The following is a 57,671-nucleotide window of genomic DNA, read 5'->3' on the forward strand; positions in this document are numbered from 1 at the left end:
GATTGTCCTGCAAGAGGATGCGGGCGAGCGCAATTCGTTGCCGTTGTCCGCCAGAGAATCTGATTCCGTTTTCCTTGACGTTCGTTTCATAGCCGTCTGGTAGTGATTCAATGTAATCAGACAATCCTACGGCCTTGATGGCCCTTTTGACGTCTTCGTCAGTAGCGGTTTCGTTTCCGATTCGGACGTTGTTTAAGACCGACGTGTCAAATAGAAACGGACTCTGATCCAGCACACTGAACCACTTATAGCTGTCAGACTCAAACTTGTAGGCATCGATGTTGTTGATTAAGACGTGTCCAGTCGTTGGCGTAAGTGCTCCGGTTAAAAGCTGCAAGAGGGTCGTCTTTCCAACTCCGCTGGGTCCGATGATTGCTAACTTGTGGTGTTTATCAATCTTAAACGAGACGTCTTTGATGATGTCACTTGGATCATCTTGGTAGTGAAAAGTCACGTGATCGAGTTTAATGGAATTAAAGTCAGATGGGGCGGGCAGCTTTTCGTCTGAGACGTACGGTTTCCTCTCTTCGTCTGAAAGTTGATTCAAGTGGACCACCGAATCACTGTACATTGGCCACTCTTCTAAGGCTTGAGAGACCGGGACGAAGGCGTCCATCAACGGAAAGATTCCCATGACGAAGGCGGCCGCGTAGTTAACGAGTTCCTGTGACCCCTTGAAGTACAGGTTAGACCAAAGCAGGGTCCCGATGATGACGATTGCGAAGACCACTTTAATGAGAAATTCACGATTCCACTCAAATAAGTGGGTCTGATCGTTAGACTTGGCAATCTTCGGGTCGTTTTTTCTGACATGATTAAGAAAGCCCTTTTCTCGTCCAGAAATCATCCAGTCCGCGATTCCAAGGGTTGAATCCGTCAGATTTTCATAAGACTGGTGGAGAAGCGACTTCTGGTATTCCTTAGAAGCCCCCCGCATGGCCTCAGAGGCAAGTGGAGCAAAGAACAAGCTAATGGTAAACGCAACGAACATGAAGATGGCGTAAGGCCAACTAATGATGCCTAAGGCCACAATGATAATGATACCCGTGATGTAGGCCACAAGGGTTGGAAATATGGTTCTTAGGTACAGGTTTTCAAGGTGGTCAATGTCGTCAGCCAGGACGCCCAGTAAATCACCGGTCTGAAATTTCTCACTCAAAAAAAGGGCGGATGATTCCAGGGTAGTGTAGAGCCGTTTTCGAAGGGCAGACGTTACCTTTAAGACCCAGTTATGACTGTTTAGTCGCTCTAAGTACTTAAAGACCGGTCGGCCAATTCCGAAGGCCCGCGTTAAGATGACCGGGACGTAAACGATCAGGATGTTGTAGGGATGAGTGGCCGAACGACTAATTAAGTAGCCGGCAACGAACATCAATCCAATCCCACACCCAAAGGTCAAGACGCCGAGAAAGAAGACCCAGAATAACAGGACCTTGTACTTGGTCAGGTATGGTTTAATCCACGTATCGTTTTTAAGTAGTTTACGCATTGTTTCCACCTCGAATCTCACTAATCAATTGCTTGTAGGCTCCGTTTTGGTTGGATAATTCAGTTTGAGTTCCTTGTTCAACGATTTTGCCATCTTCCATGACTAGAATGTAGTCCATTTCGTTCATCCAATGAAGTCTGTGGGTCGCAAAGATGACGAGGTGGTCTTTGAAGATCGGAACCATGGTTTGTTTCAGTTGATATTCTGTTTCAATGTCCAGATGGGCGGTTGGTTCATCTAACAGGAGAATGGTTCGATCGGTATCAAGCAAGGTTCGGGCCAGGGCAATCCGTTGGGCTTGACCGCCACTAATGCCTCTGCCACCTTCGCCAATCTTGGTATTCGCCTTATCTGGGAGACTGGCGACAAACTTAGACAGCCCCGCTTTTTCGATGGCGGAGTTAATGGCGTAAGCCTTAGCATCGGGTTTATAAAAGGCGACGTTTTGGGCAATGCTTCCGGCAAAGATGTATGGATTTTGGGGGATGTAACTGATGTGCTTCTGCCATTCCGATTGAGCGAGACTGTCAATTGCTTGACCGTCAACGTTGAATGGTAGATGACCGTTTTCGTTGGTTGGAGACAGCCAGCCTCCAAGGAGGTTTAAAAGCGTGGACTTCCCTGAACCAGACCGACCCACGATTCCGATGTTAACGAATCCGTTCAGATTAAAATTGGCATCGGCGATGTTGTCCTCTTTTTGGTCGTAACTGAAGTTTAAGTCGCTGACCTTTAAGGTACTGTCCTTAGTCCAGTTGTGAAAGTTGGTTAGTTTAATTTTGCTGGTTGGACTTGGTAAATCCAGGATTTTGTTGATGTCAATCAGGGCATTTTTACCGTCCAACGTGGCATGATAGTCATTTCCGTAATCTCTGACCGGTAGGAAGTAGTCCGGGCAGAGAATTAGGATGATTAGGGCCGGAAGCAGGGTCACCGTTCCATTAATTAATTTCACACCTAATAAGACGGCCACGATGGCAATTGACATGGTCGTAAAGAAGTCGAGGGCAAACGTCGATAGTAAAGCGACTCTTAACACGCTCATTGTGCTCTTTCGGTAATTTTCACTAACCCGATAGATGTTGTCTCCATAGGATTTACTGAGGCCAAAGAGTTTGAGGGTCTTAAGCCCCCGCATGCTGTCGATGAAGTTATTGGACATCTCTTTAAAGCCAGAATACTGTCGGTCAGATTTAGCCTGAGCGGCGAGTCCTAGAATAATCATGAACAAGATGATTACCGGAAAGACCAGTAGCATCACGACCGCTGAGAGCCAGTTAACGAAGAAACAGTACAAAAGGATGATCCATGGAATGATTGCCAGGTTAATGGTCTTCTGCAGGATGAGGTTAAGGTAGTTTTCGACCTTATCAATCCCTTCAAGTGCTAGGGTTACCATGTGACCTGATCCGATGTTTGAGACCATGGCGGGTCCTAGTTCGAATTCTTTTTGTAGGAGTTGTTCTTTTAACTGACTACTAGCCTGACTGGCAAATTTATCGGTAATTTGATTTTCAATTCTTGTGATCAGGTATCTTAATGCGAAAGCAACAAAAAAAGATAGCACAGGTATGGTTAACGCTGCTATCTTTTTTTGTTCCCAAGTAAGCACCATTGCCTGTGAGAGAAAAAGGGCTTCTAGAATGATAGCGACCGATTGAACGACTGCTAGAATACTTAGCTTGGCAATTAATTTTTTGACCCCAGGAATTGATAGAAGTTGTTTATCAAACATGTTTTATCAATCCTTAATTTTTAATATCCAGAATTGGCATCTTCCATATCTTTAAGCGAAATGCGATGCCATTGTGAGACGTAACTCCAGGTAAAGTAGATCGCGATGAGCGGTAGGAGGATACATGCCACGATGGTCATTACAACTAACGTATATGGTGATGAAGAAGCATTTGCGATTGAAATCGTGTGAACTGGATCATTGGCACCCAATACGTTAGGGAATAAACCAATAAAGATCAGGATTACTAGTAAGGCGAGGGTACTGGTACTTGCAAGATAAGCTTGTACTTCATGACCAGAGCCACTAGCAATTTGACCCCAAATAGTTGTAGCAACGATTAATGCTAATACTACTACAGTTGAGACCAAATGTGTCTCGAAAAAGTTGGTTTGGAAATATAAGGCAATCACAACTAGGATTTCCACTGGGTAAGCCAACCAGTACAGGTTGGATGCCATTGCTGAGGCGTGGTATCGAATTAAGCCCGCCGTGTGCAAGGAAATGTAGTGAAGGCCTTGGTAGAGACATAATGCAGTTACCGTGATTCCACCAAGGATTGAAAGTGGGTTAACAACGTCGAAGAAGGTGACGTAGATGTTACCCTGACCATCCATTGGCAAACTTTGAATCATGTCGGTAAAAAGCATTCCGAACAGGAAGGGGATGAAGACACTTCCGAAGAAGTTGGCCCACATCCATCGGTTTCGGCCCTTTTTGGTCTCTGCGTTTTCGGAGAATTCAAACGAGACACCCCGAAAAATTAGAGCCACCAGGATAAAGAATAGCAGGAGATAGAATCCGGAGAACAACGAGGCGTACCACATTGGCATCGCCGCAAACATTGAACCACCAGCGGCAACCAAGAAGACTTCGTTTCCACTCCAGTGGGGTCCAATCGTTCGAAGTACCAAAGCTGCTTCGTCGTAATTACTAGCCAGAAGTCTTGTTGACATTCCGGCCCCAAAATCAGCTCCATCGAGAATTAAGAACAGTGCAAACAGTAATCCGATTAAGAAATACCATAAAAGTTGTAATAAACTCATTTCTCAAAAGCCTCCTTTGAAAATGGATCTTCGGTATCGTAGCTCTCGTGATCGCCGACACCTTCAGGCCCCTTGTAAAGTGATTTTCGTGCGTAAATAAACATGAAGACACCCAAAGTGGCAAATAAGAAGAAGTAAATAATAATGGTAAAGAGCACGGAAGCTGCCGTCGTACTTGGCGAAACCGCTTTGGCAATTGGCAGTAATCCGTAGACAACCCATGGGTCACGACCTCTTTCAGTAACCAGCCAACCACAGGTGTTAATAATGAACGGTCCAAATGTTCCAACCGTCAGCAGTAGCGTCAACCACCACTGCTTCCCAATCGTATTCTTCTTTTTCCTTGAGAACCACAGTCCACAGATGGCTAAGAAAGCTAGTGTCATTGCACCAAATACCATGATTCTAAATGAGTAGAACAAGGTGTTTACTGGTGGGTAGTAGTTCATATCTTTGCCAAACTGACTATTCCACTTCTTGTGTAATTTTGCATTAGTTTCATTCATACCAGTAACCGATCCACTTAGCTTGTGGTAGGTCAAGATGTCCATCATGTATGGAATCTCAATCTTGAAACTAGCACGGTGTTCGTTAGTATGAGCGAATTCAACGGCCGTCCAAGCAGCTGGACTTTTAACGTTTTCAAATTCACCTTCAGCGGCGGCAAATTTCATTGGTTGTTGATGGCTTAAGTAAAGCATCTGTTGGTCTCCACTAAGGAAGCTACCGCAGACAGCAATCAAACCAACGACTAAACCAATTCGCATTGATTTTCTGAAGAAGTCGGGCCACTTCTTTCTAAAGATCATCCAAGCCGATGCACCAGCAACGATGAAACCACCGGTAACACAGGCTCCGAAGATCACGTGGGGAAATTCGTACCAGAGTTGTTGGTTGGTCAGGATGGCGCTAAAACTAGTCATTAAAGCGTGACCGGTCTTAGGGTCAATCCGGTAACCAACTGGATGTTGCATGAAACTGTTGGCTGATAGAATCCAAAGTGCTGAAATGGCTGAACCAAAGAAGACCAACCAAATCATCAGGGCGTGCCAAGCGGGTTTTAATTTGTCCCAGGTGAACATCCAAACCCCGATAAACGTTGATTCCAAGAAGAAGGCCAACAGAGCTTCGATGGCTAACGGCGCCCCAAAGATGTCACCCATAAATCTTGAGTAATCAGACCAGTTCATCCCGAACTGGAATTCTTGAATCAAACCAGTTACAACTCCGACCGCGAAACTAAGTAAGAAAATCTTACTCCAAAATCTCGTCATCGTCTTATAGACTGGTTTTTTGGTCACCGCATAGAAGGTTTCCATGATTGCAACGATCAATGCCAATCCAATTGACATTGGGACGAAGAAGAAATGGAAAATCGTGGTTTCAGCGAACTGAATCCGCGCTAGCGGCAAAACACTTAAACCTAAATTAAGCATTGTGAATAGTTCCTCCTTAAATCAATTTAACTTTCTAACATGGTCCGAATGTTTCCGAGTTCAAGTCCGTTCTTCTTGAAGATCATGTTCTTAAAGATTGGGACAATCCATCCCTTTAACTTAAAGGTCATGCCGAACATGTAAATTTCGGCAATTCCACTGTATGGGCCAAGTGAACAAACGGTTCCCATTGATTTGTAGTCGAACTTAATGGCGGGTTTACCATTTAGTTTGTTTAAGAAATCATTAACGGCAACGTCCGCTTCGTAGATGGAAATTTGACCAGTCGTTGGAAACATCCGACCGGACTTGTCATCTTTAACGGCTGAGACGTCACCAATGATGTACTGGTTAGGAAAGTCGTCTAAGCTCATGTTCGTGTTAACGGCGACCCGGTTTCGTTTCTCGTTTGGATACTGTGAATCGGGAATAACGTCAGATCCCTTTACTCCAGCGGTCCAGAAGACTAAGTGAGATGGGATGAATTTATCATCTTTACCATAGTAAGCACCATCTGCCGTAATCTTTGACACCGTGTCACCCATGATGAACTTAACACCCTTCTTTTCAAGGAAGTGTTGCGCGTAGTCACCGAGTTTTTTGTTAAACATTGGCAAAAAGCCCGGAGCGATACAGGTAATTTTGAACTCTTCTTTTTTGAAACCATACTTTTTGGCCCATTTTGGCACCATGTGCACGAGATCCCCTAAAAGTTCGATGCCAGTAAAACCACCGCCGACCACCACGATGTTCAAGAGCTTAGCATCCTTAAACTCATCGTAGGCATCCAAGGTGGTTTGAATCTTCTTGTAGTCAGCGACTGAGTTATCAATGTCACTGATCTGAAGCCCAAACTCGTCTGCACCCGGGGTGCCAAACGTTTCGGGTTCGAATCCAAGCGCATTGAACAGGTAGTCGTAACTTAAATCACCGTTGTTTTTCGTTTGGACCGTGTTATCTTTACCATTTACTTTAATAACTTCATCCTCTATGAAATGAATCTTAGGATTGATCATGTCGGTAATTCTAAACATGAGTCGCTCTGGTGCTTCATCTCCTGATGCGACCTTGTAGAGGCCGGTCGAGTCATAATGATAAGCATTTTTATTAACCAAGGTAATGTCTAGATTGGCCTTACTCTTAGCTAAAAGCTTGCAAGCCCTTAATCCAGCGAATCCACCGCCTAGTATTAAGACTTTTTTCATTATTAGGATCTCCTTTCAATACACACCTATTATTGTGTAAATCTTAACATTATTTTAACGCTAATGCTGACATTGTGTCACTCTTTTTATGAGGAAATTTTAATAAAATATTTATTGATTGATAAGAAAGGGAGATAAAATCGTTTTAGTACCGTCATTTGGGCATTAATAAGTGATGTTCCTTGCAAGTGATTTTGAGTTAGGCGATTATGAACGTAGTCTCAAAAGCAAAATAAATTTTCCGCTTATAGGAGGCCAAAAATGGCTAAAATTGACAAAATTTTAAATCAAGAGGGGATTGATCGTGTTGCGATTAGTCCCTATCAAAAATATTCACGGGGTTACATGGAGCCAGGAAATCTCGGGACTGGCTATGTTACTGGCCTAAAAGTTGACGCCGGGACCCGCGAAAAGACGGATGATGGCGTCTTGGATGGAATCGTGTCTTACGACCGAGCCGAGTGTAAGAACGCCTACATCGGCCAGATTAACATGATGACGGCCTCCAGCTTCACGGGCGTTCAGGGTCACATTCTGGGATATGATCTCCTGAGAAATCCAGAAGTCGATCGGGCACAACCGTTGTTTAAGGTGACCCAGTGGGATGGTTCGAAACTACCAATTTACGATGGGAAACCACTGCAGGATTCGTTGGTAGAATTCTTTGGGACGGCTGACAATCGTCGGCACTATCCAGCTCCGGGGAGTTTCATTATTTGTGCTAACAAGGGCGTGACTGCCGAACGACCAATTGAAGACCGCCCGCTAAAACCGGGTGAAAGTTACGGCGTTTGGTCCGCCATTGCCATTTCAATTGCGAAGGATCCCGTTCATAATTCCTCCATGTTCATTGAGGATGCTGGAACTTGGAATACGCCCAACGAGGACGATCTCGGCGAATTCTTGGCCAGAAGAAGAGAGGCCATCGCGCGCTCGATTGCCCAGTGTGGTCAAGATGCGGGCACTTCGTTTGCCAGTTCGTGGATTGGCTTTGCCCACGTCATGATGAAACCGGGTGAGATTGGCAACGCGATTACCGTTGGACCCTACTTTTCGATTCCAGTTGATGCGGTTCCTGGCGGTTCGATTTTGACTCCAGACGTTGACATGAACATCATGGAGAACCTGAGTTTACCAAAATGGCTTGAAAAGATGAATTACCAGTCAATTGTCGCAGACCAAAATATTCAGTATTAATGTGGTGATTATTTGAGAATCCAACTTAAAGATTGAGGAACGTGACGTGGGCTTCTGACGGCTTTAACACCGTGCTTTTTTAGGACGGCCGCGTTAAATTCATTGGGATTAAATCTGGTAAGCAAATGAAGTAACATAACGTAGTGCATGGTGATGTTTTTATCGTGGTAGTAGTGCGGTTGATTCACCTTGATGGCCACACATTTATACGTGATGGCGGCAACTGGTGCCGTCACGTAGATGTAAACTAAATCATCAACATGAATGTGAGTGGTTTGTTTCCACATGATGGTGCCGTTTTTGGCGAAGTCTTTTTCTAAGTCAAAGTATTTCGGATTGGCGGGGATGAGCCACTTCGTTCCCGTGTTGTCTGGAACGTAGTCGAAACATTGCTGCGCAATGTTTTTTAAGATGGCAGTGTATTTCTGCTTGATGGTGCTGGCAAAGCCACCCTCTGGATTAGCGACCCGGAAGTTCGTATATTCGGCGTGATAATCATCGTCGATTACCTTTCCACTGACCTCGCCATTTTGCTTAACGGTAATGGTGACCGAAAAGTTGATTTGTGGGAGATGAGTGGTGTACGTTAGGACGTTGTTTTGTTTCCTAAAGCCAAAACGAATCAGTTTAGAAACGTCGGGTTTTAGATTAGTAAAGAGTTGTTCTTCGATTTTCATGACGATCTCCTTATGGTTAAAGGCGTGACAGAAAAGTATGGATAGAAGGGATACGCAAATGCGGATTGGTTTAAATCAGTTTCATGGATTAAAAGCGGTGATTGGCTCAGAGTTTGACCAATATTTAACGGACCATTTGGCAAGAAAACGGGTCAGAGGTTTAGTGGTTAATCAGGAAGATTCCGAGACGACCGTCCTGGTCACCACTGGGAATGAACTGATGATTTTTAGGAACGCAGCTGGTACCTTCTCAGACAACCGTTATCCTCAAGCCATGATTGAAAAGATGACGTTTGTAAGTGGCATTCCCAACGGTGCCCTGAAGTTTCAGATTAAAAATCAAAAGTTTAACTACCAAAACGTTGGATATGGACGTGTCTACGATTTTACGCAGTCCATTTTAAAACGAAAGCTGACGGCTGCCAAATACGACCATACGATGCGGGGTGAAAGTAATTACCTCACAAACGTTGACCACGGAAAAGAAGTGGACCGCTTGCGAGTCGCCAGGCAGACCGGCCAACTGAGTCAGAATGAATACGACGATTTAAACGGCTCAATTTCAAAGGCCGGAAAGTAGGGAAGTGATGAAATGAGAACCTACCGGGTTGATAAAGAGATTGAGTTGCGTCTTCCTGACCATCCAGAAGACGCAAAATTGGTCTATCAGTTAGTAAAAGACTCACGTACCACCCTTTCAAAGTGGTTGCCATGGGCGGATGCGATGCAATCAGTTGCCCAGGAGCAGCAATTTTTACACCAAACTTTAACCCATTATCGGTTAGGAAAGTCAGTCAACTTATTAATTATTTATCAGGATCAAATTGTTGGGATGATCAGTTTTAATTCGTTTGATCGTGACCAAAAAAGCACGGAGATTGGCTATTGGCTGGGTAATCAATTTACCGGAAAGGGGATCGTTTACCGGGCGCTTAACTTCATGATTAGCTTGGGTTTTCGTGATTATCAGTTGAATCAGATCCACATTAAAGTGGCCGTTGATAATAAGCGGAGTAATGCTGTTGCAAAACGTGCTGGATTTCGGCTGGAACGAGTCATTACCAATGGAATTGTCATTAATGGCGTAGGCCATGACGAAAATGATTGGGTGAAAAATCGCAACGAATCTAAAGTTTGAGACACCGCACGCATTAGGTCATTTAGATACGTGATAGCGACGCATTCAAGCTGAATGTACTATACTAATAGTGTAATGCTTTAATTACAGTGAACTTTTAAATAATAACTACCAAGTGTTTAGTACGGTGAGGCGATTAAAATGGAATTTAGATACGCAAGCGGTGTGCCAGCTCATGTTAGTACGGTAACTTCAGATCTTTTTAAAGCGGCTTCTGATCCCAAGGTGATTTCATTAGGTGGTGGAATGCCAGCTCCCGAGTTGTTTCCGGTTTCAGAGATCCAAAAGGCCGCAAACCAGGTTTTTGAACAGTATGGGCAAACGGTTCTGCAGTACTCGCAGTCGCTTGGTTACGAAAAACTAAGACAGCAGATTGTGGCCATTATGAAAGAACGCCACGTTAATACGACGGTTGCTAACGTTGGGATCGTGACGGGGTCGGAACAGGCCATTGACATTGTTTCCAGGATGTTGATTAATCCGGGTGACGTGGTTTTGACCGAGGATCCAACCTACCTCTCAGCCATCGACGTTTTTAAGTCCTATGGTGCCAAAATCGTTGGCATTCCCATGAACGAGGACGGGATGGAGACAGATGCCTTAGAACGGTTAATCAAAAAATACCCGCAGGCCAAGTTTATCTACACGATTCCCAATTTCCAGAATCCAACCGGACGGACCATGACGGAAGAACGGCGAAAAAAATTAGTTCAGATTGGTAAAGAGGCGGGGATTCCAATCCTAGAAGACGACCCGTATGGTGCCATTCGTTACGCAGGGAAGTACTTACCACCACTCAAACACTTTGACCACGACGGTGGTGTAATCTATCTGAGCTCTTTTTCCAAGATTTTAGCACCAGGACTCCGTTTAGGGTGGATTGATGCAGCGTTAAACTTTATGGACAAGTTTATCCTGTTTAAACAAAATGCCGATTTACATACGGATAACTTAACCCAGTACATCGTGTCCCAGTACTTAGATGACGTGGATATTAACGACCACATCAAGAAGATTACCGATACCTATGAGCATCGGGCTAATCTGATGATGGACTGCATTGATAAGTACTTCCCAAAGAACGTGCGCCACAGTCATCCTGAAGGTGGGATGTTCATCTGGGTTGAAGTTCCCGGAGTGAACACGGAGGAACTGTATCAGACTTGTTTAAAAAACAACGTGGTGTTTGTTCCTGGGTCCTCCTTTTACGCGGGTAAGGTAAAACCAGGGACCTTCCGCTTAAATTTCTCCAACATGAATGACGATGAGATCGATGAAGGAATTAAACGGATGGCAACGGCCATTTCACAGGTATTAAATAAATAAAAGACTAAAATAGCACCTAACTCATGTGAGTTAAGTGCTATTTTTATTTGTCCAGGGAAGCTAGACTCGTTGACTTTTGGCCCAACTGCTTCTCAAGTTGTTTTTCCCGGTTCAATTCATGATTATAGTGGTAATCTTTTGGATTAACTGGCTTAAAGCCCTTGGGATGATAGAAACGCAACAGGTTATCCTTGTTTAACTTGTCCGACAGTTCCAGTTCAGTGTTAACCTTATTCTGATTTTGGTTAATCTGGGATTGTTGCTGCTTATCCGGATGAATTGGTCGTTTGGTCTTATTATCGTAAACCGTGCCGTTCGTGGAGGTGGACTGTGGTGAGACCCAGTCACGGTTTCTAAAGGCAACCACCTGGTCGTGTTGCTTGGAGAAGAGGTCGGTTCCAAACTGAACGTATGGCGTGGAATTAATTCCGAGAAGATGGAGAACCGTTGGTAACACGTCGATCTCACCGCCGTACGTGTGGTGGATTTTCCCACTGGTGGTTCCTGGCATGTTGATCATAAACGGAACTTTTTGGATTTGGCTGTGGTCAAAAGCGTTCCAATCGTTTGGTTTGACGCCTAAAAGCGGTGCCAGACTACGTTCATCCTGGTCCATTAAGCCATAGTGGTCACCGTAGATGATGATCATTGAGTTTTTGTCGAGTCCCGTCTGATGGAGATAGTCATAAAATTCTTTGACGGACTGGTCAAGGTAGTGAGCGGTGACAAAGTAGTTATTGACCTCCGGATTGTCAGTACTGGTGGTCTTAAAGTGCATCTGCTTCTGGTCTTTTTGGTCCAGAACGTACGGGAGATGATTGGTGACCGTTAAATACTTGACGTAAAAGGGCTGTTGAAGGTTCTCTAAGTACTTGTTGGAATCTTGAAACAGATACTTGTCCTTTAAGCCCATGCCTTCGGTCCGATCGCCCTTCATGTTGTAGTCCTTGGAACTAAAGAAATATTGAAAGCCAAGCCGTTTGTAGGTGTTGTTACGGTTGTAGAAATTGGCGTCGTTACCATGGAAAACGGCGGACGTGTAGTTTTGCTGCTGTTTCAAAATAGCGGGAGCCGCCTGAAAGGTATTGTCGTTTCCGTATTGAGAGAACAAGGAGCCCTCAGGAAGTCCGTACGTGCTGGTTTCAAGCATGTTTTCGGCATCGGCCGTTCGTCCCTGTCCCACTTGGTGATAGAAGTTGTCAAACGAGTTGGTCGACTGACTATGGTAAATTTTATTCAGAAAAGGCGTTACCTCCTTGCCGTTAACCTTTTTGTCGATCAAGAACTGTTGAAAACTCTCTAGGTGAATGACAATCACGTTTTTACCGCGTGCTTTGCCGTACATTTCGGGATTCGGGGCAGCGTAGTGTTTTTTCGTAAAGCCTAAAATGTCATTTAGATCTGATTTCTTAGCGGTCGAACGCGCGATGTTGGTCTGAATGGACTTGGTCCAGTCGTAGACGGTGTAGTTGTCGATTCCAATGTATCTGACGATATCATTTTGTTTACTTTGCGTACTTGACTGGGCGAATAGGTTGGGATTATCGACGTGGGTAAGAAAAAGGTTGAGAAACAAAAAGATAATTCCGACCAGGGTGGTTAGTAAGCTAAACCTAAGCTTCAAAGGCTTTTTGTCGATTTTAATAACACGAAATGCCAGTAACAGGATAATCACGATTAAATCAAGCCAGTATAAGGCGTCCCATTTGTTGATGAGGGCGGTCGCACTGGTAATTAACCCACCGTTTAAGTTGGAATGACCGGTTGTCATCGTGTCGGCGGTCATAAAGCCCAGAAAACCCCGGAAGTAGACGATGTTTATGTACAGTAAGACGGTGTTTAAGAAGTCAATGAAGATGATAAAGGGATAAAAGAGCTTCGCGGGCTTGAAATACAATGCCAGACTCAGCGTAATGATGATTGCGGCCAGCGGATTGATCAGTAAAATGATGTGCTGCATGCGACTCGCTGGGATGAGGTAAAAGACGTGGTAGTAAGCGTAGAGGGTCTTGAACCAGAACAGGATCACTAACAGGAGAAAGAAGCCCATTCTGGTATTAAAAAGGTTGAGAATTTTCTTAATGGTTTTCAAATTGAACGTTCCTTTGTAAGAATTTATGTAATTTATCACATAGGAAACATCTTATCACATTAAGAATTAGCAAAGCAGAATAAAAAAGCTTCAAATGGCTGATAGACACGCCACTTGAAGCTTTTTATTAAGATTTATTTTTGAAAATCCTGCATCATTTCATCCACCACACCTTGAACACTCTTGACGTCGTGAATGTTGTTGATACCAACGTCAGTGGAAATCACACCGTCATCAAGTTTGCCGTCAAGCATGGCAGGACGAACGCCACCGGCCTTGCGGGTTTGTTCATAGGTGTCTTTGACGCCATTTTGAAACTCCTTGGCCCACTTATCAGCTAGCGGATTCTTGATTGAACGTTGGTTAGAAGAGACTAGTACTACGTCATCAACCGTCGAGTCGATGATTTTTTGTTTGGCAGCGGCTGAAGTCCGGTTTTCGTCAGTCACAATGAACCGAGTTCCTACGTAGACTCCTTGTGCTCCAAGGGCAAGGGCAGCGCGTACACCACGAACGTCCGTGATGCCACCAGCGCCAACGACGGGAATGGAGACGGCATCCACAATGCGCGGAATAGTGGTAAACGTTCCAAGGCCGGTCGTTGGAATGATGCCACCTTCGTCGTAACCAGTGGCAATCAAGATGTCGACGCCTAATTCTTCGGCTCTTTGAGCGCCCTTAACGGACGGATTAAGTTCGCGAAAGATTAAGGTACTCCCTGAATCCTTGATTTCTTTAAAAAGTTTTGGATTGATGACACCAGAAATGATGAAGATGTTAACCCCAGCGTCAAAAGCAGCTCTAAAGGTCTTATCTGGGTAGTCAAACTCATCTTCACTTCCGACAATCATGTTGACGGCAAAGGGATTGTCGGTGAGCTGTTTGGCTTCTTTAATCTGCCTTTTCAGCGTTTCAGTGGCATCTTGAGTGGGACTAGTCTTGCCAGCGTTTGGGCCAAACGTCCCGAGACCACCAGCATTTGAGACCGCGGCGACAAACTTAGCGTCAGTTAGCCAGTTGAGTGACGCCTGAATGATTGGATACTTAATTCCAAGCATTTTAGTTATTGGACTTGTTTTCAATTTAATTACTCCCTACTTATTATTAGTTAGTTATATCTTACATTTTAGTTGAAAGTTAGCTTGAAGCAAACTAAAACGATTTGTGATTAATATAATGACATTCAAATTAATCTGTAACTCGTCTGAAGCTGGCTAGTTACCGGTACCACGCGACGCTTAAAAATTAATCATGATTTGAATCGCTCTGCCCGTATAATGGCAAGTGTTGCAAAAAGGAGCGAAATTATGAAAAAAGGAAAGCTGAAGCGTTGGCACAAAGTTACGATTGCCATCGTAATTACCGTGATTATTTTAATCTTTGTGGGAACCTACTTCCTGTTTAACTTCGCGTTTAAACGGGGTGGATACAGTACGCAGGTCGGCGAAAAGGTTAACACCACTTGGATTAAAGAACAAAAGCCCCAGATTTGGCACCAAACGAACAAGGGTGGCCTAAAACTCACGGCTTACTACTTACCAGCTAAGCAAGCGACGAATAAGACCGTGATCGTAATCCACGGTTACGGAAGTACTGGGCACAAGATGAATAACTACATTAGAATGTTTCATGACGATGGTTATAATGTTCTCGCACCCGATGACGAATCATTTGGGCGCAGTCAGGGGGAATATGCTGGTTATGGATGGAAAGATCGGTCTGACATTGTGACCTGGATGAACATGATTAACCAGAAAATATCGAATGGAAGACTTGGCATGTTTGGTGTCAGTATGGGAGCGGCTGCCGTTCTCTTTACCCTGCCAAAGGTCCCGCACAACGTTGACTTTGCGATTACCGACTGTGGTTATAACAGTATCTATGATGAGTTGAAATATGAACTGGGAACGTTGTTTCACCTGCCGACCTTCCCAATTCTGCCCATTGCCCGCATCTACGGTGATGTTTTTGCCAAGTACGACTTCTACGATGCCGACACGAAGCAGACGTTAGCGCATAATCAAATTCCACTATTCATCATTCATGGCAATGCCGATAAGTTTGTTCCTGTTAAAGACGCCTATATCAATTATAAAAACGACCACGGTCCTAAGAAATTGTGGATTGTGAACCACGCGACACACGCCGATTCTTTGAACAAAGAGGGACAGGTCTACGTTAATAAGACCAGGGCGTTCGCTGAAGAGTATTTTAAATAAACAAAAAAACTAGCAAATTATATTTATAAATAATTTGCTAGTTTTGATTCAGAAGCTAAGGGCATAACACTAGTGACTAATAATTTAATGTTTTTTTCCATGATTCTCTTTCGCTCTATTTAAGAACCTATTTAGTTTTATTCCTAAGCGGATACACAAGTATAGTACTAAGATAACTAGTAAAATTAGAAGTACTGTTAACAACAAAGTACCAATCATAAAGAATAAATCAAACCAATTTATCATTTAATTTCCTCCCTTAAATAGAATAATCTAAGTATTACCAAAAATCCAAAAGAAAAAACCCTGGCTTCGCTGAAGAAGTCAGAGCAATTAGGAAGATTCGGCTAGTTAAGTTGACAGTATATTAGTTTTTGGATGCCTGACGCTTGTGAGTTATCGAGGTTTAAAAAGTATCTATATTAGTTAGGGAGTCCGATAAAAATGTTTCTCAACTAGTCGATGAAAGGAGTATATCACCAAAATAATAAAAAGAGACTAATTATGATTTTGAAATAATCATTAAACAAGAGTTAGGATAGCGGAAGTGATTGGCACGGATGAGCTTGGCGCTGGTCTAAAGTTTTTTTGAGCCAAAATTAGGCCTAAGATAAATTTCGTAAACGATTAACTAAACGTGATGGGTGGCGTTTTGGCAGTAAATCTTTCATTATTACTTTGAGTGGGTTTTAAACGACATCTGGTAAGGCATTTGGCCGTGTTATTCTTTAGTCGCTCCAAAAAAGATACTTTCACAATGCTTCCTACTTCTGGAGCACACATAGCTTCAAACTCCAAAAAATGCTGCTTCTCAGAAGTGGCACTTTTTATTTATTAGACAAAAACCGGCTAAGCATGGACTTAGTCGGTTACAGATATTATTCAAATTTGGCGTGGACCATGTAGCGTTTTTTACTTGGGTCCACTTTTTTGTTTAAGATGTCGTACATGAGTTGCGCGGCGTATTTTCCCATGGTGTATGCGTCTGTCCTGATACACTTCGTTTTTGGCTGAATTAGGTTAACGATGTTGGAACTCACAAAACCAGTGATGTTTGGAATCTTGTCGCGGTCAATAATGTTGTTACGCAACAACCGGGGCAAAAAGCTTAACAACCACTTTTCCGTTAGGCAGAAAATCAGACTGTTGGGTTGCTTTTTTAATTGGCGAACGATTTCATGATAGGCACGATGAAGTGACGTTTTGGAATAACCGGGCTTGACGATTGTAATATCAGGTTCGGCATAGACGTATTTAATCCCAGCAACACGCTCTCTGACGACCTTCATCTCGCTTTCAGCGTTAGTAACCAAGATTAACTTGGAAAGCCCCAGGTTGTTTTTAAAGTAGGCGGCGGCTTTCTGAGAAATCGCAAAGTTGTTGATGACGATGTTATAAAAAAAGCCATCGTTAATGGATTTATCGGTCAAAATAACGGGGAAACGCGGTTTTAAAAGTTCGGCAATGTCCTTGATGTGGCTGTTGACCGGATGAATGATGGCGCCCCTGATGAGGCTGGTATCTAAGGCTAGAAAGAGGTCGCGTTCGTTTTTGTACTTACTAGCGGAATTAATCAGCAAGGGGATGTACTTGTAAATGGACAGTTGGTCCTGGATTCCTTCAAACATCCTGATTGAAAAGGGATCCTCGATGTCTGACACTCCTACCGCAATGATGCTCCCACTGTCATTTTGGCGGCTTAAGCCACGTGCCATTGAGTTAGGAACGTACCCGAGGTGTTTGATTGATCGCTTAATGCGATTTGCCGTGTTCTTGGACATTGAGTTCAGATGGTTGTTTAAGAACCGTGACACGGTGGCCGTTGAAACTTTGGCGTGTTTGGCAACTTCTCTAATGGTGACTCGTTTTTTGTTCATTTCTCATTTCCTCAAATTTTATTTCATAACTGCTAACTGCATGGAATTATCATATCTAATAAAATTATAAAAAGCAAAACGATCTCAATTAAGATTGAAATTAATGTTATTGTTGTTATAAAATTGAGAAAACGGTTAACCGAGCATGCCTGTATGAGGATTAATAAGAAACATGTTTATTTTAAAAAATAAACATGAAATCAATTGAAGTGTTGGTATGACAGGCAACGGGACCATTATTTTTAACCGTTCTTAAAGATTAGTGGGATTGTTTACAGTTTGAATAACATGTATCGCTTGTAGAAGGGGTCAAGAAGTTTGAGTGACTTTAGCTGTAATTGATCAACTTAATTTAAACAATTTGCGCAAACGCTTAACCACTTAATTAATCAGATTTTTACGCCATAAAAGGCCGTTATTTATGAAATAACTTGTGGAATTAAAGATTGAGAAGGTGGTTTCATCTCTATAATTAAAGATAAATCAAGTTTCGTTTGCGGGAATTTTGAATGTGAGAAAAGTATTTCATATTAATCAAAAATAACTAATAACAACAACTTAGATTGTCGTATGTATACATGTCAGGCCACAAGTATTGAGGGATATAAACATAAATAAATATTAAACACATAATGATAAAAAGATCCTGGCGGTTTCTTTAATATCAAATGAGTTAATTTTCGGGTGGGCCATTTCGGAATTAATACTTGTGGAAGATGTATATCAATCACCGACAATTGGGCATTTATGGCCTGATTGTTTTAATAGTAGGATTGCTGTCACTGATTAGTTTGGTAGCGATTGTTGGAGTTTTTTCGGTTTGCGCGGGGTGGTGGGAAATGCATTGCTTAAGCAGGTTTCACGGCCAATAACACTCCCAGTAACAGGTGGAATCTGCGAGACATTTGAGCGAATTGACGGGTTAGTCAATGGTGCTGGTATGCAAAAGAAGAAACGAAAGTAGTCAGAAGCAAATTAAGTCACGATTACGTAGTTCTACTGAATAGTGGTATCTAACGAAATAAGTCGAAAACTAATAAGTCACATTATATGTAAGACACTCTAACGTTAGGTATCCAAAAAAGGAACTCCCAAGTCGAAAGATTTGGGAGTTCCTTTTTTAGTTATATTTATTTTATAGCGTTCTTTAAAACATTTTGAGCCACAAAAGTTGCGTATTTTGGGGCTCCTTGATTATTTGGATGGGCTTGATCGGAGTATAACCAGTTCGGATGCTTATTGATATAATCATTCCAATCAATGATGTACAAGTTTTTATACTTCTTTTGCGAGTCTTTCAGCATGGCATTCACTGAATTTTGCCAAGTTTCAGTTGGAATGTGGACGTTAATCCAGAAAACGTGACGCTTAGGACCAGCAATCTCCATAATTTGTTTCATCGTTTCCGGTGAAATGTTACCGTTTGTCCCCAGTCCAATGACAACGTTTTTGCCTAGTAGTCCTTGATTGGCTAAACTTTTAATATCAGGGACGGCAGCGGCTGGTTGGCGTGAAACTTGGGCATCAATGTAGAAACGCGGGAAAATCTTCTGTAAATCGTCATGACCAGCTAACATAACTGAGTCACCCACTGCAGTTCCGGACAGATTTTGAGCTTCTTTTACCTGTGCAGCAGTTAAGCCATTTTTTTCTAATTGGCTTTGGTCTTTGGTAGATCGTTTAACCTTTTTACCACTCTTGATTTCTTTAGCGAGATTTTTGTTATTTTCTTTTTCGGTTTTGGCGTTCTTTTGAATTTTATTGGCAAGCTGAGTGTGATTAGCCTGTTTAGGATTAATGGTAGTGGATTGAAGAATACCAATTCCACCGATTATTGCAAGTACACTGAGAATGATTTCACGTATTTTGGTGTGACTCATGAATTCAATTAGTTTACTAAAAAGGATTTTGTAGTCATATTTGCCAAATGGAACTTCAACAAAGCGATACGATATCTCGGAAATACCAATAATCAATAGAACTTCAATAATGGCATATAACAACTGATGATTGGCAACATTTTTGAATTTATCCTCGAAAAGGATAAAGACAGGCAGCTGATAGACATAAATTTCATAACTTCTGGAACCAATCCAATCAAAAACGGGATTGGTCATCAGCCAGTTCCAATGACTAATGTTTGAGAGAATGGCCCACATAATCAGAACGGTAAATAGTGAGAACAGTACCATTCCACCATGATACAAAAATGTGGATTGAGCTCCTACCGTAAATATCAACCATACCATTCCAATGACACCGATTAGTCCAACGACGTCAAAGAAGGTCCTTTGGCCTTGATCGGAGTTTCTAACGATTCGATTACTGGGCCACACAATTGCTAAGGCAGCTCCAAGTAAGATTGAGAACATCCGGGTATCGGTCCCGTAGTAAACTCGGCTTGGATCAGTGCCAGGCTTAAATAAGATTGCCATCAGGATTGCTGATAAAACGGATAAGCCAATAGCAACAAAGAAAATGCTCTTCTTGTTTAAAAAACCGTGTTTGTTTCTGTTGAAAAGATACAGCAACAAAACGACAATTAAAGGCCAGAATAGGTAGAATTGACCTTCAATCGCAAGGGTCCACAAGTGGGTAAAGGGCGATTCAGACCCAGCAAAATTTTGAAAGTATGATTGTCCATTAGCAATTTCATACCAGTTATAGACGTACGTTAAATTGGTAACGACACTTTGCCACAAATTGGCCAGTAAATTTCGTTGAAATAATGTGATATAAGTTGCTGTAGCAAATAACATCACGATTAAGGTTGGGTATAAACGTTTTAATCTTTTGTACCAGAAGTGACCATACCGAAAATGTCCAGTTGATTCATATTCGTTAATTAAATGGTCGGTAATTAGGTATCCTGAAAGAGTCAAAAATACTGGAACACCTAAGTAGCCACCACTAAAGATATTTTGATTGAGATGGTAGAGAATAACACAAATAACTGCTAGTGCTCTAAGTCCTGTGAAGCCAGTGATAAAACGATTTTTTGCCATATTTGTTTCCATTATTAAAATTCCCTACTAATTCAATGCTTACTAATTCCGACTTAAAAAGACTGTCAAACAACATTATTTGACAGTCTTTTCACCTACAATTGATTAAGTTAACTTAGTGTCTAAAATGATGTGCTTTTCTTACGCGATACCAGACAAAAGCTCCAATTCCGACAATTAGAATGACAATAATACCACTGATCATCCATCCAGTGTGATCTTTCTTGGTTGATTTGTGGTTCCGCTTGTCTCTTTTAGTCTTTTGGTTCTTGTCATTATGATGCTTATTCTTCTGCTTTTGCTGGTCTTTGGTTTTATTTTGATTGTTACGATTTTTAGTAGCTTGTTCTTTATTTTGTTGCTTAGATTTATTTGCTTGATTAGGTTCGTTACTGTTAACGGTTTGTCCTTGGTTATTATTTGCTTGAGAATTACCGTTTTTATTTATCGCTGCGTTTCCGCCACTTGAACCGTTATTCTGTCCGTTTGTGGTCGTGCCGTTTGAAGGAGATGTTGCGTTTCCACCTTGATAATTCCCACTTTGCTGTGGCTTATTGAGTGGTTGGTACGCAATGGTGACCGTCATTGACTGACCAGCAGCTGGATAGGTGTTACCACCGTTATCAGCTCGGTTGCTTCCGGCAACGTAGCCGGGAATGTTTGGAACGTCGTTTGATAGGTCAAGCATACTGTTAGGAGCACCATAGATAACTTTACTGGCACGAATTGGTTGACCAGTTAAAGCATTGACGTACTGGACGACAACTTGACCTTGCGCAGTACCTGCCGCTACATTTGAGTTAGCGTGGACCACGTTTGGATGGGTTACAAACAGTCCACCGGCAAACATGGTAGTACCGACTAGAAGTGAAAGAACGATTTTCTTGATATTCATAATAACCATCCTCGTTATGTATTTTGATATAAAATCCAAGGATAAGTATACATCAAAATAGGGGGGTAACTAGTACAATCATCAAAAGAACCATTTCCAATTTTAGTGGAAATAGCTCTTTTTTAGTCATAAGCTACTTACCTTTTTAAATCATTAAGGTTATCGGGGTATTCACAAAGAAAAGAAAGGTCACTTTAAAATGCTCTGGGTCTTCCGGGATAGGTTGAGTCATACAGATTTCAATGATTGAGAGATACATATTGACGCAAAATTCACATGAAAGATTGGTAGAAATATTTTTGTTGTTTGATGACGATTTGTTAAAAATATTTTTCATTGCCCATTCCTTGTAACGCTTTTTTAAAAATTCAGTCCAATGACCACGTAGATTGGGATTATAGAGAATTTTTAAAATCTCTCTTTTATCGTATAAGGCAGGTAGTAAATAATCGGCAATCAACTCAAATGGAGAACGCTCGGTATTGCTGGGGGGGGGTAGCCATGGCCTTTAGGCCACTGATAATTGGATTATCTACTTCACGTTCGATATAAACCAAGATGTCGTCGATACTATTGAAATTATTATAGAAAGTTCCTCTGGACAAGTCAGCCTTTTGGATTACATCGGTGATTCTGATTTCATAAAGTGGCTTTGTGACAGATAACTCTAGAAATGCTTGTGCAATTAAGTGTTTCGTGTTTAAAGCAATCACGGTACCGACTCCTCAAATATTAAGATTTAGTTAAGAATATTATTGTTAAATAATATACATTATGTCTAAATGATAATCACTTTTATGACGAATGTTCAACCCTAAAAGCCGATTATGACAATACTTAGACACCTTGTTCAAAAATTGGGAGTTTGTAAATAATAAAACAAATTGTTAATTTTTAATAAAGCCACTCGTGCCTTTTTGTAATTTTTTTCTAAAACGGAGTGGGAAATACAAAAAGGGGATGTTTTATGTTGATTAACGATTCTAATTTTGAGGTAAAGGTAGATGATGAAAAGTTAATGGAATGGCGTAGTTCCCTGTTGTATTTGAATAATTGCGTTAATTCAAGAGTTACTTTGCTGTTTAGAAACTAGTTTTGAAAGGAAGATTAATGATGGAATTTAATAAAAAGAACGTTCTTAAAGGATTATTACTTAGTTCATTAGCACTAGGAGTATTTGTGACCGCTAACACCGCTTCAACGAATGCTTCAACCACGACTGGCAACCAAGTTAGTTCGTCAAAAGTTAGTAACAAAAAGGTTATTACCATTCAATGGGGTGATACGGTATCTGGATACGCTCAAGAGTACAACAGTACTGTAAAGGACATTGCCGACGCCAACCATTTACAAAATGCTAACCTGATTTACGCTGGTTCAAAGATTGTGATTCCAGTGAACTCCCGTAAACCTGGCGAAAGCATTTATGCCGGTTGGAACAACCTCCAAAATGGTGCTGGAAACGTCCAAGCTCAACCAGTTGTTGGAGCTAGTCAGAAAGCCGGAGTTAAGGGCCAAAATTCAGCAGCAACTGCTCAAACTCCTGCTGCAAATACTAAAAAGACCACTGGTAACGTAACAGCAGCTAGTGAAAAAGTGGCTGGTAAGACGGGCTCTAACACCCAAGTTTCAACTCAATCACAAAAGAATAACGGAACAAGTCAAAGTACTCCGACCACTCCAACTTACAACGGTGGTTCAGTAACACCATCACAAAATGGCGGAAGTACCAGCAATGGCAATCAAACTACTCCCTCAAATAACAGTGGGCAGGTAGCACCATCAAAGGGCGGAAACACTACTCCAGTTCCATCAACTAATAATGGTGGTTCAACTACCCCGTCACAAAACGGAGGTTCTACAAGTAATGGTGGTTCGACCAGCAATGGTGGAAGCACAACTCCATCCAATCCATCTAATAACGGTGGAAACACTAACAACGGCGGCCAAGTAACTCCACCCGCTAACAACAACGGTAGTGGAAGTACTGGCAATGGTGGCTCAACTACGCCTACTAATCCGTCTAACAACGGTGGCTCAACAAATAATGGAAGCAATACACCAAAACTAGCTTTCACTCCTGATGAAGCTGGTGTCAGAGCTGCTTTACAAGCTAAGGTAGCTTCATTTGGCAAGCCACAAGTTGATCCAAATCCAAATGCTGGTCATTTATCTATTAATGGGAGTGTTGATGGAGATGTATCCATGATTACATCCGATCAACAGTTAGCTGATTTGTTGTGGGATAACAGTAATGCATCATTGATCCAAAATTCCTTGAGTTTTATCACGGCATTAAACTTACAAAATGTTTCCGTTAATGTTGTAAATGGTAAAGTCCACGCATCATTCACATTGGCAGTTTCTGAATCATAATTTCAATAATTAATTTTCAACAAAAAAATACTACAATTTTGGGAGTTTAAAAATATTATGGAAAATCACAATCATTTTTGCCCGTATTGTGGCAAACCCATTGAGGGTGACCCTGACTTTTGTCCGCACTGTGGACGTAAACTGATGGGTCCGACTAATTCCAATAATCAGGGGAATCAAACTAAGGGAGAACATACCTTTCAGAATGCTTCTCAGTCAGTTAATCATGCCTTTGAAAATGTTTCTAAAAAGATGAGTCAAAAAACGAGGCACGAGATTAAAGCTAGTTGGGTTAGTATTGCTGCCATCGTTGCTGTGGTTGTCGTGATATTTGGTGTTGGATTTGGAATCTACCACGATCAACGGACTCATCTTAGCGGAACTTATACACATAATACCAATCTCTTAATTACGAACGTGAAGAGTAGAGTTACCTTTAAAGGCAACGGTTTTACTGAAGATGACGGCAAAAAGGGAACTTATAAGATTGATGGTAATAATATTGAGTTGACCGAAAAGAATAATGGCAAAAACAGTACGGTTGAGGGAAAGTTATCTGATAATCGGAAGTCGTTAGATGTGATGGGGATGAAATATACCAAAGATGAAAAATGATAAAAAACAAGCTAATCATCACAGTTGGTTGACTTGGATTGTGATGTCGATTTTAGTGCTGCTGTTACTTGGAATTGGAGTTTATACCAATTATCGAAATCATATTGATGGCACATATTCTGCTGATGGTAAAAGTGTACCGGCCAAAATGAAGCTGAGTTTTACGTTTAAAGGAAATTACTTTACCCAAATGGGCGATAAAAAAGGTTCCTATGAAATTAAGGACAACCAAATTAAGTTGACCGAAGAAAATGGGAAGCACAAAGCTAAAACGGCTGGACAAATATCACATGATAGAAAGTCATTTAAGTTGATGGGAGTTCAATATACCAAAGATGAATAATGATAAAAGATTTTGTCCCAATTGTGGTAAGCCGATTAGTGGTGATGCTGAGTTCTGTCCTAACTGTGGCTATCGGTTAGCCAATTCGACCAGTAGTGGTGCTACTTCTGAAAATCATAAGGGAAAAACAAACGGAAAGAAGTTTAATTGGATTATTTCGGCATTATTATTAGTTGGAATAGTTGGATTTGCCATCTATTCTTCTTATGTAACTCAGCTTAGTGGGACTTATACGGATCGTAATAATAATTTGGCTGTTAAAGTTAGACCGCGATTTACGTTTAAAGGAACCAATTTTACTGAACAAAATGGTCGAACTGGAACCTACACTATTGATGGGAATAAGATTAAATTTTCTGAAAATGATGGTACTACTGGAACTGGAAGACTTTTCAACAATAAAAAATCAATTAAAGTTTCGGGGGAGACGTATATAAAAGATGAAAACTAAAAAAGTTATGTTAATGGGCATTGCCGCCCTGAGCGTTCTAACCCTTGCTGGATGTGGCGCTTCTAAAAATGACAGTCCTAAAAAGGAATCGTCGAGTGCTTCTAGTGTGGTTAAACACAAGCAAGAGAGGGCTCCTAAAAAGGTAACGACCAGTAAGTCTGATACTAAGACTGCAGCTCCTAAAGTGGCGGCAATGAACCTTAGTCAGATACAGTCCGGTGATTACAGTAGCATTGCCGGCCAGTGGAAAGAAGTCGGTCACATTGAAAATAATGTGGGTGGCTCTGGTACTCAAGGTCCAACTGTTCAACCTGGTGGAACGGACAACTTGAGTGTTACTAAAGATGAAATTTCAAACAGTGACATCAAGATGAACGCTAATTCGTTAACCGACAATAGTGGGTCACATTCATTAACTTATAAGGAAAATAACGGTTCGTTAGTTGCTTCACTTCAAGACGAAGACACACCAATTAATTGGTCGGTCAGTTTCTTTCCAAAGGGAACCACAACTTCCTATACGTCTAACGGCAAAACCAATGACACTGATATGATTGTGGTTTGGACCAGTAATAACAATCACACGGTGGTTTATGGACGGACTAGCAACTAAGGAAGAGATAAATGAACAATAAAATAAAAATACCCGGCAAATATAAATTATTTGAATTTACCGGACTTCCAGATTTTGCGCATTCTGAAAAGGGCAAGGAAATTACTAGGAATTATGTTCAAACTGAATCACAAGACGGCACTTACCTGGTGCTTTTAAACGTCGCTAAATGGATAATGATTGTTTTAGGTTTCTTCTTTTTGGTGGCAGATGGTTTGGGAATTCTGTTCTGGATTCTAGCTTTTTTGATGCGTAAAAAAGGACTCTTTCCTAACATGGTGAGAAAAAACTTAGCCAATGCTAGAAAGACTTATTTGGATTATTACTATCAATATATGGATAAATTGATTAATAATTTAGTGGATCAATTAGGATTGAATGACAGTTTTTGGCGTAGCTTTAAAACTGATAATCAGGCCATTATTTATTACGATAAGGGATTTATGTATTTTGAATTGGATAAAGACCTGCTAGTAATCTACAACAAAGATAACATTAAAGAAGTCAGCCGTGAACGGGTTCATACTGGTTCACAGACCACTTCTAACTCTGGCACGGTTGGTGGGGCGATACCACTACAAATTAAAAATATTAACTTTGCGGTCGGTGGTGCTAGTACGACCACCAATGGAACGACGAGTGATGTCTATGAATGGCACTTTGATATTTTGACTAATTTTGCATTTTATCCGAAAGTTTCATTTGTATTGCCAGATTCTCAAGCAATTGAAGACTTCATCGGCAAGGCGTATGCGGTGTTGAGACCGTAATCAGTAAAAAAGATCCTCACTAAAAGTGAGGATCTTTTTTGTATATTTATTTTTATTGATACTCAATGGTTGCCGGTGGCTTCCCGGTGATGTCGTAGAGTACGCGGTTAATCCCGGGAACTTCATCGACGATTCGTGATGAGACCTTACTCAAGACGTCCCACGGAATTTCCGCAAATTCAGCGGTCATCCCATCAACGGAATTAACGGCACGAATGTTGATGGCCTCGTCATAGGTTCGTTCATCACCCATGACACCAACGGTCCGAATCCCAGGAAGGGCAGTGAAATACTGCCAAACCTTCTTGTCCAGACCGGCATTTTTGAACTCGTCGCGTAGAATGGCGTCAGAATCTCTGACCTTCTTTAATCGTTCGGGAGTCACGTCACCGATAATGCGGATGGCGAGACCTGGACCGGGGAAGGGTTGCCGCCAAACCATCTCGTCTGGCATTCCCAGTTTTTCACCGATTTCTCGGACCTCATCCTTGAAGAGTTTGTTTAATGGTTCAATTAACTTGAACTTGAGGTCTTTAGGTAGTCCACCAACGTTATGGTGCGACTTAATCGTTTGGGCGGTATCCGTTCCGGATTCAATCACATCAGTGTATAAAGTACCCTGTGCCAAGAAATCAACGTCCTTGAATTTGCGGGCTTCCTTTGAGAAGGTGTCGACGAATTCTTTCCCGATGATTTTACGTTTCTTTTCAGGATCGGTGACGCCCTTTAGTTTGGATAAGAATTCGTCACTAGCATCGACAAAGTCAATGTTTAAGCCAAATTCATCGCCCAAAGTGTGTAAGACCTGTTGGGCTTCATTCTTTCGCAACAGACCGTGGTCAACGAAGACGGAGATGAGTTGGTCCCCAATTGCCCGGTGTAAGAGAACGGCGACCACACTGGAATCAACTCCGCCAGAGAGACCCAGTAAGACGCGTTTGTCGCCAACTTCTTCCTTGATGTTTGTAATGGCATCTTCAATGAAGTCGTCCATTGACCAGTTATCCTTAGCGTGGGCAATATCAAAGACGAAGTTGTGTAGCATTTGGTTCCCCTGTTTTGTGAGGTTAACTTCGGGATGAAATTGGACGGCATAGATGTCTTTGTCAGGGTCTTCCATGGCAGAAATGGCACACTGTTCACTAGTGGCAGTTACTTTGAAACCGTCTGGCACTTTGGTCACAAAGTCTCCGTGACTCATTAAAACGGTTTGATCGGGGTCAAGTCCCTTAAACGTGCCAGAATCATTACTTGTGACTTTGATTTCAGCGGGACCGTACTGACTGTCGTCAGCGGTGGTGGTTTGACCACCCTTTAGGTCGTGGGCCAATAGTTGCATGCCGTAACAGATTCCTAAAATCGGAATGCCCATGTTTAAAATCTCAGGGTCGACGTCGAGGGCGTCTTTGCCGTTGACACTGTTGGGACCGCCAGAAAAGATGATGCCCTTAGGGGCGATCGCTTTTATTTCTTTGGCAGTGATGGTGTGTGGTTTTAGTTCTGAATAAACGCCCATGTCACGAATACGACGGGTGATTAATTGGTTGTATTGACTCCCAAAGTCGAGAACTAAAATCTCATCATAATCACGTTTTTTTGTACCAGTTGCCATCAAATTCCTCCTATTTATCGATTGAATAGTTTGGTGCGGATTTGGTGATTTGCACATCGTGGGGATGTGATTCGCGTAGTCCTGCATTAGTAATTCTAACAAATTGAGCGTTATTAATTAAGTCGGAAATGGCGTGAGAGCCGGTGTATCCCATTCCAGAACGAAGGCCACCCGCAATCTGAAAGAGAACGGTTGAGACGTCACCCTTGTATGGGGTTTGACCCTCAATTCCTTCTGGAACGAGTTTCTTTTCTTCTTTGACCTTGCCTTGAAAGTATCGGTCAGAAGAACCATTTTCCATGGCTGCCAGTGAGCCCATGCCACGGTAAGCCTTGTACTTCTTGCCATCAGCACCCGTATAAACGTCTCCAGGAGCTTCCGTTGTACCTGCCAGCATACTTCCTAGCATGACGGCACTGCCGCCCGCTGCGAGCGCCTTAACGATGTCTCCGGTGTACTGCATCCCACCGTCAACGATGATTTGCTTGCCGTAATCGGCGGCCACCTGGGCGGCATCGAAGGCAGCGGTAATTTGGGGAACTCCCACACCGGCCACGATCCGGGTGGTACAAATTGAACCGGGACCAATGCCGACTTTGGCAATGTCAACACCAGCGTCAAAGAGGGCTTTGGCACCAGCACCGGTCGCAATGTTTCCGGCAATCAAAGTTTTGTCTGGGAACTTGTTTCTGATTTCAGCGATTTTTTCTAATACACCCTTGGAATGACCGTGGGCGGTATCGATGATGACGGCGTCTGCCCCGGCATCAAATAATAATTGAGTTCGATCGAAGGTATCGTTAGTTACCCCAACGGCCCCCGCTACTAATAAATGACCATTGTCATCAACTGCAGCGTTGGCACCGGTAACTTCAGCATTTTTAACCGTTTTAACTTCAGCTGCTTGCTTTTTAGCGCTCATGTTTTTGTGAACTACGCCGAGTCCACCGTTTTGAGCCATCGCAATCGCTAAAGGTGCCTCTGTGACAGTATCCATACTTGCGCTTAGAACGGGTAGGTTTAATTTTAAGTTTTTACCTAAGGTCGTTCTTAAGTCAACTTGGTTTGGTAACACGTCACTTGCTGCAGGAATTAAGAGAACATCGTCAAATGTTAATCCTTGTTTCCCGAATTTATAATTCCAATCCTTCATCGTACTCCTCCTATTGTTCAGTTTTATATAAATTGTTAATAGAATACCATAAAAAACGTTGCAACATCAATGACAACTCGAACAATTTTTCTTTGGTTAACTTTAATCATATGTAGTTGGCGCTTGACTGATTTATAAAGACGGACAAGACAGAGTAATTCAATAATGGTAAAATCTACGTATATCTATTTGACAGAATTTTAATTAAACAATTAATAGAAAGATGGGAATATTATGGATGACAAATTTAAGAAAGTGCGAGGGATGTCAGACATTTTGCCTGATGAGACCAGTGTTTGGCAACGAATCGAAGATACGGCGCGGGACGTTTTCGCTCGATACGACTTTCATGAAATGCGCACTCCGCTAGTTGAGAAAACCCCCGTCTTTACCAGAACTTCTGGTGATAGTTCGGATATCGTCACCAAGCAGATGTACAGTTTCCAGGATAAAAGTGGACGAGATATCTCACTAAGACCGGAAGGGACCGCTGGAGTGGTCCGTTCCTTCGTTGAAAATAAGCTCTTTGGACCAGAACATCCCAAGCCCGTTAAGGTTTTCTACATGGGAGCGATGTTTAGATACGAACGTCCAGGGGCCACTCATAATCGGGAATTTCATCAGATTGGGTGTGAATCAATCGGAGCTACCAGTCCCCAGATTGATGCTGAAACGATTGCGTTAGCCCTAGACATCTTCAAGGGCGTGGATATCAACGATTTAAAGGTTGAAATCAACACGTTGGGTGACGAAGAGAGTCGGAAACGTTACCATGACGTCCTAGTAGCTTACTTCTCAAAGTATGAGGACCAATTAAGTGAAGACTCCAAACGGCGCTTAAAACAGAATCCACTCCGGATTTTGGACAGTAAGGACAAGGGGGACCAGCAGTTGGTCGCTGACGCTCCGAAATTAGAAGACAGTTTAACGGATGAATCCAAGCAGTACTTTAATGATGTTTTATCGGCCCTTGATGCTTTAGACATTCCGTACACCGTTGACGATCGGTTGGTTCGGGGTCTTGATTATTACACCGATACGGTATTTGAAATCATGGCCAAGGATCCAAGCTTCGGGGACGATTACACCACGATTTGTGCTGGTGGTCGTTACAACCACATGGTAGAAGAGTTTGGTGGACCAGAAGATACCGGAGGCGTTGGCTTTGCCTTTGGTGAGGAACGGTTGGCAACCATCGTGAACTCTAACGATGACAGTGATTCGATTGACTACTTCATTGCGACCGACGTGAAAGATAAGGAAGCTGACGTTAAGAATCAGATTCTTGATAAGGCCCTAAAAACCGCTGAAGACTTGCGTAACGACGGGAATTCCGTTGAAGTCAACTTTCAGAGTCGAAGCATGAAGAGTCAGATTAAAGAAGCCAAGAAATTAAACAGTAAAAACATTATGCGAATGGATTAATTATCAAGAGGAGGGCGAATAATATCGCCTTTTTCTTTTAATTCAAGATGAAAGAAGTGAGGATTTGAGTAGTAAAAAAGAAAAGGTCGGAACTATTGGTCTGACCGCGTTTGTACTATCAGCGATGGTTGGTGGTGGAATCTACGATTTGCCACAAAACATGGCACTCCATGCCGGCGCAATTGCCCAAATCATCGCTTGGGCACTATCCGGATTAATTATCTGGTTTATTGTGCGTTCGTTTATGACCCTATCGGAGGTTCGACCACAGTACACCACCGGGTTGTATCACTATGCGCACGCCGGCTTTGGCAACTTTACCGCCTTCTTTGTAAGTTGGGGGTACTGGATCTGTCAGTCGTTTGCCGTTGCCGCGTATTCGGTCCTCTTGATGTCGACGTTAAACGCGTTTTGGCCTGGGACGTTTACGGGTGGCAATAACTGGATCTCAATTATTGGCGGAACCATCGTGTTGTGGCTCATGACCTACCTGATTTTAAAGGGCATCCGGGTTACCAGTCACGTCGATGTGTTTGGAACCATCTGCATGCTGACGATTGTGGCGATCTTCATCATTACCATGATTGTGGTCTTCAACTGGCACGCCTTTACCACCAACATGTTGGCGTCTCAGACGTTGCCAAAGGTTGATGACAAGGCCATGGGCGGTTTGTTCTCCCAGGTTCGAAACGCCATGATGACCACGATGTGGGTCTTTTCTGGGGTTGAAGGAGCCGTGGTACTGTCAAGTAACGCCAAGAGTCAAAAGGACGTGCGTCAGGCCACTAAATACGGTTTCTTGATTTGTTTGGTTCTGTACGCCTTGGTTTCGATTTTGCCACTAGGCTTACGCAGTTACGGTCAACTGGCGAACCTGCAGAGTCCGTCAACTGGGGCCTTGATGCAGATTGTTTTGGGACCACTGGGACGATTAATCATCACCTTTGGCGTCATTGTCGCCGTCTTATCCAGTTGGTTGACGTGGGTCTTAGTTTTATCTGAAATGCCCCGAGCAGCCTCCATGGACGGAACCTTCCCGAAGTTCTTTAGAAAGATGGGCAAGAACAACGTTCCGATTCACTCGTTGTTCATGACGGTTGTCGTCATTCAGTTGATTATCATTTTTACCCATTTTGCGGGGCGGGCCTTTAATTTCACGCTGACGATCGTGGGAACGATGACGGTGCCACCGTACCTGATTTCGATGATGTACCTGTTCAAGATTAGTCGCAATGAGAAAACGTTCAATCCTGAAGGGCACAAACTATCCGTTTCTAGAAAGAGTGCCTATTTGGTTTCAGCGCTCGCAATTTTAGGAACCATCTTCATGGGCTACGCCGCCGGACTGGAATACCTGACGATTGCCTTCGTGATCTACGCTTTAGGAATCCCACTGTTTATGTACGCGAGAAAACAGTACGCACCGGGTCAACCAATCTTTGGTAAGTACGAACGCTACTTTGCCATTGCCATTCTAGTGGTGGCCGTCATTGGGGTCATCTTACTGATTCAACCGAAATTGTAATTAAATTTGGAAAAATTAAAAGACGATTGAACTTTCAGATAGTTCAGTCGTCTTTTTGATATTCATTAATTTTAGTTTAAATAGAAGCTGATAGGTGCTCCGTGGCTATCCTTACTAGCGGCATTTTGGTAAAATTATAAAATAACTAAATTTAAGTGGGGATTAATTATATGAGTTTTTTAGTCGATTTTGTGCTTCACATTGACCACCACCTAGTCACACTCGTCAACATGTTTGGCAATTGGACCTATCTGATCCTGTTTGCGGTTATCTTCATCGAAACCGGCGCCGTGATCATGCCATTTCTGCCGGGTGATTCACTCTTGTTTGCGGCCGCAGCCTTGGCCGCCGCTAGTACCAATGATTTAAACGTTTGGATTTTTGTGATTTTGTTCTTTCTGGCGTCCGCCTTGGGGGACTCACTGGATTTCTTTCTGGGAAGAAAAGTTGGCCTAGCCATTACTGACAATAAGTATTTGAGTCGGTTCATTAAGCCCAAGGATTTTGAGAAAGCCCATCAGTTCTTTGATAAGTATGGCTCATGGGCCATTCTGTTTGGTCGTTTCATGCCGATTGTGCGGACGTTTGTTCCGTTCGTCGCTGCCAGCAGTGACTACAGTTACCAAAAGTTCGTGAAGTATGACATTACCGCATGTGTGGCATGGGTCGCACTATGTTGTGGTGGCGGATACTTCTTTGGCAACATTCCGTTCGTTAAGGAACACTTTTCGGCCGTGATTTTATCAATTATCTTGATTACGTTACTTCCGGCTCTGATCGGATTAATTAAAACTCGTTTCACTAGCAAAAAGGATGCAGCTTAGACTGCGTCCTTTTATTTTGGGGTTTGAATTAACGTAAATCCTGTAATTCATGACTAATTTTTTTCGTTTGGGGATAAATTTGTTGATAGATTTTAAAAATCTTAGCGTATTTATCAGCGTTAGCGGCAATTGGTTCGTAGGTCTTACCGAACTTGATGAACTGATCGGCACAGGCGGGAAAGCCGGTGAACCAACCAAGTCCGACAGCCGCAATCATGGCTGCTCCAATGCCAGGTCCCTGTTCGTTTGCGAGGGTGATGACGGGTTTGTCGAAGATGTCCGCCTGCATTTGGGTCCAGACGGAACTTTTAGCGCCGCCACCAATGGAAGTAACGTGATCAATGGTCGCACCCATTTCGGCGTAAATGGTAAGGATATCTTGGAGACTGAAGGTGATCCCTTCCATCACGGCTCTAGTGAAGTCGCGTCGGACCTGGGTGCGGTCAATTCCAATGAAGCTCCCGCGAATTTGCGAATCAGCGTGAGGCATTCGTTCCCCTGCAATGTAAGGGGTAAATAACAGACCGTTGGATCCAATCGGAGATTTACCTGCTTCATTAGTCATCTCGGTAAAGTCTTCGTCTTTAACGAAGGTGTTCTTGTACCAGGTCAAAGAATCACCAGCGGCCAGCGTGACACCCATTGAATAGTAGGTGTTCGGAATGGAATGGTCTTCCATTTGCAGGCGACCACCATAGTCGGTTGAGAGGTCGACCTCATGATGTAGGACCACGCCCGAGGTTCCGACGCTGACCAGCGCGTTATTGGGTGACATGATGCCCGCTCCAACTGCTCCCGCTGAGTTGTCGGCGGCTCCACCGTAGACCTTGGTAATGGTTGACATATCGGCTTGATCGGCGAAGTCGGGGATGACGTTTCCCGCGTAGTCAATGGACTGAATTAGTGGCGGCAGGATTTTCTCGGGAATTCCCAAGGCCTTACAGATTTCGAGGCTCCACTTGTTATCGTGAATGTCTAAGAGGGTGGTTCCGGTAGCGTCAGAAAAGTCGACCGCAATGTTACCGGTCATTTTGAAGCGCAGGTAATCTTTTGGTAGGAGGAAGGTTTTTACTTTTGCCCAGTTCTCCGGTTCGTTTTCCTTGACCCAGAGCAGTTTGGTAATGGTAAAGCCCTCCAGTGGTTGATTACCGGTGATTTCGACGAATCGCTTCCCTAGTTTATCCTCAATCTCTTTGCGTTGTTTTGTGGTTCTGGTGTCGTTCCACAAGATGGCTGGTCTGATGACCTGATTATGCTTGTCTAACAAGACTAGTCCGTGCATTTGGCCCGAGAAACTAGCTCCACTAATGGACTCTGGATCAATATTGTCATCATTGACTAGTTTTCTGATGGCCGCAATCGTACCATTCACCCAGTCATTGGGATTTTGTTCACTCCAACCTGGTTTGGGATGCGGATTCGGATACTCCGTTGATTCTTGTCCCACAATGTCACCAAGCTTGTTGACAGCAGTGACTTTGACCGATCCCGTGCCGAGGTCGATTCCTAAAACGTTCTTTTCCATGTGTGCACCAACTTTCATAAATATACCTTGTAGTTACAACTCTTAATTTAAGACTAGCAGGTTATGTAATCGTTTTCAATGAATATTAATTTAATGATGACAAAGAAAAAACAACTAACCATTTTGGTTAGTTGTTAGAGATTAGTATTATTCATCAATCTCCATTGCCATTTTCACCAGCTGCTTCTTAACTGGTCCGATGTTGTCTCGATGAGCGAGAACGATCAGCGTGTCACCGGCTTTAATCTGGGTGTTTCCATTGGGGATGATGTGGAGATTACCCCGACTAATTGTGATTAGAATGGAGTGGTTCGGCCAGTGGATGTTTTTGACTAATTTGTTTTCAATTGAACTGAATTCGTAGACCGGGACCTGAATCTTGTCCGTCTTGCTGTCAGCGTTGAAATACGTCTTAATGGCTGTCAATCGTTCCGCTAAGGCTTGATAGATTGGTTGACCACCCAGCATGTCGACCACGACGTACGAAATGAGGACCACGAGCGCTAACGCCATGAAGTTCTTGGTGTTACCAACCAGTTCGGTTATTAGCATAATCGAGGTAAAAGGCGCCTTACTGACAGCCGCAAAGTAGCCGGCCATCCCGAAAATCAGCAAGTTATTAACGTATCCGGCACCAAGCAGTCCAGTCTTTGACATAAAGCCACCGTAAGCGGCACCAATCAGTGATCCAACTGCTAAGACCGGCATGAAGAAGCCACCAGGAATTCCGGCACCATACGTAATTAATCCGAAGACAAACCGGACGATTAAGAAGACAAAGATGGCGGTTAAGGGTACGTTGTGGGTAGCAACGGTCATGATGACCCGACTACCACTTCCGATGGTAGTCGGAAAGAACATTCCAACGGGAATAACCAGTAAAATCGGAATCGCACACATAAAGTACCATGGAATAATTTTAATCTTAGCGAACCACTTTGGCAGGTCTAATAAACCTAAATTATAGACGTAGCCTAGAACACCTAGAATAATGCCCAAGATGATGAGCTGCCAGTAGTTCTGGAGTTGAAAAATGTGGCTGTAAAAAATGGGTAAAATTGGTTTTAAGCCGAAAACTTTTAATGAAACAAAGTTTGCACAGATTGACCCCGTGAGTGACGAAAGCCAGACGGCGGGGGAGAAATTGCGATAAACACCTTCCATGACGAAGAACGTCCCCGCTAGTGGTGCACTAAAAGTGGCCGACAGTCCTGAGGCTGCTCCGGTCGCAATCATCAATCGCCGCTCAGAACCGCCTTCTTTAAAGCCCTGGGCAATTCCTTGACCAATGGCACCACCTAACTGAACGGAGGGTCCTTCTCGTCCAACGAAAATTCCGGTTCCAACGGTTAGGACACCAGTGACAAATTTCCGCCATAAGACAGAGACCCAATTAGTTTCAATGTTGCCCGCAAGTTGAGCTTCAACCTGTGGAATCCCGGAGCCTTTAACGTCAGGATCGCCCTTCATGATGAGACCGGTCACGATTGAGATGAGTAAGAAAGTGGGAATTACCAACCACAGAAGATTGAGATTGTGGTCAAGTCCATGATAAATTGTAAGCGACCATTTTAAAGCGACCTGGATTAGGTAACGAAAAGACGCAATTACGGCACCCGTCAGCGTTCCAATAATGGTTGCAAAGAGAACGTATCGAATGTCTGAAAAATCAATGTGGTGTGTGCGTTTCGGCAAGGTGTTCATCTCCATTAAGCAATTACACCAATTGTATCACGATTAATTTCCCCAAATGAATTCGATTTTAGGGTAAAATAATAATATAGAAAAGATTTAATTGGAGGAATTTATGAAGAAATCAGATATTGTTCAAAAGTTAGACTTCTTATATGTTCTAACCCTAGTAATTTCAATTATTGAAACGGTTTTGTTGTTTCCAATTCTTGGTGGCATCATCATTGTCAGCATGCTTTGGGTTCCACTACTGGTGCTATTAGGTCTCTACATTACTTGTTTCATCATCAGTTCGCAGATGGTGAGTTCTTTAAGTGATGGTAAAGTTAAGGCTGAGATGGATAACATCAAACCAAGATTTATCGTTGGGATTGTCTTGTCGATAATCGCGGTCATTCCAATTGTGGGATGGATTTCACACATTGTGATGGCCATTATCATGTGGCAGGTATTTACTAACATTAGTACGCTTAAGACGGACTTGATTAATGATGATGGAGCTAAGGGTGATTGGAAGGACGTTACACCTGATTCAGAAAAGAAAGATTCAAACCAGCAAGGTTCAGATAGCAATTCTAATAAATAAACATATTAGCTAATTAATAATTTTATCCTTATACAAGCACAAATACACCTATGGTTTTCATAGGTGTATTTTATTTTCATTAATTTTTCACTAAACTAAACCTTTTTTGTGTCATTGTGTCTGACCTCCACTAAGATAGTACATAGACTTATTAAAATCATTTTTAAAAGTGAAAATCAATTAGAAAGGAGCAAGGCCAATGAAAAGAATACTGAAATGGACTGGAGTGACGGCTTTCTTCTTTGTCATTTTCGCAGTCATCCTTGATTTGGCGGTTGGCTATCTCCTGTTTAACTTTGCCTTTGGGAAGACGGGACTAGCCAGCTTGTACAACGAAAATGCTGGGACGCCCGATACCGAGTGGTTTAGTGATAATCACGCACAGGTTCTACACGAAAAGGCGAGTGATGGGACCAATCTAGTTGCTAGATACGTCCCATCGGAAAAACCAACCAACAAGACGATGATTGTCGTTCACGGGTACGGTAGTAATAGTGAAGAGATGGAATCCTTTATAAAAATTTTTCATGATGCTGGTTATAACGTCCTCGCACCCGATAACCAGTCGTTTGGCGGCAGTGGTGGTAAATACATCGGGTACGGTGTCAAAGACGCCACTAACCTGGAAAAATGGGCTCGAGTGCTCAATTATGACCACCCCGATGGCGAATTAGGGTTATTTGGGACAAGTATGGGGGCGTCGGCCGTCATGTACTCTTTACCAAAAATGCCAAGTAACGTGAAGTTTGCGATTGAAGACAGTGGTTATGCCAGTGTCGAAGGGGAGTTGGGTGGCCAATTGAAGCGGCTATTTAACATTCCGAGTTTTCCACTGGTTCCGACCGTTAATCTCTATGTACGAATGTTTGCGAAGTATAACATGAATGATGGGAACACGAAGAAGACCCTGAAGCACAACCAGATTCCGTTGTTTATCATTCACGGTGACGTTGACAAGTTTGTCCCCGTTAAAAATGCCTATGAGAACTACAAGAACGATGCTGGTCCAAAACAAATCTGGATCATTAAGGGTGCTGGCCATATTGAAGGTCGGAGTCAGGATCCAGATGCGTATACGCAAAAAGTCGTCAACTTTTCTCAGCAGTATTTTAAGTAGTTGAATTTGGTGAAATGATTGGTAAAATTAAAACACGAATGCTGAGGAGATGAGGACCAATTAAAGCCAAAATTAGACTAACAGTTGCGTGTTTACTTGTAATCGGGGTAATTGCTGCGTATTTTATCCTGGATCAAAGAGAACGATTGGTCCTCTTTTTTGAAGGAGTTGGATTAGTTGTCGCATGCGTCCTGTTTGGATGGCACGGAATTAATGAGTTAATCAAAAGAATTTTAAAGGTATTTTAGACCAAAAAAAGACTACGAATTTGAATTCGTAGTCTTTTTGGTTGGTAATTTTAACCGTTACCATTTTGAAATGATGGGTATAATGTCATTCCACCATCAACGTAAAGTGAGATTCCAGTAACGTAGCTAGCTTGGTCAGAAGCTAACCAAACGGCAGCAGCTGCAACTTCGGAAGGTTTACCAATCCGGTGCATTGGAACCATGTTAACAGTTGATTCGTAAGTCTTAGGATTAGCGAACTTTTTGGCGTTGATTGGGGTGTTAATGGCACCAGGACAAATCGAGTTAATTCGAATGTTTTGTTGAGCAAATTCCATTGCGGCAGTTTCGGTGAATAATTTAACGCCACCCTTACTTGCAGCGTAACTTGCAAATGTCGGCCATGGAATTTGTTGGTGAACTGATGAAGTTTGAACGATACTACCCTTCTTGTTGTGCTTTAAGAAGTAGTTTAAAGCAGCTTTAGTACCCAAGAAAGTACCAGTCAAATCAACGTTAACGACTGCTTCCCATTCTTCAAGGGTAACTTCGTTTGTAGGGGTCTTCTTTTCCATCCCAGCGTTGTTGAACCAAACGTCCAAATCACCAAAGGAATCAACGGCGGCTTGTACTAATGATTCAGCACCAGCATCATCGCCAATGTCGCCTTGCTTAGTAACGGCGTGGCCACCGTTTTTTTCAACGATTTCAACAACTTGGTTAGCTGCATCTTCGTTTTTGTGGTAGTTAATAACCACGTTCATGTGTTCTTGACCCAAACGTTCAGCAATGGCAGCACCAATCCCTGAGTCTCCTCCAGTGATTACGGCCGTCTTGCCTTCAAGATCTTTATACATAACCATATAATATACACCTCTACATTTCTAATCCTGTTAAGCGGATTGGACTTGTTTCTGACACTATAATAACCCATTAAGAGACTAATATAAAGGGGAAAGAACTGATTGACCCTTTAAAATTAAGTTGTGTACATTTTACTTGCGTTATGGTGAATTCCTGCTATCATAAATAGTGAAGATTTGAAGAGGTTCATTTCTGAATCACTTATAGGAGGTTATAGATATGAAACTAACAATTACTGATGACGCAATGGCCTACATGAAGAAAAGATTAGCAGGTGCTAACGCATACCTGCTGGCCGCAAATGACGGATCAAATAACTTCTCTGAAGGTGCTGGTGGTGCCTGCACCGTTGGTGATGCCTTTCAAGTTGTTGGTGTTTCAAAAGCACCATCAGACTATGATGTTAAACTTGAAAACAATCAAGGTGCTGACGTTTTAACCAGCAAGAATGATATGACTTTCTTTGGACCAGGTCTAAAACTTGATTTCAAGAATAACTTCTTACAGTTAAAAGATGACGGTGAAATGATTGATGGTCAAGTTACGACCAACAATCAAGTTGAAAAATAGAATAAGAGATTAATAAGCCAGGGAAGAACCGGAGTAATTGCTTCGGTTCTTTTTTATTAAAAAATGGGATTCACGTCACGTGAGTCCCATTTTTGTTTATTTAAAATGTTTTTTGTAAAATGCCAGCCCAAGGTATACCAGTAAAAGTAACCAAGAAATAACGCTGATCCAAATCCCAATGATGTGAACGCGGGTGCGGTGATACGTCAATTTGATGGTGTTTGCTCCCTTTTTGACGGGAATGTGGATGGCACGCTTTTGGTCTACTTTAATTGGAACGGCCTGATTGTTAACGGTCACTACGTAGCCAGGGAAGTAAACGTTTGGCAAACGAACCCTGGTGGCACTTTCAGCGTCTAACTGGTACTCAATTTGATTGTACGAGGTAGTCCGTTTCTTTTGTTTTAAGCCCTTCTGATTTGGATTCATTTTTAAAATAGAGTGTTCTTTGAGTAGCGGTTCTAGTGAATCGGAAGCATGAGGGAGGTAGTCCCAATAAACGGCCGATTTTCCCACCTTTTCAAATTTCTGTGGTGAAGAAGCCTGAGGTTCCCACGATTTGAGTTGCAAATTGGTGGCAAGTGATGAACACAGGCTAAGTCCTAAGACGCCTAAAAGCAGGAGGGTTCCCGTAGAATTGTTTTTGGCAAAAATCTTGGTGATAATTTCTCCGCCTAAAAACGCTAATAGAACGGTGGTGATGATCAGAAAACGGAATGGGAATTGGATCATTCCCACCCACTTTTGCAAAAGGTCCCACGGAAAGAGATTGGAACTAAAAAGCAGAAAGAGTAGTGAGAGGACTGTCATTGATTTAGAGAACAGGTCGAGTCGATGCCAGAAGAAAAACAGCCAAATGATGATCATTAGTCCGACAATGCCAATACCAGCTCCATACTGCCACGGTCCGTTTGGAGTGGGGCCGAAAAACAGATTGGAGGCCGGGATGCTCATGTCTTGGAGGCGACACTTCATGATGGAAATTTCTTGGTCGTAGTGGTAATTCTGAATTAGTGGTAGTAAGAAGAAAGCGGATAAACAAAAAGTGCCGATTGCAGCAACAACCAGTGCTATGACCCGCTTCACCTTAAGTTTCAATGAATCATGGTTTAACATGATAATAATGATCGTCATGGCGGCAAAGGTACCAGCAATTAAAAACGACAGTAGGTGGATTAATACCAGCAGGGTTAATCCAACACTTAAGACCCACCACTGACGGTAATTTTTGATACACACTTGATAAATGCTGTAGAGAACCACTGGCAGAAAGACAAACGCCATTCCTTCAGCCACATCAAAGCGCACAAAGAGGTCGAACGTTAGATACGTCGATAAACCGTAGATGATGGCGGATGCGAGCCCAGTCAGTTTTCGATTGGTGATTTTCCAGTTCGCTAGATACATGGAGATAAACACCAGAAAGTTGATTAGGATTAGGTAAAGTAAGTAGGATGTGTACGGATTCTTAATGGCCAGATGAATCATGGCCTCGGGTAAGACGGCAAAGATCGGATAAAAACCGTTTAGTGGGTAGCCAACTTTGACAAAAGTTTTCGTCATCATTCCTGGAATCATATGTAGGATGCCACCGTGTTGAACCTGGATGTAACTTTCGTACGCCCGGGCCAGATGAAACTGCATATCCTCGCGTGGTAGGATTGGATTGCCAAAGAAATACGGACTGACGATTACCACGCTTAGAATTAAAAATAAAATCATTGAAAATAGCGTAAAATGCTTATGTATGAACTTCGAGATGGTAATTCCCCCTTGTGATTTAATATCATTATTATAGAATAACTTTAAAAGTTATTCTATTTTTTCTCAAAAATGATTGACATTGAGTTTTAAAGCATGTAGAGTAACGACCATTAAAAACAATAAATTAACTAAACGGAAAAGTTGAGTAGGCAGAAGAAACTCAAAGAGAGTCTCAGGCTGGTGCGATGAGATGAGTTGGTGCTGTTGAAGATGGACTTGGAGTTTTCACCAGTAAATCGTGAGCTGGTGACGGGATGCCGCCGATATCATGGCCCGGTTATTTTTACAAGTAACCGTTGAGGTAGTCGTTGTGAGACGGCTATGAACTAAGGTGGTACCGCGGAAGCATTCGTCCTTTTTACAGGATGGATGCTTTTTTGTTTGGTTAATAAATGGGAGGAACGCAGATGAGAAGATGGGTTAAATACTTAATTTGGATTGGAATTATATTGTTTATTGGAATCGTCGGATACTTCAGCTTTTTCCACCAATCAGAAGCTGAAGCGAACACCATTACCGTTGGCATCATGGCCGGATCCAAACAGGAACAGGCCATCTGGAACGAAGTGGCTAAAGACGCCAAGGATAAGTACGGCCTAAACGTTCAGTTTCAGACGTTTACCGATTATTCACAGCCTAACAACGCTCTGACTAACGGAGACATCGACGTGAATGCCTACCAAAACTACCCATTTTTGGACAATTGGAATGACGTCCACCACACGGACATCGTGCCGGTGGGGGATACCGTGATTGAGCCAATGAGAATCTACTCCAATCAGTTTAAGTCGGTTAATGAAATTTCCAGTGGAACTTCCATTGCGGTGCCAAACGACACTAACAACGAATCGCGGGCTTTACACGTCCTTCAGAGTGCGGGGTTGATTAAGTTAAATCCGAAAAAGGCGTTCACCACCGTCAAGGACATTACTAGTAATCCGAAGAACCTGAAGATTAAGGAAGTTGACGCCTCGCAAACGCCACGATTACTGAATTCAGCGGGAGCTTCCGTTGTGAACGGGAACTTTGCTGAGAGTTCGAACCTGAGTCCGAAGAAGGCCATTTATACGGCACCATTTACCAAGGATTCGCATAAGTGGGTCAACTTCATTGCCGCAAAGAAGCGCGACGAACATAGCAAGAAAATCAAGGAATTAGTGAAAGCCTATCAGACCGAGAAGACCGCTAAACTGATTAAGAAAGAGTCCGGGATTAATCAACAAGCGGCTTGGAACCTTAAATTTAAGTAACTCAATAAGAATTCATCAATTAATTGATGAATTCTTTTATTGGTCTGAAACAATGGTTTAATAAATGGTAGAATGAAAAAAACGATGGGAGGGGTCCAAATGGGTTCAGTAGCTACGATAAGAGACGTTGCGTCAGAAGCAGGAGTGTCAACTGCCACCATCTCACGCTACTTAAACGGAAAGACCAACCACATGTCCGATGCTACTGCGAAGCGGGTCACCGAAGCGATCAAGAAGTTGAATTACGTGCCAAATGAATCCGCCAGACAGCTCATTACCAAGCAAAGTCGATTGGTGGCGGTCATTGCGGCGGATGTTGATGATTACTTTTCCACGGAGATTTTTAAGGGTGTTAATTCGGTTTTAAAAAAGAACAACTTCATCGCGGTCTTAATGGACTCCGATAGTGATGAACGGCGGGAACTTGACACGTTATCGTCACTTAACCAACAAATGTTTGGTGGCGTCTTGATTCAGCCGTTAAGTAACGACTTGGACGCCTTTCAAAGCTCAATTCCCACAAATGTACCGGTGGTCATGTTAGATCGGCAGATTAAGGGCAGTCCGTGGCCGAGTGTGGTTACCAATAACTATGAGGTCAGTAAGAAAGCGGCGCGATACTTTAAAGACCAGGGATTAAGCCACGTCTTTGTGATTACAAATAACGTAAAAAACGTTTCTACCCGAGAACAACGATTGAACGGAATTAAAGCGGTCTATGAGGACCACGTCACTGTCGTTCAACCGGGAAACGATGAGCGTTCGTTTCATCAGGCATACGCCAAACTAAAAAAGTCCCTGGAAGAAACAAATGGGGGGCTGATTTTTGCTTTAAAGGAACGGTGGCTCTTGAAGTTTTTGCCCAAGTTGATTCGGGATGGGGTAATTCGGAAGTCCGATGGAGTGCACATGACGGGATTTTCTGACACTTCACTGGTAGATAATATTGACCCAGGAATCAAGGTTATTAATCAGGATCCGTTTCAGATTGGGGTTAGTGCAGCTCAGATCCTGATTGAAGGGATTGAGAGTGATTCCCAACCAATTGCGAAAAAAATTGAGATTCCAGCCCAATTTTAAGTATCAAGGCTAGCCTAGTGAGGCTAGTTTTTTTTTATGGCGTCATGGAAAACGATTACATATTTTTAGAAAAAAGATTACCAAATAGTATTGACTACTTTTATGTAAACGTTTACCATAAGTATCAATATGAAAGCGGTATCAAATTAAAAAAGGAGTGAATACTGATGCGATTGTTTTTAAATACATGGATCTTTGTAAATGACATCGAAGCCGGTACGAGTCAGGCAGCGTTATTCCCACGCGTGAAACAAATGAACGTTGACGGAATTGAGGTTCGACGAGAATACATCAAGGATTTTTCAAAGGAACTGGATGAGATTGATAATGCCAGATTGAGAACGGGATTACTAGTTAATTACAGTGTCCCCGATGAGCTGTTTTTAAAGGATGGTTCGGTTAATCCTAAATTGAAGCAGTACTTCAACGAGGGACAACGAATGGGAATTACCAAAATCAAGTTTAACGTGGGAAACTTTCGGGCGTTTGACGGTGATTTGTCCCATGCCTTTGACGGTTTACCACTCGATCAGATTCAAATGAACGTGGAAAACGATCAAACCAAAGTGAGTGGCAAAATGGCTAATGTTAAACACTTTTTAAACCAAGCGAAAAAGAATGGGCTGCCCATTAAGTACGTATATGATCTTGGTAATTGGGCGTTTACCCATCAAAGTGCGGACTATGCGGCTGATTCTTTGTACCAGTATACCGATTATATTCATCTAAAGAACGTCAATCAGTTTGACGAAGATGACTTACAGACCGCGGACAATCTAAATGACGGTATGTTTGATTGGAAAAACATCCTGAACGAGTTACCGAAAACGGCGGATTTAGCGCTTGAATTTCCGATGGAAGACGACGAACACGTTGAACGTCAGGTCAAGTTGCTGAGAGATGAGGTGATGTAGTTGATGAATACCATTATTGCGATTCTGTTACTAATTACCTTTGCTGGCTTTATCTTTTACATTGTTAAAGGTGGAGACCTGACCATTGGGTTCTTCGTCATGGCAATTCTTTGGACCGTCATTGGTCTAATCCCATATCACACCGCTTTAACGGCGGTCTTTTCAACGCCCGCTTTGAAGTATGGTTCGACAATTATCTACATCGTCTTTGGTTCGTGGTTTGGACGAGTACTGGTTGACAGTGGCATTGCGCCATCAATTTCGCAGAAAACGAATAAGGTTGGAAAATCGCATCCTTTACTAGCCGCCATCCTGATTGTCTTAGTTACGGCGCTGCTGTTTGTCAGTTCCTACGGAGTGGGTTCGGTCATTGCCATCGGTGTCATTTTGTTACCAATCCTCTTGTCATTGGGGATTCCACGAGACGTGGCCCTAACGACGTTTGCCTTGTCGATTGGTTCGGCCATGTACGTCAACGTCGTGCTCTTTAATCAGATTAAGGCGTTCTTCCCCAAGGCTCAATACAATCTGCATTACCTTGAATTTGGGTGGGCGGCCATGGCGGTGCAACTAATTGCGGTGATCTTGTTTCTAGTGATGAAACGTCACACGTTCAATCCAAAGAATGCCGAGGCCAACCTGAAGAAAATCGGGGCAACTGACCCGGGAGACGTCGACAAGATTCCGTACATTGCGTACGCTATCCCAGTTGTTCCCGTTATTTTGAACATGGCGCTCGGCTGGGATGCCATTCCGGCCTTGATCCTTTCTAGCATCTTGGCCATGCTTGTCACCGGCAAGATGAATGGTTATAAAAAATTCAAAACGTTTCTTAATGCCACGATTAAACAGTCCATTAACGACATTTCGGGCTTAATCATGTTCTTGATGGCACTGGTTATGTTTGCCGGGGCGGCTCAGTTAAACGCTGGTCGTTTCAAGGGAATCTTCAGCGCCATCCTGCCAAACAGTCACTTACTGCTAGCACTTGGAATCGGAGTTCTTGCTCCCTTAGCATTGTTTAGAGGACCACTTCAGGTCTGGGGTGCTGGAGCTGCGACGGCCGCTGTCCTTTCCGCCACCGGAATGTTTAACGACATGTTCCTCTTACCATTAATGTACGTTCCAACCCTGATGGCGGTTTCAACTGATATCACTCAGTCATGGAACGTCTGGGGTCTTGACTACATGAAGGTTCGTCCCCAGCAACTGTTGAAACTGGGAGTTCCAGTCATGTGGATTGTCTCCATTTTAAACGAAATATTAGTGTACTTATTCTTCGGATAGATGATTAAAGAAAGGTGAAAATTATGAGTGAATTTCTGACAATTGGTGAACCAGTGGTAACGTTCGCCTCAACCGATCCTGACGCTACTTTAGCTGATTCAACCCACTATCTAAAAATCCTCGGAGGGGCAGAACTAAACGTGGCCATTGGTGCTAAACGACTGGGACATTCCGCTGAGTATGTGTCTCAGGTAGGAACCGATCCGCTGGGTAAATACGCCAAAGACGTGATTATCGACCACGGCGTTGGCATTGACTATGTTAAAGACGATCCCGATCACTGGACGGGTCATCAATTAAAACAGATGGTAACGCATGGTGATCCCCAGACGTTCAACTATCGCACGGGATCGGCTGCTTCGTATTTAAAACGGGGAGTCATTGACGAGATTAATCTTGACGACGTCAAAATGGCTCATCTAACGGGGATCTTCCCGGCTTTGTCAGCTGAAGCGGAAGGCTCATATCGTGCATTAATGGACCGATTGATTAATAATGAAATCAAGATAACGTTTGATCCAAACCTGCGTCCCGGACTGTGGGGTGATCATGATCGAATGATTAAAACGATTAACGAATTGGCTAAAAACGCTGACATTGTGATGCCAGGTGTAAACGAAGGCAAGGTCCTCATGGGAAGTGATGACCCAGAAAAAATCGCTGACTTTTACCTCCAAAATGGTGAACGCACGAACGCGGTGCTCATTAAGTTGGGCCCAGATGGTGCGTATGTGAAGACCAAAAACGGTGATTCGTATACGGTCTCCGGTTTTAAGGTCGATCACGTCGTCGATACGGTTGGTGCCGGTGATGGGTTTGCGCTTGGGGTAATTACCGCACTATTAGAGGGCAAAAATCTAAAGAGTGCGGTTATGCGGGGAAATGCCGTTGGGGCGCTTCAAGTTCAGACGCCCGGTGATAACGACGGCTATCCTACTCCAAGTGAATTAAATGAATTTTATAAAAAAGAACACGTTAGTGAATCGTAAGTAGATGGGAGAGATTATGATGGCTAAAAAAGTTGCAGTACAAGCAAGTTTGGCTCCAGATGGAAAACAGCTACTGAAAGACAGTGGCTTTGATGTTGTGGAATTACCTGACAAGAAGATTTCAACGTTGCTTGACATGGCCGCCGATGCTTATGGCATCCTGATTGGCACCACCCCGTTTCCAAATGACACCATTGAAAAGATGCCGAACTTAAAAATCATTGCTAGAAACGGTGTGGGTTATGACAACATCGATGTTCCCTTTATGTTACAACATGGCATATATGTAACAATTACGCCGCTCGCCAATGCCTCAACGGTTGCGGAGACGACGTTAGCCGAAATCTTTGACGTATCAAAGAACGTTACCAATGATTCGCACGAGATGCGTAAGGGGAACTGGAACTACAAGAAGGATCACATGGGTTTTGATTTAGAAGGCAAGGTCCTCGGAATTCTCGGTTATGGCCGAATCGGCAAGATGGTCGCTAAGAAGGTGAGTGGACTGGGGATGAATGTCATCTACAATTCACCACATGCTGAAGACTCTGAATACGGTAAAGCGGTTAATCGCGATGCCATCTTTACTGATTCAGATATCGTCACTTTACACATGCCAGTGCTACCCTCTACTAAACAAAGCGTTGGTAAACGTGAATTTGAGATGATGGACAACTCGGCGGTTCTCATTAATTTGGCTCGTGGGGCACTCATTAATACAGATGATCTAATCGACGCTTTAAAGAGTCACGAAATTAAGGCCGCTGCCCTGGATGTGTTTGATTCTGAACCGCTACCAATGGACAGTCCACTCTACAAGCTGGATAACGTCTTGTTGACACCGCACATTGCCTCTAACACGGTGGAATGCATGAACCGGATGGCGCATGACGCTGCCAGTGAAATTGTAAAAGTCCTAAAGGGTGAACAACCACAGTGGGCGGTTAAAAAGTAAAAGAATTAATTAAGAACTGGGATGCAATGGTCTCAGTTCTTTTTTATTTAAGAAAATCTTTAAAAAGTAATTGTCATCATCTTTTTTTCACGGTACAATTCAATGCAATACAAATGAAAAGGAGTGATGCATATGCATAATATGTTCAAGAAAGAATCGGTTGCTAGTTTCGTCAAAGCCGATGCTGGCTTAAAGCGAACGCTGACCGCTAAAGATCTAATCGGTCTTGGCGTCGGAGCCGTTGTCGGAACTGGGATCTTTATTCTTCCAGGACACGAAGCGGCTTTACATGCAGGACCAGCGGTTGCACTGGCATTCTTGCTTGCTGCCATCTTAGCTGGGGTCGTGGGTATGGCGTATGCCGAGTTTTCGTCGGCAATGCCCGTTGCTGGTTCAGCATACTCCTTTGGAAGCGTCGTTTATGGCGAGATCATCGGGTGGATTCTTGGTTGGGGACTAATTCTAGAGTACTTCTTGGCGGTTTCCGCTGAGGCCACCGGATTTGCTTCGTACTTTAATAACAACATTTTAGCCGCCATTGGGGTTAACATTCCGAAGTTTCTTCAAAGTGGGCCAATGGAGGGTGGCGTAGTCAACATCAGTGCCGTTGTCATTACCCTGTTAGTTGGATTACTCGCTTTAATGGGAACTAATTTTTCCAAGAAGATTGAGAACGTTGCCGTGCTGGTTAAGATTGGCATCATTGTTTTGTTTATCGTTGTGGGTGTTTTTTACATCAAGTCAAGCAACTATGTTCCGTTTTACCCGAAACAATTTCACACTCCACCGTTTGGTTTAGGGGGAATCTCAACCGCCGCTGCGACCGTCTTTTTTGCTTTCATGGGCTTTGACGCGTTGGCATCGAACTCCGCTGAAACCATTAACCCTAATAAGAATATGGCCAAGGGAATTCTTGGAACCGTTCTGATTGCGGCCGTACTGTATGTCGGATTCTCCTTGGTTCTGACCGGAATGGTCCAGTACTCACTACTAAACGTTGACGATCCAGCCGCCTTGGCATTCTCCATGGTTCACTTAAACTTCATGAACAAGGCCATCACGATTGGAGCACTGTTTGGGATTTTCACCGCCATGGTCACCATGGTCATCGGGAGTTCCCGACTGGTTTACTCACTTGGACGTGACGGACTAATTTCTAAGAAAATGGGAAAGATTAACCACAAGACCGGGATTCCGACCTACGCGGTTTGGTTAGCCGTCATCATTCAGGCCATCTTTGCCGGGGTCGTTCCTTTGACTCAACTAGTTTCATTGATTAACGCTGGAACCTTGGTTGCGTTTGCCTTTATCTCATTTGGGATTATTCCATTGAGACGAAGAAAGGACATCAAAAATACTGGTTACAAGATGCCATTTTACCCTTACCTGCCAATCCTAGCCGGACTGATGAGTATCTACTTCATCATCATGTTACCGAACGTGACCAAGATTGCGGTAATTGGTTGGTTAGCACTTGGAATTGTGATCTACTTTGTTTACGGGATTCACCATTCTCGATTGCAAAATGAAGAATAATTAATGAATGAGAAGCCGTGAGATGGCTTCTCATTTTTGGTCGTCATGTGATATTTGGCTGTGATAAAATGAACTTATACTATTAAGAATAGGTGAGGAAATTGAACGATGAATAAAAAAGTAGCTCTAGTAACAGGTGCTGGTCAAGGAATCGGAGAAGCCATCGCCAAGCGATTAAGTAAAGATGGTTTTTCTGTGGCACTGGTTGGTCGTCATTTGGATAAAGTGGAAGCAATTGCTAAAGAGATTCAAAGTGACAATGGTGACGCCATTGCCATTAAAGCCGACGTTGCCAATCGCGACGAAGTTTTTGAAGCTGTTGAAAAGGCTGCCAAACACTTTGGTGACTTCAACGTGATTGTGAACAACGCTGGAATTGCGCCAACCACACCAATCCAGACGGTTACGCCAGAGGTCTTAGAACAGGCCGAAAAGATTAATGTTGGTGGCACTATTTGGGGAATCCAGGCTGCCGCTAAAAAGTTCAAAGAACTTAGTCACGGTGGGAAGATCATTAACGCTTCTTCTCAAGCGGGGATGACCGGTAATGAGAACTTGACCGTTTATGGTTCAACTAAGTTCGCTATTAGAGGAATTACTGAAACAACCGCCAAGGAACTTGCCGATGACGGGATTACCGTTAATGCGTACTGTCCTGGCATCGTGGTTACTCCAATGATGAATGACATTGCCCAAAATGTGGCTGATGAAGCCGGGAAACCATTTGAATGGGGAATGGAACAGTTTGCAAAGAACATTGCCTTGAAACGACTTTCAAAACCTGAAGACGTGGCTGGCTGTGTTTCATTTTTAGCTGGTCCTGACTCTAACTACATGACTGGTCAGTCACTTTTGATTGATGGTGGAATGGTATTTAACTAAATAATGGGACTCTGGCAAGGTGTCAGAGTTCTTTTAGTACATATTAAAAGGAGAGATTAAAATGACTTTAAAAACAAGATTTTGTCCTAATTGTGGTGCAGAAATTCCAGTTGACGTGAAGTTCTGTACGAAATGTGGGTACAAACAACCTACTATTGATGAATTGGAAGAAATGAATCAGGAAGAGGAAACAACTACGGTTGAGGTTGACCTAAATGAAAAACAAGACTATGGTCAACCTGAAATTGTGATTCCTGTTTCAGCTGGTGCAATTCCTGATGGATATGAATTCAATCAAAACGGGTCAGTGGGATTAAGCGGCCACTATATTCCAGATGATGATCAGATTTTGCGTGAATTTCAACAGGAAGCTTTTAATAAAATTAGAGATATTGTGAAAGAAAATAATTGTGATGGTGCCTTTAATCTGGCAATTCAGACTCAAATTGACGGAGATAGTTCAAAAATGTTCATTTTCGCCTATTTTGACATGGCAAATAGTGTAAAATAAAAGTAGATGTTACATTAGCATCGATTTAAATACATACTATGGAGGTTTTACGATGGATGACACCAAGCACTGTCCCAATTGTGGTAAATTGTTAAAGGCGGATGTGAAATTCTGTCCTTATTGCGGTCAAGCTCAACCCGAGATGGCTGATGCCCAAAGTAATCAAAGCACTGATAATCAACAGGCTAATTATGGTTATCAAGAAACTAATAATGAACAGCAGACTTATCGGCCAGAATCCAATAATAGAGCGGATATTCGCTCGAAATATTCATCACCTAACATGATTACATCGTTTAAGGATTTATTTGGGAACATGTTTCATATTTCTGGAAGGATGAGCAGGGCGTCGTATTGGTGGTCATACTTAGATGTATGTTTAATTACAGTTGCTTTTTATTTCTTGATGTTTGTGTTCGGTAGTATAGATTCTTCGGTGGCATACGCGATTACAATATTGATTGGAATTGCATTTCTTGTTTTTGGTGTTGCCGCGGGTATTGCACAAATCACTTCTACGTGTCGTAGATTTCATGACATCAATTATTCAGCTGGTTTCTGGTGGTTACAACTGATTCCATTTGTTGGAAGTATCATCGTTTTCATTTTCATGCTGTTTAGCTCTGTGGACGAAGGAAATCGCTTTGGCGGACCAGATGTTAATTATTTGAAGAAATTAAAATAATTTTTACCGTACGAAAAGGCACATCTCATAATTGAGATGTGCCTTTTCGTATTACTTTTAAAAGTGATCGTAATAATATATGGGAGTATATATAGGACCTATTTTTGCTTCCTTATCAATTTTATTCATTTCTTTTGGATGGGTTAATAGTTTAGAAAATACTTTTTTGTTATTTGAGAATGGTTTCTTAGAAGCTACAACCGTTTCAATATATCGATTTTCAAGTTTGTTATACATTCTGATCATGTACACTTTGTGCCCATGATAATCAAATAAGTACCTGTTATTATTTTTGTTTTTCATAAGAACTAAACTTTTTTGATTTTCAACTTTGTTATCAGTAACATCTTTAGCATCTTTTTTAGAATAGAAATTACTCTCATAATCGTCATAATCTTCTAGCACATATCCAATCATCTCCATCGTGTTATCATCATCCTTATCATGGATCCACTGCATAATTTCATTAGGGGATGTCGATCCTCGGGACTCATAGTACTTATATCCACCAAACGAGATTCCTGCTAGTAAAAGAATGACGACTACGATACTGATAATAATGATTCTAGCGGTTGAGTGCTTCTTTTTGGACTTGTTATTTTCAGATTGACTTTGATGATTAGAAGTTACTTTATCGTTTGAATTCGGCTGTCTCGCACCACAATACGGACAGAATCTGTTTTCTTTTGGAATTTTTTTGCCACAATTTATACAGTATTTTTCGCTATCATTCATCGTGTGTATTCTCCATTTTATTTAAATTAGTTTCTAGATCCTAACATAAATTGCTTATCTGGCTTAATGGTGCTTCCCCAACTTGAATCGATGTGATAGTTGGTTTGATGAAAAACATTGGTTAAAGTGTCAGCAGACTGTAGTGGCATTTTCTTAGGATCCGTGTTTGATTCATCATTACTTAAAACTTTGTATACATAGGTGGATTGATGATTAGGACGTTCAACCTTGATTAAATAGAAACTCCCAAAGCTTTTGTTTTCATTATTATTTTTTATGTAGAACTTATATGATTTATCTTGTTTATTGTACATTAAGGTTGCTTGGTTACCCTCAAAAGAATCGTTAAGCGTGGATGATCCAATGCCACCTTCAGGAAGTTCAGTATTATTAATCGACTTAATCACGCTACTAGCATTCGTATCCTGATTAGGGAAAACATGACGTGCCCTAAAGTAGAAGTTCAAACCGAAAATAACGGCAATGACAATGGTTCCAATCCCACCTAGCAGTTTCTTCAAGTTACTTTTATTGTTTTGGGGATGATTCTCAGTCGGACTGGTTTTGGGTTGTTGCTGGGTCGTCTTGGGCTGCTCAACTCCACAATATTGACAAAAGCTCGCGTCTTTTTTGATCTTTTTACCACAGTTGACACAAAACTTTGTATTATTCATTAGATTTCATCCTACTTTCAAAATACTTGTGAACCCATGACCATCCCGAAAATAATTCCAATGATCATCAAAACGACTGACGCAATTATCAAAATAATTCCAGCATTTTGGTGGTATTTGAGTTCGATTGCGCCAAGGACAATTCCGATAATTCCAAACACGATGGGGACAAAGAGGGTGGACAAAACGGCGGAAATCCAACCGAACACCAGTAGAAGGGTACTGATGGTTTCAGGATTGCCCTGATTGCTAGTAGGCTGGGGTTGCATACTTGCTGGACTTGGTTGTGACTCATTATGCGGGGTCGAATTGATTTCTGGCTGTTTGGCACCACAATATTGACAAAACTTCGTTTCTTTGGGAATCTTCTTGCCGCATTTAACGCAGAATTTTTCGTTAGTGTTATTCATTGAGATAAACCTCCATCTTGTGATTGAATTCATTATTCACATTAATAATACCATTCCCTTGTTACTCCCGCAATTGAAGGCTGAATTAAGAGAAATAAAAAACGTTCGACTGAATTTATTTTCAATCGAACGTTTTTGAAACGGTTATTTGTATTGTTGGGCTTCCTCATCACTACAGTAGAGCCAGTGACCAGGACGGACTTCCTGAAGGTATTGGTCTTCTTTAAATGGTTGACTGTGGTCGAACTTGATAATCTTGTGCTGTTTCTCTGAGTGTGGGTCAGGAACTGGCACTGCTGACAACAAGCTTTGGGTGTACTTGTGAAGTGGATGGTTGTATAACTCATCGGTATCAGCCATTTCCACGATTTTACCAGCGTACATGACGGCGATTCGGTCACTAATGTACTTCACCATTGAAAGGTCATGGGCGATGAATAGGTACGTTAGACCCTCTTTTTCTTGAATGTCCTGCATTAGGTTTACAACCTGGGCTTGAACGGAAACGTCAAGGGCGGAAATTGGTTCATCAGCGATGATGAATTTAGGCTTAACTGCTAGGGCTCTAGCAATTCCAATTCGTTGTCGTTGACCACCGGAGAACTCGTATGGGTAACGACTGGCATGTTCTTCGTTTAGGTTAACAAGGTGAAGGAGCTCTCGCACTCGGTTATCTCGTTCATCAGAATCTTTAACCAGGTGATTGATATCAAGGCCTTCAGCGATGATGTCCTCCACTTTCATTCGGGGGTTCAGTGAGGCATACGGATCCTGAAAGATCATCTGCATCTGACTACGCAGGTTTTTCATCTGCTTACGTTTTAGCTTCGAGATGTTTTGCCCCTCAAAGTCAATTTCACCATCAGTTGGGTCGTATAAACGAATGATGTCTCTTCCGGTCGTACTTTTACCAGAACCAGATTCACCAACCAAACCTAGCGTTTCGCCAGGATAAATGTTGAATGAGATGTCGTCAACGGCCTTAACTTCGTCGGGCTTTCCGACGTTAAAGTATTGTTTTAAATGTTTAACTGAAACAATGGGATCCTTTTTAGTCATGGTCGTTTTCACCTCGTTTCTTAAATTCAGCCTGACGCTTTTGAATTGATTCTGGTGGAGTAACCTTTGGAGCTCGCTTGTCTAACAACCAGGTGGCGGCGTAGTGGCTGTCACTGACCTTGAAGAAGGGTGGTTGTTGTTCATGGTCGATCTTTAAAGCGTACTTGTTCCGGGCATAGAAAGCGTCACCCTTTGGTGGGTTAATCAAGTTGGGTGGCGTTCCTGGAATCGTGTTTAATCGATCACTCTTCATGGATAAAGTTGGCATAGAATCAAGTAGTCCCCATGTGTAGGGATGTTGTGGATTGTAGAAAATGTCGTCAACGGTTCCATACTCGACAATCTTACCGGCGTACATGACGGCAACTCGGTCAGCAATGTTAGCAACCACCCCTAAGTCATGGGTGATGAAGATAATCGACGTTCCAATTCTGTCCTTTAATTCTCTTAGTAGCTTAATGATTTGAGCTTGAACCGTAACGTCCAATGCGGTAGTCGGTTCGTCGGCGATTAGAACATCAGGATGGTCAATAATAGCCATCGCAATCACGATTCTTTGTCTTTGACCACCAGAAAATTGGTGGGGATAGTCGCGCATCCGTTCTCTCGCGTTGGGAATGCCGACTTCTTCTAGCACCTCGGCCGCCCGCTTTAAGGCTTTTCCTTTGGACATTCCCTCGTGAACTCGGAGTGGTTCAGCCACTTGATTACCGATGTTCATGGTGGGGTCCAGTGAGGTCATGGGATCCTGAGAAATCATGGCAATCTTGCCACCACGAATCTTGTCCATTTGTTTTTTGGATTCTTTTAAAATATCTTTGCCTTCAAAATCAATTGTACCGTTGGTGATGGTTTCGTTATCAGCTAGAAGACGCATGATAGTTCTCACGGTGATTGATTTCCCTGAACCAGATTCACCAACAAGGGCGAGCGTTTCTCCCTTATCAAGGTGGAAGCTAACGTCACGAATGGCCTTCACGGTTCCGTTTAGGGTAGCAAAATCAATTGACAGGTTTTTAACGTCTAAAACTTTTTGAGCCATCTTATCTGTCTCCTTTACTTAGATTTTGGATCGAACGCATCTCTTAATCCATCTCCAAGCAGGTTGGTCGTAATCATAATGACAGACAGTACGATTGCTGGAACCCACATTTGATATGGTAAGAAATGAAAGGCCTTCTGACCATCGTTTAGAAGTGTACCAAGGGATGCGTTTGGTGCTGGGATCCCAATTCCAATGAAACTTAGGAAGGCTTCAAAGAAGATGGCCGATGGAATAGTGAACATGGTTTGAATAATGATAGTAGAACTGAGGTTTGGAATCAGGTGTTTCATCGCAATCTTGAATGGTGATTCACCAAGGGTTCTGGCGGCTAGGACGTATTCGGATTCCTTTAGTTTAAAGGTCTGAGCACGAACTAAACGTGACATGGTGATCCATCCGGTAAAGGCAATGGCGATGATGATTGAAGTGATTCCGGGTTTAAGGATTAGTAGTAATAAAACAACGACGATTAGGTTAGGAATTGATGAGAGGATTTCAACGATTCTCTGCATGAAGGTGTCAACGGCACCACCGACCCAACCAGAGATTAAACCGTAAGGAACACCGACTAAGAGGTCAACTGCTGTCGCAACGACCGCGATAAACAGTGATAACCGAGTCCCGTAGAGAATTCTTGAGAAGAGGTCACGTCCTAAGTAGTCGGTCCCCATGATGTAGTAGGTTCCCTTTGGAACGTGTTCTGCTTGATATGCGTTGACCATGTGGCCGCCGGCTTCGTGAATACCGTTTAAACCGGGGATGTTAAGTGAACCCCACTTTGGTGGGAGGTTGGCGTACAAAACGTTTTGAGCGTTTGGATCGTGTGGTGAAAGAATCGGGGCGAAGATTGCGACTAGGGCGATAATGACTAAGAGAATCAAAGAAGTCATGGCAACTTTATTTCGAACTAGTCTTCGTTTAACGTCTTGAAAGTACGTTAAAGATGGGGTGTTAATTGATTCCGATTCAGTGTCCAAGTTTGAAAGGTCGTCACTTGCGAACTGGAACTGATCTTCAAGTGGTGGTAAGTTTTCGGCCATTATTCTTTACCTCCGTTTCCTAGTCTGATTCGTGGATCGATGATTCCGTAAAGAATATCGACAACTAAGATAATGACAACTAATAAGAATGAGTAGAAAATTGTCAGTCCCATGATGGTAGGGTAATCGTTCGTCAGAATGGACTGAACGAATTGATTACCAATTCCAGGAATTGAGAAGATGTTTTCAACCACCAGTGAACCCGTCATGATTGAAACGGCCATGGGACCAACGATGGTGATGACCGGAATCAGTGAGTTTCTTAGCGCATGATGTGTAATCGTCTTTCTTTCCGAATCACCCTTGGCTTTTGCCAGTTCAATGTAGTCACTGTCTAAGACATCAACCATTTCAGTTCTCATGAACCGGGCGACGTTTGCAAGTGGAAAGGCCGCAAGCGCTAACGTCGGTAGGATACTAGAACTAAAGTTCTGCCAGAGGGCAACTGGGAACCATTGTAGTTTGTAGCCAAAGTAGTACTGAAGCAGAACGGCTAAAACGAAACTTGGGATTGAGATTCCAAGGATTGAGATGAAGGTGGCACTTGAATCAACCCAGGTATTTTTCTTGATGGCGGCAACTGCACCAAGGATGATGCCAAGAACAGAACCAACGGCCATGGCTTGGGTACCAATCTGCATTGAAGGACCAATGTCATGGGCGATCAATTGAGTAACTGGTTGGTTGTTAAATTGAAATGAAGTACCTAGATTTCCGTGGAGTAAATTTCCCATGTAGATTAAGTACTGATCCCAAAGTGATTTGTTTAATCCGTACTTTTGGTTCATTATTGCGATTTGACTTGGCTGGAGTTTTGCCTGGTTTGAGTAAGGCGTACCGGGTAAAAATTTCATCAGAAAGAAGGTAACCGAAGCAACAATGAATAAAGTGAGGACTAGGTAGAAAATTCGACGGATGATGTATTTAGTCATTTTAATTTACCTCTCTTTATTTCTTGTAGGTAGCCGCGAGATTGAAATTCCCGTTTGGTGACAGGTTGTAGTTGTGAACGTCGCTTCTGGTAAGAGCTGCGGTGTTTTGCTGGTAAAGTGGAACGACTCCCTCTTGCTTAGTCAAGATGGTCTGAGCGTTCAGGAGGTTCTGCCAACGGGCTTGATAGTTGCCGGCGTTCTTATCAGATGCTTGTTTGATCTGTTGGTCAAACTCTTTGTTGGACCAGTGACCGTCATTCATAGCACCACCAGTTTCAAAGAGGTTCAAGAAGGTTAC

General features: G+C 42.6%; 53 protein-coding genes and 1 other annotated feature (2 of these 54 running past the window's edge). Of the genes, 27 read left to right on the forward strand and 26 right to left on the reverse strand.

The genetic code is table 11. From position 1 onward, the window contains the following. The 5 genes in view from cydC to AC6UDA_RS01060 are tightly spaced (at most 26 nt apart) and all read right to left on the reverse strand, a layout consistent with a single transcriptional unit that may run on beyond the window. Window positions 1-1,489: the 5' portion of a thiol reductant ABC exporter subunit CydC gene (gene cydC / locus AC6UDA_RS01040; protein WP_500710512.1), read on the reverse strand. Its footprint begins 251 nt before the window's first position; 1,489 of the gene's 1,740 nt are visible here — the first part of the coding sequence; its start codon is at window positions 1,487-1,489; its stop codon lies beyond the left edge, outside the window. Further along, on the reverse strand, window positions 1,482-3,224 hold the full coding sequence (gene cydD, locus AC6UDA_RS01045; protein WP_500710514.1) for a thiol reductant ABC exporter subunit CydD: 1,743 nt from the start codon (window positions 3,222-3,224) through the stop codon (window positions 1,482-1,484). Before cydD ends, cydC begins: the two co-directional genes overlap by 8 nt. A 20-nt stretch (window positions 3,225-3,244) precedes the next feature. Next, the gene (cydB, locus tag AC6UDA_RS01050) at window positions 3,245-4,270 is read right to left on the reverse strand and encodes a cytochrome d ubiquinol oxidase subunit II (RefSeq protein ID WP_500693274.1); all 1,026 of its coding nucleotides are present in this window, start codon (window positions 4,268-4,270) and stop codon (window positions 3,245-3,247) included. Further along, window positions 4,267-5,706, reverse strand: coding sequence for a cytochrome ubiquinol oxidase subunit I (locus AC6UDA_RS01055; RefSeq protein WP_500693275.1), 1,440 nt, complete (start codon window positions 5,704-5,706; stop codon window positions 4,267-4,269). Before AC6UDA_RS01055 ends, cydB begins: the two co-directional genes overlap by 4 nt. A gap of 26 nt (window positions 5,707-5,732) precedes the next feature. After that, the gene (locus tag AC6UDA_RS01060; RefSeq protein ID WP_500696342.1) at window positions 5,733-6,911 is read right to left on the reverse strand and encodes an NAD(P)/FAD-dependent oxidoreductase; all 1,179 of its coding nucleotides are present in this window, start codon (window positions 6,909-6,911) and stop codon (window positions 5,733-5,735) included. A 261-nt stretch (window positions 6,912-7,172) separates the two neighbouring features. Between AC6UDA_RS01060 and hdcA the strand changes: the two genes are divergently transcribed. Next, entirely contained in the window at window positions 7,173-8,108 is a 936-nt protein-coding gene (hdcA, locus tag AC6UDA_RS01065) for a histidine decarboxylase, pyruvoyl type (protein WP_500710517.1), read from the forward strand. 8 nt (window positions 8,109-8,116) lie between these two features. Here hdcA and AC6UDA_RS01070 read toward each other — a convergent pair whose 3' ends face one another. After that, complete coding sequence (locus tag AC6UDA_RS01070; protein ID WP_500710519.1) at window positions 8,117-8,785, reverse strand: MmcQ protein; 669 nt, start codon at window positions 8,783-8,785, stop codon at window positions 8,117-8,119. 58 nt (window positions 8,786-8,843) lie between these two features. Between AC6UDA_RS01070 and hdcB the strand changes: the two genes are divergently transcribed. The 3 genes from hdcB to AC6UDA_RS01085 all read left to right on the forward strand — a co-directional run bounded on the left by hdcB (window position 8,844) and on the right by AC6UDA_RS01085 (window position 11,249). Further along, window positions 8,844-9,365 (forward strand): histidine decarboxylase maturation protein HdcB, encoded by a 522-nt coding sequence (gene hdcB / locus AC6UDA_RS01075; protein WP_500710522.1) that lies wholly within the window; start codon window positions 8,844-8,846, stop codon window positions 9,363-9,365. A gap of 12 nt (window positions 9,366-9,377) precedes the next feature. Next, on the forward strand, window positions 9,378-9,923 hold the full coding sequence (locus AC6UDA_RS01080; protein WP_500710524.1) for a GNAT family N-acetyltransferase: 546 nt from the start codon (window positions 9,378-9,380) through the stop codon (window positions 9,921-9,923). Between the two features lie 141 nt (window positions 9,924-10,064). Next, window positions 10,065-11,249: an aminotransferase-like domain-containing protein gene (locus tag AC6UDA_RS01085; protein WP_500707653.1), complete on the forward strand. Its 1,185-nt coding sequence runs from the start codon at window positions 10,065-10,067 to the stop codon at window positions 11,247-11,249. A gap of 43 nt (window positions 11,250-11,292) precedes the next feature. Here the strand turns inward: AC6UDA_RS01085 and AC6UDA_RS01090 are convergent, their stop codons facing one another. After that, entirely contained in the window at window positions 11,293-13,341 is a 2,049-nt protein-coding gene (locus tag AC6UDA_RS01090; RefSeq protein WP_500710526.1) for an LTA synthase family protein, read from the reverse strand. A gap of 134 nt (window positions 13,342-13,475) precedes the next feature. Further along, on the reverse strand, window positions 13,476-14,423 hold the full coding sequence (locus tag AC6UDA_RS01095; RefSeq protein WP_500708337.1) for an NAD(P)H-dependent flavin oxidoreductase: 948 nt from the start codon (window positions 14,421-14,423) through the stop codon (window positions 13,476-13,478). 225 nt (window positions 14,424-14,648) lie between these two features. On the opposite strand from AC6UDA_RS01095, the gene AC6UDA_RS01100 reads away from it, so the two are divergent. Further along, a complete protein-coding gene (locus tag AC6UDA_RS01100) occupies window positions 14,649-15,560 on the forward strand; it encodes an alpha/beta hydrolase (protein ID WP_500708338.1) in 912 nt (303 codons plus the stop codon). 878 nt (window positions 15,561-16,438) lie between these two features. On the opposite strand, the gene AC6UDA_RS01105 is transcribed toward AC6UDA_RS01100, so the two are convergent. The 4 genes from AC6UDA_RS01105 to AC6UDA_RS01120 all read right to left on the reverse strand — a co-directional run bounded on the left by AC6UDA_RS01105 (window position 16,439) and on the right by AC6UDA_RS01120 (window position 22,050). After that, a complete protein-coding gene (locus tag AC6UDA_RS01105; protein WP_500708341.1) occupies window positions 16,439-17,437 on the reverse strand; it encodes a LacI family DNA-binding transcriptional regulator in 999 nt (332 codons plus the stop codon). A 1,130-nt stretch (window positions 17,438-18,567) separates the two neighbouring features. Further along, a complete protein-coding gene (locus tag AC6UDA_RS01110) occupies window positions 18,568-20,454 on the reverse strand; it encodes an acyltransferase family protein (RefSeq protein ID WP_500710528.1) in 1,887 nt (628 codons plus the stop codon). A gap of 103 nt (window positions 20,455-20,557) precedes the next feature. Continuing rightward, complete coding sequence (locus AC6UDA_RS01115; protein WP_500710530.1) at window positions 20,558-21,337, reverse strand: hypothetical protein; 780 nt, start codon at window positions 21,335-21,337, stop codon at window positions 20,558-20,560. 461 nt (window positions 21,338-21,798) lie between these two features. Next, window positions 21,799-22,050, reverse strand: a complete 252-nt coding sequence (locus AC6UDA_RS01120; protein WP_500710532.1) for a TetR/AcrR family transcriptional regulator — start codon at window positions 22,048-22,050, stop codon at window positions 21,799-21,801. A 400-nt stretch (window positions 22,051-22,450) separates the two neighbouring features. Here AC6UDA_RS01120 and AC6UDA_RS01125 point away from each other — a divergent pair, with 400 nt between their 5' ends. The 6 genes from AC6UDA_RS01125 to AC6UDA_RS01150 are packed head-to-tail and all read left to right on the forward strand — an operon-like array spanning window position 22,451 to window position 26,505. Further along, the gene (locus AC6UDA_RS01125; protein ID WP_500710535.1) at window positions 22,451-23,713 is read left to right on the forward strand and encodes a LysM peptidoglycan-binding domain-containing protein; all 1,263 of its coding nucleotides are present in this window, start codon (window positions 22,451-22,453) and stop codon (window positions 23,711-23,713) included. A 57-nt stretch (window positions 23,714-23,770) separates the two neighbouring features. Then, window positions 23,771-24,328: a hypothetical protein gene (locus tag AC6UDA_RS01130; protein WP_500710538.1), complete on the forward strand. Its 558-nt coding sequence runs from the start codon at window positions 23,771-23,773 to the stop codon at window positions 24,326-24,328. After that, entirely contained in the window at window positions 24,318-24,671 is a 354-nt protein-coding gene (locus AC6UDA_RS01135) for a hypothetical protein (RefSeq protein WP_500707645.1), read from the forward strand. Before AC6UDA_RS01130 ends, AC6UDA_RS01135 begins: the two co-directional genes overlap by 11 nt. Beyond that, entirely contained in the window at window positions 24,664-25,122 is a 459-nt protein-coding gene (locus AC6UDA_RS01140) for a zinc-ribbon domain-containing protein (RefSeq protein ID WP_500707644.1), read from the forward strand. The genes AC6UDA_RS01135 and AC6UDA_RS01140 overlap by 8 nt, the downstream gene beginning before the upstream one ends. Then, window positions 25,112-25,735 carry a hypothetical protein gene (locus AC6UDA_RS01145; protein WP_500710540.1) on the forward strand — a complete coding sequence of 208 codons (624 nt, stop codon included), beginning with the start codon at window positions 25,112-25,114 and terminating at the stop codon, window positions 25,733-25,735. The genes AC6UDA_RS01140 and AC6UDA_RS01145 overlap by 11 nt, the downstream gene beginning before the upstream one ends. Before the next feature lie 11 nt (window positions 25,736-25,746). Continuing rightward, window positions 25,747-26,505: a hypothetical protein gene (locus AC6UDA_RS01150; RefSeq protein ID WP_500710543.1), complete on the forward strand. Its 759-nt coding sequence runs from the start codon at window positions 25,747-25,749 to the stop codon at window positions 26,503-26,505. Window positions 26,506-26,557: 52 nt separating this feature from the next. On the opposite strand, the gene guaA is transcribed toward AC6UDA_RS01150, so the two are convergent. Together guaA and guaB are read right to left on the reverse strand one after the other, a co-directional pair. Then, window positions 26,558-28,117 (reverse strand): glutamine-hydrolyzing GMP synthase, encoded by a 1,560-nt coding sequence (gene guaA / locus AC6UDA_RS01155; RefSeq protein WP_500710546.1) that lies wholly within the window; start codon window positions 28,115-28,117, stop codon window positions 26,558-26,560. A 10-nt stretch (window positions 28,118-28,127) separates the two neighbouring features. Further along, on the reverse strand, window positions 28,128-29,270 hold the full coding sequence (gene guaB / locus AC6UDA_RS01160) for an IMP dehydrogenase (protein WP_500710549.1): 1,143 nt from the start codon (window positions 29,268-29,270) through the stop codon (window positions 28,128-28,130). A gap of 234 nt (window positions 29,271-29,504) precedes the next feature. On the opposite strand from guaB, the gene hisS reads away from it, so the two are divergent. From hisS to AC6UDA_RS01175, 3 genes are all read left to right on the forward strand, one after another. Beyond that, entirely contained in the window at window positions 29,505-30,695 is a 1,191-nt protein-coding gene (gene hisS, locus AC6UDA_RS01165; protein WP_500695457.1) for a histidine--tRNA ligase, read from the forward strand. A gap of 64 nt (window positions 30,696-30,759) precedes the next feature. After that, on the forward strand, window positions 30,760-32,220 hold the full coding sequence (locus AC6UDA_RS01170) for an amino acid permease (RefSeq protein WP_500710551.1): 1,461 nt from the start codon (window positions 30,760-30,762) through the stop codon (window positions 32,218-32,220). A gap of 170 nt (window positions 32,221-32,390) precedes the next feature. Continuing rightward, entirely contained in the window at window positions 32,391-33,044 is a 654-nt protein-coding gene (locus AC6UDA_RS01175; protein WP_500710553.1) for a VTT domain-containing protein, read from the forward strand. 28 nt (window positions 33,045-33,072) lie between these two features. On the opposite strand, the gene xylB is transcribed toward AC6UDA_RS01175, so the two are convergent. Together xylB and AC6UDA_RS01185 are read right to left on the reverse strand one after the other, a co-directional pair. Next, the gene (gene xylB, locus AC6UDA_RS01180; protein ID WP_500710865.1) at window positions 33,073-34,569 is read right to left on the reverse strand and encodes a xylulokinase; all 1,497 of its coding nucleotides are present in this window, start codon (window positions 34,567-34,569) and stop codon (window positions 33,073-33,075) included. Window positions 34,570-34,716: 147 nt separating this feature from the next. Next, on the reverse strand, window positions 34,717-36,264 hold the full coding sequence (locus AC6UDA_RS01185) for a ClC family H(+)/Cl(-) exchange transporter (RefSeq protein ID WP_500710556.1): 1,548 nt from the start codon (window positions 36,262-36,264) through the stop codon (window positions 34,717-34,719). 112 nt (window positions 36,265-36,376) lie between these two features. Here AC6UDA_RS01185 and AC6UDA_RS01190 point away from each other — a divergent pair, with 112 nt between their 5' ends. Together AC6UDA_RS01190 and AC6UDA_RS01195 are read left to right on the forward strand one after the other, a co-directional pair. Then, entirely contained in the window at window positions 36,377-36,847 is a 471-nt protein-coding gene (locus AC6UDA_RS01190; RefSeq protein WP_500710558.1) for a hypothetical protein, read from the forward strand. 199 nt (window positions 36,848-37,046) lie between these two features. Beyond that, window positions 37,047-37,964, forward strand: coding sequence for an alpha/beta hydrolase (locus tag AC6UDA_RS01195; protein ID WP_500706168.1), 918 nt, complete (start codon window positions 37,047-37,049; stop codon window positions 37,962-37,964). Between the two features lie 298 nt (window positions 37,965-38,262). Here the strand turns inward: AC6UDA_RS01195 and AC6UDA_RS01200 are convergent, their stop codons facing one another. Continuing rightward, window positions 38,263-39,048 carry a glucose 1-dehydrogenase gene (locus AC6UDA_RS01200; RefSeq protein ID WP_500693605.1) on the reverse strand — a complete coding sequence of 262 codons (786 nt, stop codon included), beginning with the start codon at window positions 39,046-39,048 and terminating at the stop codon, window positions 38,263-38,265. A 226-nt stretch (window positions 39,049-39,274) separates the two neighbouring features. On the opposite strand from AC6UDA_RS01200, the gene AC6UDA_RS01205 reads away from it, so the two are divergent. Further along, a complete protein-coding gene (locus AC6UDA_RS01205; RefSeq protein ID WP_500693299.1) occupies window positions 39,275-39,625 on the forward strand; it encodes an iron-sulfur cluster biosynthesis family protein in 351 nt (116 codons plus the stop codon). A gap of 96 nt (window positions 39,626-39,721) precedes the next feature. Here AC6UDA_RS01205 and AC6UDA_RS01210 read toward each other — a convergent pair whose 3' ends face one another. Then, on the reverse strand, window positions 39,722-41,347 hold the full coding sequence (locus AC6UDA_RS01210; RefSeq protein ID WP_500710561.1) for a putative glycosyltransferase family protein: 1,626 nt from the start codon (window positions 41,345-41,347) through the stop codon (window positions 39,722-39,724). 168 nt (window positions 41,348-41,515) lie between these two features. Continuing rightward, window positions 41,516-41,749: a binding site (T-box leader), on the forward strand. Between the two features lie 47 nt (window positions 41,750-41,796). Here AC6UDA_RS01210 and AC6UDA_RS01215 point away from each other — a divergent pair. From AC6UDA_RS01215 to AC6UDA_RS01260, 10 genes are all read left to right on the forward strand, one after another. Further along, window positions 41,797-42,639 carry a MetQ/NlpA family ABC transporter substrate-binding protein gene (locus AC6UDA_RS01215; RefSeq protein ID WP_500710563.1) on the forward strand — a complete coding sequence of 281 codons (843 nt, stop codon included), beginning with the start codon at window positions 41,797-41,799 and terminating at the stop codon, window positions 42,637-42,639. A 99-nt stretch (window positions 42,640-42,738) separates the two neighbouring features. Continuing rightward, a complete protein-coding gene (locus tag AC6UDA_RS01220) occupies window positions 42,739-43,719 on the forward strand; it encodes a LacI family DNA-binding transcriptional regulator (protein ID WP_500710566.1) in 981 nt (326 codons plus the stop codon). 167 nt (window positions 43,720-43,886) lie between these two features. Beyond that, entirely contained in the window at window positions 43,887-44,633 is a 747-nt protein-coding gene (locus tag AC6UDA_RS01225; RefSeq protein WP_500710570.1) for a sugar phosphate isomerase/epimerase family protein, read from the forward strand. After that, window positions 44,634-45,920 carry a Na+/H+ antiporter NhaC family protein gene (locus tag AC6UDA_RS01230; RefSeq protein ID WP_500695444.1) on the forward strand — a complete coding sequence of 429 codons (1,287 nt, stop codon included), beginning with the start codon at window positions 44,634-44,636 and terminating at the stop codon, window positions 45,918-45,920. Window positions 45,921-45,943: 23 nt separating this feature from the next. Then, the gene (locus tag AC6UDA_RS01235; RefSeq protein ID WP_500710573.1) at window positions 45,944-46,909 is read left to right on the forward strand and encodes a sugar kinase; all 966 of its coding nucleotides are present in this window, start codon (window positions 45,944-45,946) and stop codon (window positions 46,907-46,909) included. Between the two features lie 19 nt (window positions 46,910-46,928). Next, window positions 46,929-47,864, forward strand: a complete 936-nt coding sequence (locus tag AC6UDA_RS01240; RefSeq protein WP_500693306.1) for a phosphoglycerate dehydrogenase — start codon at window positions 46,929-46,931, stop codon at window positions 47,862-47,864. Between the two features lie 132 nt (window positions 47,865-47,996). After that, window positions 47,997-49,400, forward strand: coding sequence for an APC family permease (locus AC6UDA_RS01245; protein ID WP_500710575.1), 1,404 nt, complete (start codon window positions 47,997-47,999; stop codon window positions 49,398-49,400). Window positions 49,401-49,508: 108 nt separating this feature from the next. After that, window positions 49,509-50,282 (forward strand): (S)-acetoin forming diacetyl reductase, encoded by a 774-nt coding sequence (locus AC6UDA_RS01250; RefSeq protein WP_500710577.1) that lies wholly within the window; start codon window positions 49,509-49,511, stop codon window positions 50,280-50,282. Window positions 50,283-50,343: 61 nt separating this feature from the next. Beyond that, on the forward strand, window positions 50,344-50,793 hold the full coding sequence (locus AC6UDA_RS01255; RefSeq protein WP_500710580.1) for a zinc ribbon domain-containing protein: 450 nt from the start codon (window positions 50,344-50,346) through the stop codon (window positions 50,791-50,793). A gap of 52 nt (window positions 50,794-50,845) precedes the next feature. After that, a complete protein-coding gene (locus tag AC6UDA_RS01260; RefSeq protein ID WP_500710583.1) occupies window positions 50,846-51,478 on the forward strand; it encodes a DUF805 domain-containing protein in 633 nt (210 codons plus the stop codon). 57 nt (window positions 51,479-51,535) lie between these two features. Here AC6UDA_RS01260 and AC6UDA_RS01265 read toward each other — a convergent pair whose 3' ends face one another. The 8 genes from AC6UDA_RS01265 to AC6UDA_RS01300 all read right to left on the reverse strand — a co-directional run. Next, entirely contained in the window at window positions 51,536-52,213 is a 678-nt protein-coding gene (locus AC6UDA_RS01265; protein WP_500710585.1) for a zinc ribbon domain-containing protein, read from the reverse strand. A gap of 26 nt (window positions 52,214-52,239) precedes the next feature. After that, window positions 52,240-52,887 carry a zinc ribbon domain-containing protein gene (locus AC6UDA_RS01270; protein WP_500710587.1) on the reverse strand — a complete coding sequence of 216 codons (648 nt, stop codon included), beginning with the start codon at window positions 52,885-52,887 and terminating at the stop codon, window positions 52,240-52,242. A gap of 17 nt (window positions 52,888-52,904) precedes the next feature. Next, window positions 52,905-53,297 carry a zinc-ribbon domain-containing protein gene (locus AC6UDA_RS01275; RefSeq protein ID WP_500710590.1) on the reverse strand — a complete coding sequence of 131 codons (393 nt, stop codon included), beginning with the start codon at window positions 53,295-53,297 and terminating at the stop codon, window positions 52,905-52,907. Window positions 53,298-53,441: 144 nt separating this feature from the next. After that, window positions 53,442-54,356 (reverse strand): ABC transporter ATP-binding protein, encoded by a 915-nt coding sequence (locus tag AC6UDA_RS01280; RefSeq protein ID WP_500696373.1) that lies wholly within the window; start codon window positions 54,354-54,356, stop codon window positions 53,442-53,444. Beyond that, window positions 54,349-55,398 carry an ABC transporter ATP-binding protein gene (locus AC6UDA_RS01285; protein ID WP_500695433.1) on the reverse strand — a complete coding sequence of 350 codons (1,050 nt, stop codon included), beginning with the start codon at window positions 55,396-55,398 and terminating at the stop codon, window positions 54,349-54,351. The genes AC6UDA_RS01280 and AC6UDA_RS01285 overlap by 8 nt, the downstream gene beginning before the upstream one ends. Window positions 55,399-55,412: 14 nt before the next feature. After that, complete coding sequence (locus tag AC6UDA_RS01290; RefSeq protein ID WP_500693317.1) at window positions 55,413-56,441, reverse strand: ABC transporter permease; 1,029 nt, start codon at window positions 56,439-56,441, stop codon at window positions 55,413-55,415. Beyond that, a complete protein-coding gene (gene opp3b / locus AC6UDA_RS01295; RefSeq protein ID WP_500710592.1) occupies window positions 56,441-57,373 on the reverse strand; it encodes an oligopeptide ABC transporter permease in 933 nt (310 codons plus the stop codon). Before opp3b ends, AC6UDA_RS01290 begins: the two co-directional genes overlap by 1 nt. A 16-nt stretch (window positions 57,374-57,389) precedes the next feature. Beyond that, window positions 57,390-57,671, reverse strand: partial view of a peptide ABC transporter substrate-binding protein gene (locus AC6UDA_RS01300; RefSeq protein WP_500710867.1) — the 3' end only. 1,359 nt of this gene lie beyond the right edge of the window; only the last 282 of its 1,641 coding nucleotides appear in the window; the start codon falls outside the window, past its right edge; its stop codon occupies window positions 57,390-57,392.

The organism is Fructilactobacillus sp. X8R4C1, assembly GCF_059900905.1.

What these genes read in the sequence shown, in the direction of transcription:
- hisS (WP_500695457.1), top strand. Translation starts at nt 29,505, where the DNA reads ATGGATGACAAATTTAAGAAAGTGCGAGGGATGTCAGACATTTTGCCT.
- AC6UDA_RS01240 (WP_500693306.1), top strand. Translation starts at nt 46,929, where the DNA reads ATGGCTAAAAAAGTTGCAGTACAAGCAAGTTTGGCTCCAGATGGAAAA.
- AC6UDA_RS01115 (WP_500710530.1), bottom strand. Translation starts at nt 21,337, where the DNA reads ATGAATATCAAGAAAATCGTTCTTTCACTTCTAGTCGGTACTACCATG.
- AC6UDA_RS01245 (WP_500710575.1), top strand. Translation starts at nt 47,997, where the DNA reads ATGCATAATATGTTCAAGAAAGAATCGGTTGCTAGTTTCGTCAAAGCC.
- guaA (WP_500710546.1), bottom strand. Translation starts at nt 28,117, where the DNA reads ATGGCAACTGGTACAAAAAAACGTGATTATGATGAGATTTTAGTTCTC.
- AC6UDA_RS01270 (WP_500710587.1), bottom strand. Translation starts at nt 52,887, where the DNA reads ATGAATAATACAAAGTTTTGTGTCAACTGTGGTAAAAAGATCAAAAAA.
- guaB (WP_500710549.1), bottom strand. Translation starts at nt 29,270, where the DNA reads ATGAAGGATTGGAATTATAAATTCGGGAAACAAGGATTAACATTTGAC.
- AC6UDA_RS01070 (WP_500710519.1), bottom strand. Translation starts at nt 8,785, where the DNA reads ATGAAAATCGAAGAACAACTCTTTACTAATCTAAAACCCGACGTTTCT.
- xylB (WP_500710865.1), bottom strand. Translation starts at nt 34,569, where the DNA reads ATGGAAAAGAACGTTTTAGGAATCGACCTCGGCACGGGATCGGTCAAA.
- AC6UDA_RS01145 (WP_500710540.1), top strand. Translation starts at nt 25,112, where the DNA reads ATGAAAACTAAAAAAGTTATGTTAATGGGCATTGCCGCCCTGAGCGTT.
- AC6UDA_RS01255 (WP_500710580.1), top strand. Translation starts at nt 50,344, where the DNA reads ATGACTTTAAAAACAAGATTTTGTCCTAATTGTGGTGCAGAAATTCCA.
- AC6UDA_RS01100 (WP_500708338.1), top strand. Translation starts at nt 14,649, where the DNA reads ATGAAAAAAGGAAAGCTGAAGCGTTGGCACAAAGTTACGATTGCCATC.
- AC6UDA_RS01085 (WP_500707653.1), top strand. Translation starts at nt 10,065, where the DNA reads ATGGAATTTAGATACGCAAGCGGTGTGCCAGCTCATGTTAGTACGGTA.
- AC6UDA_RS01080 (WP_500710524.1), top strand. Translation starts at nt 9,378, where the DNA reads ATGAGAACCTACCGGGTTGATAAAGAGATTGAGTTGCGTCTTCCTGAC.
- AC6UDA_RS01225 (WP_500710570.1), top strand. Translation starts at nt 43,887, where the DNA reads ATGCGATTGTTTTTAAATACATGGATCTTTGTAAATGACATCGAAGCC.
- AC6UDA_RS01220 (WP_500710566.1), top strand. Translation starts at nt 42,739, where the DNA reads ATGGGTTCAGTAGCTACGATAAGAGACGTTGCGTCAGAAGCAGGAGTG.
- AC6UDA_RS01150 (WP_500710543.1), top strand. Translation starts at nt 25,747, where the DNA reads ATGAACAATAAAATAAAAATACCCGGCAAATATAAATTATTTGAATTT.
- AC6UDA_RS01135 (WP_500707645.1), top strand. Translation starts at nt 24,318, where the DNA reads ATGAAAAATGATAAAAAACAAGCTAATCATCACAGTTGGTTGACTTGG.
- AC6UDA_RS01265 (WP_500710585.1), bottom strand. Translation starts at nt 52,213, where the DNA reads ATGAATGATAGCGAAAAATACTGTATAAATTGTGGCAAAAAAATTCCA.
- AC6UDA_RS01200 (WP_500693605.1), bottom strand. Translation starts at nt 39,048, where the DNA reads ATGTATAAAGATCTTGAAGGCAAGACGGCCGTAATCACTGGAGGAGAC.
- AC6UDA_RS01280 (WP_500696373.1), bottom strand. Translation starts at nt 54,356, where the DNA reads ATGACTAAAAAGGATCCCATTGTTTCAGTTAAACATTTAAAACAATAC.
- AC6UDA_RS01210 (WP_500710561.1), bottom strand. Translation starts at nt 41,347, where the DNA reads ATGATTTTATTTTTAATTCTAAGCGTGGTAATCGTCAGTCCGTATTTC.
- AC6UDA_RS01060 (WP_500696342.1), bottom strand. Translation starts at nt 6,911, where the DNA reads ATGAAAAAAGTCTTAATACTAGGCGGTGGATTCGCTGGATTAAGGGCT.
- AC6UDA_RS01110 (WP_500710528.1), bottom strand. Translation starts at nt 20,454, where the DNA reads ATGGAAACAAATATGGCAAAAAATCGTTTTATCACTGGCTTCACAGGA.
- AC6UDA_RS01195 (WP_500706168.1), top strand. Translation starts at nt 37,047, where the DNA reads ATGAAAAGAATACTGAAATGGACTGGAGTGACGGCTTTCTTCTTTGTC.
- AC6UDA_RS01205 (WP_500693299.1), top strand. Translation starts at nt 39,275, where the DNA reads ATGAAACTAACAATTACTGATGACGCAATGGCCTACATGAAGAAAAGA.
- AC6UDA_RS01285 (WP_500695433.1), bottom strand. Translation starts at nt 55,398, where the DNA reads ATGGCTCAAAAAGTTTTAGACGTTAAAAACCTGTCAATTGATTTTGCT.
- AC6UDA_RS01130 (WP_500710538.1), top strand. Translation starts at nt 23,771, where the DNA reads ATGGAAAATCACAATCATTTTTGCCCGTATTGTGGCAAACCCATTGAG.
- opp3b (WP_500710592.1), bottom strand. Translation starts at nt 57,373, where the DNA reads ATGACTAAATACATCATCCGTCGAATTTTCTACCTAGTCCTCACTTTA.
- AC6UDA_RS01275 (WP_500710590.1), bottom strand. Translation starts at nt 53,297, where the DNA reads ATGAATAACACTAACGAAAAATTCTGCGTTAAATGCGGCAAGAAGATT.
- AC6UDA_RS01290 (WP_500693317.1), bottom strand. Translation starts at nt 56,441, where the DNA reads ATGGCCGAAAACTTACCACCACTTGAAGATCAGTTCCAGTTCGCAAGT.
- AC6UDA_RS01215 (WP_500710563.1), top strand. Translation starts at nt 41,797, where the DNA reads ATGAGAAGATGGGTTAAATACTTAATTTGGATTGGAATTATATTGTTT.
- AC6UDA_RS01190 (WP_500710558.1), top strand. Translation starts at nt 36,377, where the DNA reads ATGAAGAAATCAGATATTGTTCAAAAGTTAGACTTCTTATATGTTCTA.
- AC6UDA_RS01175 (WP_500710553.1), top strand. Translation starts at nt 32,391, where the DNA reads ATGAGTTTTTTAGTCGATTTTGTGCTTCACATTGACCACCACCTAGTC.
- AC6UDA_RS01125 (WP_500710535.1), top strand. Translation starts at nt 22,451, where the DNA reads ATGGAATTTAATAAAAAGAACGTTCTTAAAGGATTATTACTTAGTTCA.
- hdcB (WP_500710522.1), top strand. Translation starts at nt 8,844, where the DNA reads ATGCGGATTGGTTTAAATCAGTTTCATGGATTAAAAGCGGTGATTGGC.
- AC6UDA_RS01235 (WP_500710573.1), top strand. Translation starts at nt 45,944, where the DNA reads ATGAGTGAATTTCTGACAATTGGTGAACCAGTGGTAACGTTCGCCTCA.
- hdcA (WP_500710517.1), top strand. Translation starts at nt 7,173, where the DNA reads ATGGCTAAAATTGACAAAATTTTAAATCAAGAGGGGATTGATCGTGTT.
- cydB (WP_500693274.1), bottom strand. Translation starts at nt 4,270, where the DNA reads ATGAGTTTATTACAACTTTTATGGTATTTCTTAATCGGATTACTGTTT.
- AC6UDA_RS01140 (WP_500707644.1), top strand. Translation starts at nt 24,664, where the DNA reads ATGAATAATGATAAAAGATTTTGTCCCAATTGTGGTAAGCCGATTAGT.
- AC6UDA_RS01250 (WP_500710577.1), top strand. Translation starts at nt 49,509, where the DNA reads ATGAATAAAAAAGTAGCTCTAGTAACAGGTGCTGGTCAAGGAATCGGA.
- cydD (WP_500710514.1), bottom strand. Translation starts at nt 3,224, where the DNA reads ATGTTTGATAAACAACTTCTATCAATTCCTGGGGTCAAAAAATTAATT.
- AC6UDA_RS01260 (WP_500710583.1), top strand. Translation starts at nt 50,846, where the DNA reads ATGGATGACACCAAGCACTGTCCCAATTGTGGTAAATTGTTAAAGGCG.
- AC6UDA_RS01105 (WP_500708341.1), bottom strand. Translation starts at nt 17,437, where the DNA reads ATGAACAAAAAACGAGTCACCATTAGAGAAGTTGCCAAACACGCCAAA.
- AC6UDA_RS01055 (WP_500693275.1), bottom strand. Translation starts at nt 5,706, where the DNA reads ATGCTTAATTTAGGTTTAAGTGTTTTGCCGCTAGCGCGGATTCAGTTC.